Genomic DNA, 56,210 nt, shown 5'->3' on the forward strand with positions numbered 1-56,210 from the left:
AGAGAAGATATTTTTGATTACATCGAAATGTTTTACAACCCGGTTAGACGCCATAGTTACAACAATGGACTTTCTCCGGTAAGATTTGAAGAGCAGTACCAAGCGAGGTTGGGAAGTGTCTAAGATAGTGGTAGCGATTCAGAGCTGTTTTTTTAATTGTCCAGCTTTAGATCTGAGTAAAGTTTTTTTAAATATGCAGAGTCAATCAAAGCCACCTCTTTAGCGGCCTCAATGTCTCCACAACCAGCAGAACCTCGTAATTTAATTGAGCCTGATTCAATACCAGCTTTGATTAGACCAATTGATTCATTGGAGTTAAGCGCCATGGTAGACCTCTTTATTTTGGTTTGGTGAGCTTGAACCCTAGCATGTTTGAGTGACTGCATGAGTAAACATGGGCGGCTAATTTGGAAAATTTATTATAACGATGCTTAAGCATCGATAATTTATATATCAGCTATATTTCTAAGTATATCGATGCATATGCATCTTTTATTAATATTAGATGTGAAATTATGAGATAATCGATGACATAACATCGTTTATCAGGGAATCTCAGTGAAAATCAAGATTACCAAACCTCAGGATCTAGGATTGTTGATTAGGGCAACTCGTAAGCATCAAAAGTTGCGCTTGGATGATGTTGCTGGGAGTGCTGGATTGGGGCCTGTTTTTGTGCGTGAGGTAGAGCGGGGCAAGGAAACCGTTCAATTTGGCCGCGTAATTAAGCTCTTGCAAGAACTTGGCATTGAACTTAGTGCAGATGTAGCGGATGACATATTGGCCAATTTTGAAAAATTGCAGGCGGAAGGTGTTAAGCCACTGCCGCCCAAGCGTCGGTTTTCTGTGCCAAAGGCGGGTTCAGTATGAGCGCGCGCGTACTGGATATATTTATTAATGACCAGAGGGTTGGGCAACTTGCTGAGCAAAATAATCTTTGGAGTTTTGAATATGAACAAGACTGGATAAATTCGCCTGAGACATTTGATTTATCTCCAGCTTTATCAAGGACGCGGTTGTTGCATCAGGATGGCGCTACCAATAGACCAGTGCAGTGGTATTTTGATAACCTGCTTCCCGAAGAAAATATGCGAACCATTTTGGCTCGCGAGGCGAAACTGCCAAGCGAAGATGCTTTTGGACTACTGGCGTATTTTGGATGTGAGTCGGCTGGCTCACTAGTTTTAACGATGCCAGGGGAATTGACGTCGCAAGAACAAGGGTTAGTCCCATTAAGTTTTCCAGAGCTAAGTGATCGCATCACTAATTTGCCGCATGCATCTATCTCACAAAATTCCCCAAAGAAAATGTCCTTGGCGGGGGCGCAGCATAAGCTCTTGGTTGTGCTTCAGGGCGAGGCATTGTTTGAGCCTTTAGCGAGAACGCCTTCAACACATATCTTAAAACCTAATCACCAAGATCCGGCTTACTCAGCATCCGTGATGAATGAGTATTTCACGATGAAATTAGCGCGGGCTCTTGGGTTAGATGTGCCTAATGTGTATCGTCTTTATGTTCCGCAGCCAGTTTATGTAATTGATCGCTTTGATCGTGTTATCTCGCCGTCAATTCAAACGAAGCGATTACATATTATTGATAGCTGTCAGTTGCTAAACAAATCACGTGAATTTAAATACTATGGTGCCAATTTAAATGCTCTTGCCCAGGCGATTAACCAATGTCGAAACAAGGCCGTTGCTCGATTGGCCATCTATCGTTGGTTGGTGTTTAATTTGTTGGTGGGCAATGGAGATAATCATTTAAAGAACCTATCGTTCTTGGTGGATGCATCGGGCATTAATATTGCCAAAGCGTACGATCTTCTATCAACAGCAGTCTATGACACGCGTACTTTTGCTAATGAAAAAGCGACTTGGCCAAATACAGCGCTAGCTTTACAAATTGGTAATGCGAAAACTTTCTCTGCGGTTACGCGGGAAGACGTTTTGGGTGCTGGAATAGCTTTGGGTTTGAGTAGGCAAACCGCTGAGCGAGAGCTTAATCGCCAGCTCGAGTTGTTGCTTCCGGCGGCAGATGAACTGATTGAGGAAATTGAAAGTTCATTTAATAGGTTTGACCTGGAACACCCTAATGAGCCGTGGGTAGCAACGACGCTTGCAAGTGAGCGTCAGGTGTTAAGGGCGATTCGTCACGCGATATTGGCTGAAATGTTCAAGCGGTTGATGGTCTAAAGGGCGAGAAGTTTGGCGTCAATTGATAACAATGTGAAGCTATCATTGAAGGGAATTGAGTTAAGCTGGCGAATCAATCGTTGAAAGACTTTAATAAGCGTATAAATTAAACCAATGACTATGTAACCATGGTTTATATACCTTGTTTCGATTCAAGTCAATTAGAGGCAACATGTAAAGTTTTAGCTGATACTAGCAATGGACTCAGGGGTGAAGAAATTCGTCACATTCTTGCTGAGATTAAGGTAGCAGATCCTGATTCGAGTCTAACCAAATGGAAGCGTCTATTTAATGCTCTAGCTTATGTGCAAAATAAGCACCAAGTTGGGAATCACCTTATATTATTTATTAACCGTGCCATGGCGCCAGCGCGTTATATTTCAACACCAGAACTATTTGAATGGCGACGAGATGGGTTAAATGTAGCATTAACATTTGCTGGATATGCAGTTAGAGATGATGGTAGGGTTGTTCATACAAGCCGTGAAACCACTCTATCTGGAGCGCGTGCGCGTGCTAACCGATTGCAATCACTTTTAGAGTCACGTGGCACACACCAGGAGGTGTATAAGTATTGTCGGTCTGAGTTATTGGAGGAGAATTATTTCCACGCCGTACTTGAGGCTGTTAAGGGTATTGCAGAGCGAATTCGTCAGTTATCTGGCTTAAAGACTGATGGCGCTGAGTTGGTGAATCAAGCTTTTTCTACCAGAGCGCCTATTCTTGCATTTAACTCACTTCGATCCGAAATTGACATAAGTGAACAGAAGGGGATTGCGCATTTACTGATTGGCGTCTTGTCTGCGATCCGCAACCCGATTGCACATGCACCTAAAATCGTGTGGGCAATGCCAGAGCAGGATGCAATTGATATCTTTTCCGTATTGTCATTTGTGCATCGCAAACTTGACAATGCAGAAAAACGATGAATTTTATACGTCATCAACCTTCTAGAATTTGGATATATGACTTCGATAAATAATTCTCAGCAAGGTAGATATTTGTTATTTTTGGATATTCTTGGTTTTAGTGATCTGGTTGAATCTAAAGGAGTCAGTGAAATATATGCAGTTATCGATAATGCGCTGAAAACCTTCGGACGATGGGAGGAGCTCAATGGCTCATTTAAGACCATTTATTTTTCTGACACTTTTATTTTTTATCAGGAGTCCAAGGGCTACGGTAAGTGGGCGTTTCTTGATATCTACGCTATCGGTGGCATGGTATTGTCCGCCCTATTGGCGGCGCATATTCCTGCGCGCGGAGCAATTTCATTTGGTGAGTTTGAGGTTCAATTTGACTCAACAGGCCGCCATCAAGTGTATTTCGGAAAGGCTTTAGTTGAAGCATACAAGGCTGAGCAGCTTGAGAAGTGGATTGGAATCACCATTCTTCCCTCTGCATGGAAGCCCTACGAAGAACAATCACCAGGGATTGTTGATGTGTTCGCTAAAGAGGGGGTTTGGCTGATGCGAGAGGACGGCATCCTTCTTCTCAATCCGTTTATAAAGTTACGGAGTTGGTATGTCCCCGCCATGATTGGTGAAGTTGATAGACCGTATTCTAAGTGGGATGCGCCAGAGTTTCCGAATGACATACTTGGTTTCAAGTTTCTTCGAGATAAGGCTGCGCACTACGCAGCGGAAAATAATTTCACCAGTCCAGTGGCAATCAAGTACTACACCACAATTTTTTTTCTTAAAGACATTCTTGGTAGGGATCTATATGAGTGGGGTGAGCGGGCAGCATTGCCTATTAATTTTTAGATCCTCTATTTCCTTGCTGTTTGAGCCCCCAAAAAATTGATGCATACTTCTATAACGATTTCTGAATGAACGGCTAAAAACGCAGGGTTAGTAAATGAGATCCCCTATTTGCTTATTGGAGTTCCAAATTGCAGGCGCACTGTTTAATGTGGCACCAGAAAAGGAAATCCAGTGTATTCAACATCGCGATGACTATCAGTTTGATCTTGTTTTTGTGGATGAGAAGAAGTTTGGGATTCGCGTAAGATTTAATGAGGATGATGCACATCCTGAAATTGTGCTACCAATTTCCTCGCTGGAGTATTTATGGGCATTTTCTCATTACTGCTGGGTCCTTACGCAGGAATATGCTGCATCCCAAAGGGGTGGGTCGGAAAATTTTAATTGCCTGGGGAATGAGCGCTTAAAAACATCCTCTAAATTATTGCAATGGGCGAGGAGAAATCTTTTTGACTCAGGGATTGAGCGGTGGCCGGAGTTGGGTCCTCGCCCAATGCAAGATGCATGTTGTTTTGACGATTCCCAAGTCGCGACTGAGTTGTTTCTTGTTGCGCTTGGTTGGATCATGCATCATGAGATTGCTCATGTGGTTCTGCGCCACCCGCTGATTCGGACCTCATTCTTGGAGCAAGAGGAACGTGAGGCTGATCAATTTGCTACTGAATGGCTGCTGGATGGATTGAAGAAAAATGATTCAAGATTTAGAAAGCGCGCTCTTGGCGTAGCAACTGCGGTGCTAGCAATTCAAAGTCTAGAAGTTGATTCAACGGCTTGTTTAAGAAATACCCATCCTGATGCACATGATCGTATTTTTCAAAATATCGAGTTATGTGGATATGCTGGGGATGAGACTATTGAAGCATTTTGCGTGGTTGTGCTGCAATATTTATTTTGCCAAACAACGATAAAAGTCAATGTAGATGGCAATTCATTTTCGGAAATTTTAAGCGATCTTTTGTTTGATATTTCCCGAGCAAAGAATGCGCCCAATTAATGAGTGGAGATGCGATCCCCTTTGCGTTGCGCTCATCTGAATTCTTTTGCCTGAGGGGTACTTATAATATTCTGGGAAATTGTTACGTCTGATACAAAAGAGGTTGGATTCTAAATGGATACCCTAGTTCATGTGTAGTTTAAAAGGGGATCTCAAGAAAATACTTGGTTATACGATAGAAGACTGAGCTCTACCGCTAAATTAAGGCGAATTAAATCAACTTTCGCAAAAATGGCTTTTGATTAAAAAGGGTATGGGGGTGGCGCAAACTTACGATGGGTATCTCCAATGAAATTATCGGAATAATTTCCCATGCAAGATCCTTCATAGGCCCATCTTATAGTCTAGCTGAGCCAAATTGTGGGGCTACATCATTGCGCCAATCCTCGGCGCTTAAGCAGATCTTTTTATCATCAGGTAACTTTTGATTAGAAAGTTCAACGATTTTTTCAATCAGATCGGTATGTTGATTTATCAACTCAGAAATATTATTCCCTGAAAGCAAATTGTATTGTCTATTGAAGTTTTGTTGTCTATCTATGGGTGGGACGGCTCGAGCTTGAGATAGAGGGCCAAGCAAGCTCGATGCCATTAATGATTCTAGTAACTCTACAGTCTCTGAATCAAGAAAGGCTGCATATTTTTCAATGGTGAGCGATAGCGAGGATTTAAATTGCTCGACCTCATTATGAAGATAATTAAACCAATCAATTGGTTGAATATTTAAAATGGGTGCTGGTTTAGAAAAATCAAAGAAAGTCAACTCGGCTATATAGTTTGGCCCAAATAAGTCCCTTAAAGTTAGGGGTGGGTTTGCGGGTGGAGACAATAGTGCGCCCTTGTACATCCCAAGTAACATGGATATATGTTTTCGCAGTGGCAGGCGTAACTGAGAAATGGCAATATTTGTAATGCGCTCGCTCTCATTCAATTCATTGCGTTTAAATACGCTATCAATAAGCCATACAGTCAATAGGATGCCCAGTACCTCAGTTCCAACGTTTAGTGAGATGTCTTTCAACCACTCCGGCCCATTAAAGTTGAGTGAATAAACATAGAGTCCGATTAAGATCAGCAAAACTATCCCAAGAGCCCAGATCGAAGTGCGTAATAGTTGCATAGGTATGCCTTTTAAATTCTTAGCAGAATAATCATTCGCCTACATTTTTTCTTAACCTAGGCAATGAGCCTAAGTGCTGTTAAGTGTTGTTAATTGGGCCCTGCAACTCATAGCTAGTACTACGGCCCCCAGCATCCGATTTCACTAAAGCACCACGTTCTACTAAATCAGTGATATCTCGTAATGCAGTATCCGGTGAGCACTTGGCAATCAGAGCCCATTTGCTGCTAGTAAGCTTCCCATCAAACCCATCCAGTAGCTTATTAAGTAACTTGATTTGCCTGTGCTGGGACGTCGCCTCCAGGATATTGCATTGTCTAAAACAAGAAGGCATGAGAGTTAATCCAACTAGTGAAATTATTCTCCGCATATATTGCGGAGAAACGGCAGTTAATCACCGCATTGCTAAGCGCTGATGGGGCACTGTTGGCGGTGAGTGCATTATAAAAAACGGATAACATCATTTCTCGGCATTAACAGTGACAATGTTAACGTGCAAATTCAATGTTAAAAGTTTCCATGCTGAGCTTTAATAATGTGTGTCCACACCATGTTTGATTGAGTTCATAAAGCCTTTCAAAAAGCAAAGAGAGCGTGTCCACACTCTCTTTAAAAATTGACGCGATCTCAATTGACTTCTGAATTCAGAAAATATATTCAAAAATTTTCGATTTTTTTAAAATGCAAAAATGATTATTGAAGTCCATTTTTTGTTCTGAAATCGCAAAATGGACCCAAATCATTTCTCGACTCTGGGCGCTCTAAAGCAAATTCTCGGAAATATCACTTTGCCATGGCTCTATATGGTATATAGCGTAGAAGGCGATAAGCCTGCTAACACCATGTATCAAGTATTTCTTGGGGTTGCAGCTAGCCGGCCCTCCCTTGGGAGTAATTCTGAGTTTATTGCCTTTATACAGTGTCTCTATATCTATATTTTTTGCAATAGAGAAAACTTGCTCACCAAGAACCTTTTGTTTTTCAACAATATATTGTTGGGCAAATTCAGCTAGTCGCCCTAACTGCTCAATCCCATTTATATCATAGGCTGTAAGTGAGCTTGTTAAGTATGCCAATCCAGTTACTTCACGGTTGGGGGAGTTTTCGGGGGATAGAGTGGCTCCAATTATCATCTCTTCGCAAGCATTTACAGAGTGTGCAATGTGTTTATCTCTAGTATCTTTGTATTGCTGGTGGCAAATTATCGGCTCACCAGGAAGTGACTTGTAAATGTCGCTTGTTAAAGAGATTCTCTTGCCAGAAGTAAAGCAGCGGATATAGATTACAAGTGCGGCAGTGAATAGTCCTCTCAAGACCACTTCATCCTTACTTCCCTCATTTAGCATTGAAGATAAGGCTCTGGTTGATTTGATGACAAATTCTAAATCCTGAAAAATTGATGCGGTCTCTGCTAGCTCAAGTGCTTCTGGAAATTCGAGCTTAGAAATTGGCATGTTGTGCATAGCCTTTATCCTATTTCAAAAGCATTAAGAGGTCTCTATTCCTGGATCTTTTCATACTAAAAACAGGGCTTTTAATTGGATATCCATGAGTCAGAATAGACGACATAAAACTAATTAATTGAATGCATCCAGGTCGGAGTTTTGAAGCACACAATTCTTTTATAGAGCCATACATAGCTGAATATATAAACGGTAAAAAATCCCATCAAAATAGGGGTTGATTGCCACCAAAGAATTGCCGGAATAATGGCTAGACTGGTTAGCATCCAAAGGTAAGGTGATGTTCTGGCGTTTGCTGTAAACCAATCGTCTTGTTTTGCGCCACTTTTTCCTGAACTCAGGACGCGTCTAAAAATTAATGAATGAAAGTGAATGCCATCGGGCTGACCAGGGCTCTTACCTTGGTGAATTTTCCTGCGATAGATCGTAAATAGGGTTTCTAGGATTGGATAGCCGTTCACTAGCAAGGCAAACCATGGGGATACGTTGCTATGTCTCGATACCAGCATGATGCTAATAATGGCAATCCAAAAACCTATCAAATAAGCGCCACCATCACCGAGAAAGATAAGTCCTCTGGGGTAATTCCAAACAAAGAAGCCAAGTATGGCGGCCACCATAATAAAGCTTAAGGAAATCAATATTGGATCAGCAAGTACGTAGCCCATGTATCCAAGTGCCATAAGGGTAATCATCCCCACCATGCTGGAAAGACCGTTGAAGCCATCAATGATGTTGTAGGCATTTGATAGTCCAGTTACAGCAAATACAGTAAATACAATTGCAATTGGCGAAAATCCTAAGAGGTAATCAACCCCAGGTATATCAAGCTTGGCGATCTGAATGTTTAAAAGATTGATTGCTAAAAGTGCACCAATAGCCACGAACAAAAGCCTCATACGCACACTAATTTTTTTGGTGAGATCTTCTGTTAGTCCGATGGCAAAGACTGGAATAGCGCAAATGAGAATGGTTGATTCAATGACGGAAGTAGGTTGTGCTTGAAGCTTCAGAAGTATGGCAATCAAGATGCCTAGGGCAATACCAATGCCCCCAATTCTTGGTACGGCTTTCTTATGGAACTTTTGGGGGCCCGATAAATCAGAGTCTGCAGAGATATGGCTATGTAGATGCTCAAAACGAATAATGAGCAAAGTTGCAATAAAGGATGCAAAAAAGGCGGACAGTAGACCAATCATGAGTTGATTATAAGTTCCAAAATCATTTGTTGAAAATGAAACTCAGTAGACATCCTGGCTTCCTGCTAGGGCTAAATGAACGGTGGGAAAGGGTTTCGATTCATTAGGTGGGTTGGCTATTCTCGAATTGTCTTGTGCCAATCATCCAATTCCGTCAAATCAATGCGTAATTACCTGATAACGAGATCTTTAGCTTGGTTTACCCTAATTCTTTGGGTCATTACTAAAGGGGGTTGGCATGCTGTCTATTGAATATGTGAACAAAAGAGTACGCCTATTTAGACTGGAATTGAGCCCACTCATTTTAGCTGTCATTGGGGTTTTGGTCGTTATTTGGCATCTGTTAAGTTTTTTGCGGATCCTTAAATAGTAGGGCAAGCGCTTATTAGCTCAAGGTAGGGGCATTTAAATGCGCTTGTGCTTTTAGGAATTCCTCATTTTTATATGTTTTTGCACGGCCATTTGCTGGCTCAATAACTCCAAACACGCATGATTACCCTGATCTAAGCGTTAATTTGTGCCGCCATCACCTTTTTGGGGCTTCTTTTCATATTTCTTACGATTAATTAGTTATAAATTTTGGTATATTACTGAAGAATGTCATTTTTATGACCCTGTTCCTCATTTCGCTTAAAAAGAGAAAAAGAAAGAGAAAAAGACTATGTCTAATCGAAATTCCAATATCAACATCTTCCGTAGCTTCTTGCTAGTGGGGTTGGTGGCACTAGGTTTATCAGCCTGCGGTGGTGGCGGTGGAGGTAGTAGCAGTGCATCTACTACGCCAAGTGGAGCAGCAACATCTAACTACACATTACCTACTGCTATCTCAGCGGTTCCTCCCCAAAAATAATGCTTACTCTTCTTAACGGGATTTTGTGAAATGAATAAATCGATTCAATCTCTTTTAATTGGCGCTCTTGTCTGCTGCGGAATCAATGCTTCCTCCGCTGCTAGCTACCCAACACCTCCCGCAAATTCGGCCTACATGACGAATCAGCAAACGTCGTATGCGAAGGATCCTACTAGCGGTACATTTAGCGGTGCCGGCAATATTAGCTGCATGATTAATCTCATGGCACCTGAGCAACACGTAGGGGCTGGTCAGTATGCTGCTTTAATTGACCAGAATCTCTGTAATGACACCAGTACTAGCACCACTTCAGGGGGTTCAGTCGGCTCGGATCCATCATGGGTTAATGCAGTGTTGACAGTAACTCAAAATGCCGACTCATCAATTGATGTTATCGGCAGTCTTTTTATTCAAAAAGATGGTGATGGCCGTAAAAAGAATATTCAGATTCATGGCACTGTTTGGGGTGGCGCAGCGGTATACGCTCCTTATGGTAAGTGGACAATGAAGTTTTGCAGTTCTCTCGCCTCTTCAGCGGCTGGTAGCTGTGATGACGGTTCTGGATATGTTTCAGTAGACACCACAGGTATCACCACTTATCAGATAAATGGCGGCAATCATCAGGCGGGTACTGTGGTTTATACGTCTCCCACTACTGGCTACGGCATCATTGACGATACGAGTAATAGTCCAAAAGTGAGTGGTAGATTTCGCTTTGGTAATGGTATTTACCTTTGGAACGATACGCAGTCAGGTACACAGTCTTGCTATGACCCAAGCTTAAGTAATCCCAATGTGCAGTACTCAACATGGCAAAATTATTTATACGACCAAAACACTGGCGCTAAGCTTGCTTACACAAACCCAGGATTTTTTATTAGTGAGCATGGCTCAACTAACCAGATTGGTGAAGCAAACTATGATGGCTTGAATTTCTGGTCTCAAGATACGCCGGCTCAGCTCAATGCAACAACTGTAGATGGCCCAGATGGAACTGCATACACCGTTCATAAGATGCCGGGCACCTTAAGAAAAGTCACAACCAATGTGGGTAATTTTGATCAACTGGATGGCTTGGGTATTAATTTCGGATTCTGGGGCGACCAGGTTAATGGTGTTTATGGAAATATTGCGATCGTTAAACAGATTTGTAACTTAAGTGCATGCCAGTCTTTAAGTTATAGTAATAATATTGGGCTTATCGGTACTTGGTCGAAAAGCACGAGCAAATTTATTTTCACAGGATTTGCTGACTGGAATAACAACGGCTCAATTACAAACTTTCCCTCTACCGAAGTGAGCTTTTCTGACTTGACTGGCAGCACTTACAAAATTCGGGGTGGTGGTGGTTGGATCAATGGTGCAAATACCAATTACAACTTCCAAATGTCGCAATGGAATTGCAGTGGCGGCTCATGTGCTTACAGTACCTACACACCAGCAACTGCACCAGTTATAAAGCAGTCTCAGCTCAATATCAAACCTTCTGAATTGGCAGCGCAAACTCTATATTGCGTTGGCGGAACCTGCCCAGCATGGACAACGACTTTGACCGATGTGAACACCTTTAATGGTAGTCCAAGTGCGAGTAAGCAAAATATTGGATGGGATCCGTCAACTGGCACGCCAACAATTAGCGGTCATGCGATTGATTGGTCTTCAAGTACCTTGAATCCAAATCAGCAATCTCATTACTACAATTTGTATACCGCTGATAATTTATCAGCCATGGCTTGTACAGCAAATGGTGGATCAGCAGGAGCGGCTTATTGCTCTAACCTGATTACTAGCCCGGCGAGCGGGTCGACTACTTATTACACATGGCAGTCTGGTGGTCAATGGGATAGCTATGCATATTTAACTGGTCCTAGTGGTAATTCACCAACCTTTGATCCACCAATTAATTTGAGCTATACAGTGCCTGCTTTGCCTGGCAATACAGCTTCTTATGTTGGCAGTACTATTAGTTTTCAATCCCCTCAGCCTGGCAATTTATGGGTTCCAGGACATTGCATTGATAGCTCTGGCGCGCAAGCAGCTTGTAATTCCAGCAATCAATGGGTGAGTGATGTAAACATTCCATTTGCGCAAGATGCCACTGGAACAGTGAATAAAACAAACTCTGATGGCTCAGCTACATCAACTAGCTACTACGTTAAGTGGCTGCAACGCGGCGTATATTTCACCACGCTGCCAATTGCGCAGTGCAGCGGGTTAGATTTATCTGCTGCTAGTGGCTTGACCTTGCCTGGCACTAGTTTGATTGATCCTGCTGTAGCACAGCAGCCAGTCCCTTCTCAAAGTGTATTCCAGAGTAAGCCAAGTGTAGTGAATGGAACTGCGCAGTAATGAGCATTACTTGAGGAGCTCTTTACTTGGCTTCTCAGCTTAGTTTGAATGTATGGGTTGTCCTAATATGCGAATATTAGACAACCCATTTTTATTGTCCTGCCAGCGAAAAGGCGTCCCAGAAAGTATTCCCCTTAGTTCTTGTTGAACTGCGGCTGGTTCGCAGGATAGGTGGGCGGCAGAGAAATCTTCGTTCAGACTGATCTCACAGAAATATGGCCTTCCTCTTTGCGCTTGTTGGGCTTCAAAAGCGGCGATGGCTTGATTCAACTGAAATTGGCGTTGCTGACTTTGAATGCGAACCTGAGTTTCCCAGCGCCGATCTTTAGTGTGGGATTCTTCTTGAGTATTGGGACTTGGCATTGCTTTATTGAGCGAAGGGCCCAATAGATTTTGACCGGGATTAGGCCGCATAAAAAAAGGCACTTCTGTGACATTAGAGTTTGTTTCCGGTTTGGCTTCGGAGTTTAGGGACTTAGAGGGAGAGGGATTTTTAGGTTCCGTGCTTTGCGTTTGAATTCGGTCTAGCGCCAATTCTTGTGTTGAGCTATCGCTTGAATTGACTAAGAAGATCTTTAGCCATCCCCGACTCTTGCCGGTGGGTAAAGGTTCATAATCCGGAAGCATTTTCCAGGCTACTAAATGAAGCGCAATGCTCAGTATCAATGCAATGAGTAGGGGAAATTCTAAGAGCCTCAAAAGAAAGTGACTCTTATTAGCCTCTCTGGGATGGAGTGTTATTCCCATACTTTCAGTTTAAGCTGCAATGAGATAGCCCCATGCACTCGATCCCCAATCGTTGGAATGACAAAGACGTTTGCCCCCACCCAATCACCTTCCCAAGTAAGTGCTGGCAGTGCTGCTGCAAACCATCCGCCATTATTGGTTTGTGGGTAGCCATTAAAGCCACCAAATACAGCGCCAATTTTGATGGGGCCAATAGCAATGGGTTGGTAATAAATGCCAGCGTAGTTTGAGTAAGCGCGATCACTGTTATAAAAACGCCCGGCTGTTAATGATGCAACGGTATTGAATCGATACTCCAAACCAGCGCCCCAATTGTCGCCATTAAAGTTCTTGTCTTGCTGAAAGTGATAAGAGGCCATGCCTGGGTTGATCCATAGTTGGTTTCTGGTTTCAGGTTTAATCATCTGAAACACATCATCAGACTCAGTGGCTAAGACGACGCCAGTCTGCATGGCGATCGCAGCAGAGGTAATGACTGGAATTGCTTTATGAAGCCGAGGAAGTAAGTTCGGTCTCATATTAATTTAATTGCTTATTTCTTATTGGAGCCGCTAGCTTTATCGCTCTTATCTTTATTGGTTTTATTGAGCTTGAAGCTGAGCTTCTGTCCTTGATAGAGTAGGGTGGCAGACTCATCACCAATACTTTGTAGGCTTAAGCCTTTGCCAATGGTTTCGCCAACGCTAATCGCGTTAGTTGGTTTGCCATCAATTTCAAAAATAGCAAATCCATTAACTGCTCCATCTGGACTGCCATCAGGATTTTTTGAGGTGATGACAACACCCCGCAAATAGATGTTTTCTGTGGCCAATGGCTTACTACCAAAAAGAGCGTAAGCAGTATTGGCATCCTGATTGGAATACAAAGTCATTCCTTTGGAAATCCCATTGACTGGCTGACTTGGAGTTCCCGGAATTTGGGCAATCTTCATGAGCCAGAATGTCGCTGAGAGCGCACAAGCTAGCATCAATCCATAAGTCATTCCCTTGCTGGCCGAAGAAGGCGTTAGCCAACTCAATGGCATGCTCAGAGCTCTCTGAATGCGCTCCTGTTTGCCATGGCTGGATAACGAGTTTAGATCGGTATTTGAACGCGTCAAGGAGCTTTGCTTGAGAGCTTGTTTGGAGCTCCTGAGCCTATCCTGTATTCGTTTGATAAATTCGCTCAAAGTGTCAAAATACCTATAAAATTTGATTTAGTTTAAATCATTGAAAGTGCCACATTTATGTCTTTCTGCAAACATCGTCTGTTTAGTCATAAATCATCACAAAACACCCCTGTTTTGGCTCATTCGGTATTGGCACAAACGCTCAATCGTAAAAGACGTGATGCAGGATTCACGCTGATCGAGATTATGGTCGTGATCGCCATTATCGGTATTTTGGCAACCATGATTGTTCCCAAAATTATGGGGCGTCCTGATGAGGCACGTGCCACTGCGGCTAAGCAAGACGTCGGCACCATTGTTCAGGCACTCAAATTGTATCGCCTAGATATTGGCCGTTACCCAACGACAGAACAAGGTCTCAAAGCCCTGGTAGAGAAACCGGTTTCTGAACCCGTTCCACAAAACTGGAAGGTGGGTGGTTACTTAGAATCATTGCCAAAAGACCCTTGGGGTAACGCCTATCAATACAGTAACCCGGGTACTCATGGCGAAATTGACGTCTATAGTTTTGGTGCTGATGGTAAGCCCGGTGGTACCGCGCTCGATACCGATATTGGCAACTGGCAACCCAGCAATTAATTGCTATCTCGCCAATTCACAACAGCGCATTTACGCAATCCTGCTGAAGGTGGCTTTACTTTAGTAGAGATGTTGGTGGCCATTACGATTTTGGCCATCATGATGGCGGTCGCAATACTGGCTATTCCCAATCATGATGATCGATATTGGCGAGACAATCTCGATCAACTCGTCAGTTCACTCAATATGGCGCAGGAAGAAAGCAACCTTTCAGGAACAACCATGTTGGTGCAAGTAGATGAGGTGGGATGGCGCTTTGCTCCTGCCCTGAACAATGCCCCTGTCAGCGCGCTGATCAATGCCGCAGGCTCCACAGCAAACCCTGGAGCCAATTCAAGTGGCTTGATGCCCGATGTGTATCGTCCACAGTTATGGCATAAGCCGGTCGTGATTGAGCCAGTGCAATTTACTTTGGGCGGCGAAACGATTGCCCAGGCAATGCAAGTTCCGATTGCGCAAGAGCAACGCAAAGCCATCTTGTCCCGATCCACTAATGGTCGTTTTAGTTGGACAGGAGGTGTGCAGTGAAGCGATTACTGCGTCACTCACATACAGAGGGCTTCGCTTTAATTGAGGTGCTCGTTGGTTTGGCGGTCCTCAGTATTGCTCTGATAGCCGGTTTGCGTGCGATTGCCAATGGCGCTGATACCCAATTAGCAGTATCTCAACGCACCCTAGCGTTGTGGAGTGCAGATAATGCCTTGATGGATTTGCGCATGAGTCGAGCCTTTCCGGAGGTGGGAACGACAACATTTAATTGTCCACAAGCGAATTACGTCTTTGTTTGTCAGCGCAAAATTATGAGTACACCGAACCCAAGCTTTCGTAGAGTGGAGATGACGGTATATGCCGCTAACCCTGAAAGCGCCTCGGTAGCAGCAGGTCCACGCCTGGCATGGCTGACCACTGTTATCCCCAATCCAGCCAGTGGTGTGATGTGAAGCAAATTGAAAATCAACCACGCGATCAAGGTTTTGCCTTACTAGAAGTCATTGTGGCTATGGCTATTATGGCTATTGTTGGGCTGTTGGCATGGCGTGGAATGGATGCCATGATTCGTGGGCGAGAGGTGATAGAGCGTCGCTCAAACGAAGATTTTTCTTACATGCAATTGGTTCGCCAGTTCGATCGAGATTGCCAAGAAATCGTACGCCGCGATGAGCTCAATATGGCCAATGGCGTTGTGAGCTCCTCTACAACCAATATGAGTAATAGCCTCACTAGCAGCACCCTCCCTTCCATTGCTGCAGGCGCTAAAAATATTTGGTGGCTACGTCACTATCGGGCTGATACACAAGATGCTTGGTTGCTAGTGGGTTATGGCATCGGATCTAACGGCTTACAGCGCTGGACTAGTCAACCGCTCTTGCGCAGGACAGATGCCCTGACCTTGTGGAAAAATATTGCTCGTGATCCAGACTTGGTTTCCAATGACCTATTGGTCAGTTGGCAAGCACCCAGTATTGTGCGGCAATTATTTGTAGTGCAGAGTTCTCTAGTGAGCGGTGCAGGCGGAAGCGGAGTAAGCGCAACGGGTACCGGCACTCCACCGGCAAGTGCGAATTCGACTGCTACGAATGCAACCCCAAACCCCACTATCAGTTTGATTACTCCAGATCAACAGGGTTTAGTAATGCAGTGGTGGTTAAAAGACATTGCTTTGCCCATTACCCGCTCTTGTTTGATGGGAGGCGCTTTGTAATGTGGTCGCGATTGAGAATATTGAACCTGAGGGAGCCAGTCACGAAGTTAGAGACGAAGTTAGAAACGAAGTTGGAAACTAAGTCAGAAACTGGATCAGCAACCATCACAGCCTTAATTGTGGTGGGTGTTGCTGCTGTGCTCATTACAGGGTTGATGTGGCGTCAGCAAGTGCAGATACGCTCTTTAGAAAATGCTCGTGATCGCGTACAAGCGCAGTGGTTGCAACGTACTGCAATTGATTTCGGGCGCTTGGTCTTGGTTGAGGATCAGCGTACCAGTCAATATGATCATTTGGGCGAGGCCTGGGCTTTGCCTTTGGCTGATGGCAAGGTGGCTGATTTCTTAAAAAATACGGATATTCCAGATGAGATCGCTACCGTGACCTTTAATGGTCAGCTCAGTGATGCTCAAGGCTTATTCAATTTGACCAATTTATGGGATCGCAATTTTCAGGCTGTGAATTCGGCTGGCGTTCAGGAATTTGGGCGACTCTTAGATGCCCTGGGTTTAGACCGGGGACTTGCACAACAGACTGCGCAAGCAGTCTTGCAGAGTGATATGCCGATTGATGATGTGGATGGCTTATTAAGACTGCCAAACTACAATTTAGCAATTTTGCAACAATTAAGACCTTTTGTAGTGGTTTTGCCGAATTTAACGACAGTTAACGTTAATACTGCATCTCCCGAAGTGTTGATGGCAGCAATTAATGGGCTTTCAAGGGGTGCTGCTAATAGCTTCGTCCAGCAAAGAGCAATGGCGCCTTTGAAGACGCTGGATGAGGTCACTTCCCTAATCAATAAGGTAGGTTCTGGGGCCGGCTTGGCGATTGACCCCGCTTTGGTGGATGTGAAGTCTCAGTATTGGGTGGGTCGTACAGAAATTCACCTGGGAAGGGGTATATTTATGAGTTCAGCATTGATTCAGCGCTCTCCAACGCCTTTGCCCAACGGTAATTTAACGCAGGTTATCTGGAGCAAAACTGGAAAAATGGCTGCTGATTAATGGAATATTGGATAACAAGAGTCATCAAAGATGGCGTTTTGAAAGATTAATGTGAGCTTGCTCATCATCCGCTGCCCTCTGAAGCCGTTTGCTGCCCCTGTTACTGCTTCTCCCAGTGATGGGCAAGATGCGTCTTGCGCAGAGCAGTTTGAGTGGTGCCTATTAGAAGATGAAGGCGCTCAGTCTATTACCGGTATGGGCAGCACAGAGTCGATGCCCTATGCCGATGAAGCATTGGTATTACTCCCGACGATAGACGTGCGCTTGATTGAAGCAAAAGTGCCTTTGGCTAATGCAAAAAAGTTACAGCAAATTTTGCCAAATCTGATTGAAGATTTTGTACTTGCTGGCGTTGAGTCGATTGCCGCTCAAGCCTTGCCTCCCATTCCTGGCAATCCAGTCTTGCAAAGAACGTTGGCTTTGATGGATCGAGCGTGGTTTGCTTGGCTCAATCAACAATTAGAGCATTTGCTCGCTCCCCGCGTGCGCTTGATACCAGAGTGTTTGCTCTTGAGTCTGCCCACTGAAGGCGCTCGACCTGAAGTCGCCTATCAGCGTGTAGAGCAAAATATCATTTTTACCCAGCGTACCGGCATGCAACTCGGTGTGTCGTGGATTGAGCATCAAGCGCCAGGGTCAAAAGAGAGTGAATTGAATTTACCTCAGGCTCTCACTGGCGCTACCTTAAAAGTCATTTCTTGGGACTGGTTGGCAGCTGCGGCTCAGGCCTATTTACAGGCAAATAGCAATAGTCGATCCGCTAACTTTGCCTTAAATTTATTACCTGCAAGTTTTAGACGTGATTCCAAGTCATTTGGCGTGGGAGGTAATAGCGGTTTATCTGCTTTGACGCGTTTATTTTCGAGTAAGGCGCTCAAGCCCTCAGACAATACTTCCGGCTTAACTTGGACCGACCCCTTGGTATGGCGACAGCCCACTCATTGGTTGCGCTACTGCGCGATCAGTTTAGTGTTGGGCTTCGGTGTGTATTTATCGTGGACGGTTTTGGATGATTGGCGCTGGTCTAAGCGACTGGAGTTGCTTGCTGTACAAAACTTAAGCCCTGCCGCAATTGCCGCCCTCAATCAAGGTAAGTCTAGTGATAGCGCACCCGCCGTTTTAAATGCATTTGTCAAACAAGTGACATTAGAGCAACGCCACCATGGCATTGTGGTGGACGCTGACTTTGGTGCAATGGCTACTAAGTTACAACAATTCAAAGTGGCTTTTGGTGCTGAAGCATTACAAAAGCTGGATTACGATGGCTATGCGATTACCTTTGAATTTAAACCAGGCGCATTGACAGTGCCACCTAGTGAGGTTCTTCAGCGCGCGAGATTGCTGGGGATGGCAGTGCAATTTTTGGCGCCAAACCGCTATCGTCTTGAGCCCTATGCGGGACTGGGGAGCAATTGATGAACCAGCGCTCGAATAGCTTGATGGAAAAACTCAATGCAGTTGCTGGCAAAGCAAAGGCATTGCTCACCAAAGATTATTCAGTACAAGATTTGCGTCATTTGCCAAATCTTCTGAGTCAATGGTGGAGCAATGCTGCTGTTGATAAAACACTACATCAGGATGACCAATTGAGTAACGCTGCATGGAAAGCCAACAGGGGCTTTGATGCAAAACAGACTTTGCAAGTCTTACAGCGGATCATTTTTAGACAACGGAAAATAGTCCTCCTGATTGGCATTCTTATTATTTTGGGCTTGCTATATCAGCTGCTGCTAGCTCCTTATAGTCGCAAAGTCCAGGATCAATTGGAGATGCGGCCTGCGCAATGGTCGCAATTACAAAGCTTGATTCGGATGTCGAAAACTACCGCAGCAAGTGCTAATGCAGTGAGTTCAAATACCATGTCTTCAATCGTCTCCCCATTAGATGAGCAAGAGCTACAGAAAATTTTGAATGTCTTCACTGCGCGAGGTTTAAAGCCGAGTGTGTTTCGCTTGAGCACCGATAATCCACCGCGTATCGAGTTTCAGGCGAGCGAGGTGATGTTCTCCGTATTCTTAGATGCTTTAGAAGAACTTCGGACAACTTGGCGCTTGTATCCGATACAGCTGAGCGTGCTTGCAAATGGCGGCGCAGGTATGGTGAGTGTCAGCGGTATGTTCAGCCAATATGGCAGCAATGCAACAAATACAGTTGAGCCTGAGGTGGCACAATGAAGCTCACACTAGATCTGAGTCATCCAAAATTACCCAAGTTATTTTGGCTTGCCTTAGTGTTAGTCAGCTTATGGACTGTCATTTGGCAGATGCCTGCAAGTTTGGTGGGTGGTATTTTGACTTCCCAAACAGGATGCAGGGTGATGCTGCAACAACCCGCAGGTACGATTTGGGATGGAAGTGCTGCATTGGCGTTTTCAGAGACCAATGCGAGCGAAGGAGGGTGTCGAGATCCTCACGCAGTCACTGAACGTTTTCATTGGACCAGTACATGCAGTCTATCCACGCTATCGTGTAGTACTGAAATTCAGTTTGTGGCGCTCGATAAACCCCAATTCATTCGCTGGGGGCTCAAGAAAACCCACATTGCTGGCAACGAAGTCAAATTACCAGCCAACGTCCTTGAGGGGCTCGGCAATCCCTGGAGTACTTTAAGGCCCAGGGGGCAATTGGGTGTCCGTTGGACGGATCTGGCTTTGGGAGGCATGATGTCTACCTCTGAAAGCCTCAAGAATGCTCGTTCGGGAGTAATTAGAATTATCATCAGTAGCTTAAGTAGCCAAATTAGCCCTATCAAGCCGCTGGGGGCTTATGAGATTTTGGCCAATATTGGTGACGATGGTCTTAATTGGAGTTTATCCACCACCAGTGGACCCCTTTTATTAATGGGTCAGGGCGATACTAAATCAGGCTTTCATTTTATGGGGGAAGCTTCGGCCTCTCCAGAAGCACAAGAATCATTGATGGGTCTGTTAGCTTTATTGGGTAAAAAAGAGGGCGATAGCTATCGCCTCAAGTTTTAAGTCGTAACGAACAAAGAAAAGTATGCAAACAGGTTTAGGTCGAATATTAGGTAGTTTTCAAAGGCAGCTTGCACGGCTGGTGATCGTTTGCGTCCTAGGTGAAAGTGTCATTCTGCCGATAGCCTTTGCTCAGAATATGAATCAGCCTAGTCAGCTAAATTCCGCAATCCCGGATAGCGCTTCTGTAACGCTGTCATTTTCGAATGCGGATATTGAATCTGTTGCTAGCGTTTTAGCCAAGGCAACTGGCCAAACGATTTTGGTTGATCCCAAAGTAAAGGGCACGATCAATCTAATTAGTAATAAGCCGCTCACGAAAGCCAAAGCGATAGATGCTTTTTCTACCGCCTTGCGTACCTCAGGATTTGCTTTGGTAGATGTCAATGGTATTTATCGGGTGGTGCCTGAGGCTGATGCTAAGTTAATTAGTAATTCAGTGGTGACTGGCAAAAGTAAGCAGGGCGGTGATCAAATTATTACCCGCGTATTTAAGCTGAACTATGAGTCTGCCAACAATTTGCTGCCCGTGCTACGACCTTTGGTTTCTGCGAACAATACGATTAACGCCTACCCGGGTAATAACACGATCGTCATTACTGATTACGCGAGTAATATCCAGCGGATTGGCGAGTTGATTGAAACCATTGATGCGCCTGCATCAACTGATGTGCAAACGATTCAACTACGGTATGCAATTGCGATTGACGTTGCGGCCATGCTCAATAAAGTGCTTGAGAATGGCTTGACTGGTAGCAACGAAAACGGCAATAAAACAGTGGTGATGGCTGATGCCCGTAGTAATTCTTTATTACTGCGTAGCTCAAGCCCAGAGAAGCTTAGACAAATTCGTGCGCTCGTTGCGAAGTTAGATACTCAGGGAAATTCTAATGGCAATATTTGGGTCGTACCATTACGTAACGCAGAAGCCACTAAATTAGCAGTGACCTTGCGGGCGATTGTGGCTGCTGATGCAGCCTTATCTGCCCAGGTAGCGAGCGGTACCGCAACCCAGGCGATGGGTGCCACTGGCAATACAGCCACACCCGCGCAAATGAATAGCGCTCCTGGAGCATCTGGCGGTACGGGTACGGCAGCTGCAACCTCTTCTTTAAGTAGCAGTAGCACCCCCTCTACAGGCGGCATTATTCAAGCAGAGCCGGCAACCAACTCGCTCATCATTACTGCCAATGAGCCGCTTTACCGAAACTTGCGTCATGTGATTGATCAGCTCGATAAACGTCGTGGACAGGTTTATATTGAATCCATCATTGTTGAGGTGAGCTCTACCAATGCGGCAGAGTTAGGCATTCAGTGGCAAGGCCTCGTTGGCTCCGGTAATCAAAATACGGGCTTTGGCGGTACCAACTTTTCAAATGCTGCCGGCACACCTGGTTCGAATATCGTAAACCTCTCACAAAACGTTAACGCTTTATTAAATCCTTCAAATACCAATGGCATCACGCCAGTACAACCAAACCCTGGTTTGAACTTGGGCTTGCTCACTAAATTCAATGGTGTGTACGGTATGTCAGCTTTGATATCGGCCTTAAGCACTACTACGGGAACCAATATCCTATCGACCCCGAATTTAATTACGCTTGATAACGAAGAGGCTAGAATCGTAGTGGGACAAAACATCCCAATGCTGTCAGGCTCCTATGCGACTACGGGCTCTGCTGCTACTGCTACCCCATTCACAACAGTGTCGCGTCAAGATATTGGTTTGATTTTGCGCGTAAGACCTCAGATCTCTGAAAATGGTCTTGTGAAGATGCAAATCTATCAAGAGGTTTCGAATGTAGCGAGTCAAGTTCCTAATCAAGGTCCTATTCTCAATAAGCGTGATATCGAGACCAATGTGATTGTGGATGATGGCCAGACTTTAGTGTTGGGCGGTTTGATTGAAAATAATTACACCGATAGTACGAGTGGTATTCCATGGCTGAGCCAGATTCCCTTTATTGGCGCCCTCTTTCGTTATGACAATAGCTCGCGTACCAAAACCAATTTGCTAGTCTTTTTGCGTCCTTACGTATTGCGCGATAAGGGGCAAGATCAAGAAATTACTGCAAATCGCATGCAATTTATGGACGCGAAGCGTGAGCAATTTACGCCATCAACCATGTTATTGCCCAAGCCCGATTTGCCAAAAATGAGTGAGATGACCGCTCCACTTGTAGCTCCTGGAACACCGGTGCCACGTCCAGACCCCACTATTCCTGGTGGTCCCTCGCCAGCGGCTCCAACCTCACCAGCTGGAGCAGCGCAGACTTCTTCCAGTAAGCAGTAAATATGTTGCGCATCCCTTTTGCTTACGCTCGCACGAACCAAGTTCTCTTGCGTAAGAGTGAGGTAGCGGCAAGTGCTGATGGGGAATTTACTGAGCAATCGGAGTTGCCAGTACTCATTCATAGTCCTTTAACTGGCCTAGATGTCTTGCAAGAAATCTGTCGCTTAACCGGGCCCGTCATTCGTATGGAGCAATCCTCCGAAGCAGTGCTTGAAGAACTCAATAAGGCTTATTCACAAGGCGATCTAGATGCGGCACAAGTTGTTGATGAAGTAGAAGAGGCGGTAGATCTTTCACGCCTCCTTCAAGAGATGCCAGTATCAGAAGATTTGCTGGAAATGAATGATGATGCACCAGTGATTCGGATGATTAATAGTTTGCTTAAGCAAGCCAGTCGGGACGGAGCATCCGATATTCACTTAGAAGCATTTGAACGTAAGTCAGTAGTGCGCTTTCGGGTAGATGGTAATTTGCGTGACGTGGTGGATATGCGTCGTGACTTGCATGCAGCATTGGTTTCCCGCATCAAAATTATGGCTTCATTAGACATTGCTGAAAAGCGGATGCCTCAAGATGGTCGAATCTCATTACGAGTAGGCGGACGCGCGATTGATGTACGCGTATCAACCTTACCCACTTCACATGGTGAGCGCGTTGTTCTGCGTCTATTGGAGAAGAACTACGATCGCTTAGATCTGCGTGCTTTAGGGATGGCCGAAGACACCTTTAATCAATTTGATCAGCTTATTCATCGTCCACACGGCATTGTTTTGGTGACTGGCCCAACAGGTAGCGGTAAGACCACCACCTTATATGGCGCATTACTGCGCTTGCGTAACAAGATTAATAACATCATGACGGTGGAAGACCCAATCGAGTACAACCTCGATGGTATTGGACAAACCCAGGTGAACTCCCGTATTGATATGAACTTTGCCAGGGCCTTGCGCGCCATCTTGCGCCAAGACCCGGACATCGTCATGATTGGCGAGATCCGCGACCTAGAGACTGCTCAAATTGCAGTGCAAGCCTCTTTGACGGGCCACTTAGTATTAGCTACCTTGCATACCAATGACGCTCCGTCAGCCGTGACCCGCTTAATTGATATGGGTATTGAACCTTTCCTACTTTCGTCTACCTTATTAGGAGTGTTGGGTCAGCGTCTCATTCGCATGTCTTGCTCAGCTTGTGGAGGTAAAGGCTGCCCATCTTGCGGTGAATCGGGTTACAGCGGTCGCGCAGGTATCTATGAGTTAATGACTACCAATGAAAAAATTCGTGAATTGATTCACCAGCATGCAGCGGAGAGTGATATTCGCAAGCAGGCCTTAATTGGTGGCATGCGTACCTTAGCGGATGATGGCAAACGCTGGGTGGCTGAAGGTAAAACCACTCCAGAAGAAATTCTGCGGGTTACCGGTTCTGTAGAAATCGATTAATGCTATGACTAACGAGCGCCATGCCCCGCTATCGATTTGAAGCCCTAACTTACGCAGGTAAGAGTGAGCGCGGTACCATCGAGGGTGATAGCGTACGTGCTGTTCGTCAAGTATTAATGGCTAAGCAATTGGTACCAGTCACTATCGACTTAGAAGCAGAGTGGGGCAAGCAACCCTTTTGGAATAAATGGCTATCAAACAATAAACCCCTCAGCCGTGCCGATCTCGCAATCATTACAAAGCAAGTAGCTATTCTGGTTCGTTCGGGCGTACAAATTGATGAGGCTCTCTCGATACTCGCAGATGAAACTAGTCAGGTACATGTAAAAACAGTGCTGCAGTCAGTGGTTTCTGAATTGCGAGCAGGCTTGCCTTTATCAAGAGCCATTGCAGGACAACCCCTTTCATTTGATCCGCTATACCAAGGGGTTGTTGGCGCCGCAGAGCAGTCCGGGAAGATGGGGCAAGTATTGACGCAATTAGCCGAGTTTTTGGAAAAGCGTCAGGCACTCAAACAAAAAGCAATGGGCGCATTAGCCTATCCTGCTATGTTGACGGGCGTTGCTTTCATGATTGTGTTGTTTTTGATGACTTATGTCGTGCCGCAAATTGCTCGAGTCTTTCAGAGTTCCAAGCAAGCTCTGCCGTTTTCTACTCGCTTTATTTTGGGACTCTCCGATTTCTTGGTGAATTGGGGTTGGCTGTTGCTGGTGATGATCGTCGCAGCTATTTTTTATAGTCGTCGCGCCTTAGCAAAAGAAGAGATTCGCCTCAAGGTCGATCGCGCCTTACTCAATTTACCTTTGCTTGGACCTTTATTGCTCGGTTTTGAGACAGCGCGCTTTGCAAACACAATGGCAATGTTGGTTTCTGCCAATGTACCCATTTTGACGGCATTGCATAGCGCACGAAACACGCTCAGCAACTCAGTCTTAAAAGCGGCGATTGACTCAACGGAGGGTCGTTTGCGTGAAGGTACCAGCCTATCTAGGGCCTTAGGTAGTCAAGGGGTCTTTTCACCAATCTTGATTCACTTGATTCGCTCTGGTGAGGCATCGGGTAAGTTAGCCGAGATGCTGAAGTACGGGGCAGAGAACGCAGAGCTCGAATCTGAGCAAAAAACCAAAATATTTACCAGCTTGCTCGAACCTTTATTAATATTGGTTATGGGCTTGATGGTTTTAGGAATCGTAATGGCAGTGATGCAACCAATCTTGGAAATGAATTCAGGGGTAAGGTAATACAAATGCAAATATTAATCATGACTGGACCACACAGCAAAGTGAGAGAGATTTCTCTCTCAGCGCGCCATTTGGTTTTCGGTGGCGCACTCAGCTTGGCCTTGCTTGTAGGCGCAAACGTTGCTATTAACGACGTTACCAATGAGACCAAAGATATCTTGCATGCGATGGAGAAAAAAGATCTTTTAGAGAAGCGCTTCATTGCAAACTCAGAAGATGACTACGAGACTAAACTCATGGAGCTCCAGGCTAGACTAGATGAAGCACAACGTAACTTAGCGCAACTAGATGATTTACGGATTCAGTTGGCAAAGACTAATGGTCAAATGAATCTAGCCAGTAATGTAGTGGATCTTGGTAATGCCCAAGGCGGCCCTCTAAGTCCAGCGAATGCCGTGATTAATCTAGGTAATCAAGGTGAGCAATATGGTGCTCGTTTAGATCGTACTGTGCAAGATTCTATTGCGCTGAGCAATCGAGTGCAGGAGGTACAAAAATCCCTCACGCAAAGTTGGGATGTTTCTAATTCCATTCCAACCGCTTCACCACTCGCATTGATGCCGCAAGCATCTAGTGGTTTGGGGTATCGTATCGACCCTATTACCCAACAAACAGCTTGGCATGAGGGTACGGACTTTCCTGCTGCCTATGGCACACCCATTTTGGCCACTGCTGAAGGCGTAGTTATTCGTGCGGCTTGGGACCAAGAGTATGGCTATGTGGTCGATATTCAGCACAAGAATTCAGTGGTTACCAGATATGCGCACGCTCAAGAAATCCTAGTAAAGCAGGGTGATTTTGTAAAACAGTCCCAAGCGATTGCCAAAGTAGGCTCAACCGGAAGATCGACCGGCCCCCACTTGCACTATGAGGTCTTAAGGGACGGTGTTACCTTAGGCAAGAACTAATTAGTAGTACTTCGCTTGAATTCCCGGTTAAGGAACCAGGCTTAAGAAGAGATACTCTAAGAAGATGATGATATGAACTACCCCTTGCAATAGGGTGGTTCTACCAATCGCTAGAGTAAGTGCGCCAATAAAGAATGACAAATACATCAATGTCATATTGAGATCGCTTATTCCCAGGCTTAGCGGGAGATTAAAGAAGATCGCAATTGCTGCTACCGTCGGAATGGTCAAGCCAATACTGGCTAAAGCCGAACCCAAAGCTAAGTTCAAACTGCTTTGCAAGCGATTGGCCTTAGCCGCTCTAACAGCCGCAAAGCCCTCTGGCATTAATACCAACAGTGCAATCGCAATACCTACAATCGTTTTGGGCGCGCCTGCAGCTGCAACACCGCGCTCAATGGCCGGACTAAGAAGCTCTGCAAGACCTACTACAGTTATTAAAGAGAGTATGAGTAGCGCTCCACTGAAGGCTGTCTTTGTGTTGCTGGGTTTGAGTGCATGAAAATTAATGTCCGTCTTTTTATCTTCTGTCTTTGGTAGGTAGTAGTCGCGATGACTAACTGTTTGGAAGAATAAAAATGCAATGTAGAGCGCAAATGAAGCGATTCCTGCAAAGGCCAATTGGCTCTTCGTGAAGTCTGGCCCAGGTGTGCTGATAGTCACAATTGGCATGACCAAAATAAAAGTAGCCAATGCAGTTAATACCGCCAATGCTGAATTAGTGCCTTCATTACGGAAAGTCATCTCATGATGCGTTAAGCCACCCATAAAAATACAGAGGCCAATCACACCATTAATCACAATCATCACCGTAGCAAATACCGCATCTCTGGCAATGAACTCAGATCCTTCATGACCAGTGAGCATCATCGAAATGATGAGTGACACTTCAATAATAGTGACGCTAATCGATAACACTAGCGTGCCATACGGCTCACCCGTTTTATGTGCAATCACTTCAGCATGGTGAACGGCTGAAAGAACTGCTCCAATCAGCGTGACGCTCATGAGCGCGATGAACCAAGTTTGGCTGAGTAAGTTAGTCATAGGCTGTCTGATCTGATCTTCAAAATAAGGTTAAGCTATCGGTTAAAGCATATTAATGAGAGTGTATAGCCATCCATGAAAGCCATGATCTTATTTGGGCACGGTGCCCGTGATAGCCGCTGGCGTGAGCCTTTTGATCGTCTGGCTGCTTTATGGCAAGAGCAGCATCCCAGCACGCCTGTAGAGTTGGCTTTCTTGGAAATGATGCAGCCTTCACTAGAGGAGGCGGTTGCTAGCCTGAGCGCTAAAGGCGCTACTGAATTGACTATCGTGCCAGTTTTCTTTGGGCAGGGCGGCCACTTACGAAATGACTTCCCAGTGTTACTAGAAGAGTGCCGAGGTAAATTTCCCAACGTTCAATTAAGCGCGACGCCTGCTGTTGGTGAGGATTTGGCTGTTTTGCAAGCGATTGTCGATTTTGCAGCGAGGGCTCACTGAGTATTAAAAATGAATTCGAAGATAGCAAAAATAATCATCCATACGGATACGGTAAGTAGTTTCTTTGATCGCGCTAAAAGAGCTGCTCAAAAAAGTGATCTAGGAGAGTCATTTGAGGGATTGGATACCATTTCATTTGAGGATTCACGGGAGATGTTCAATACTCTCTCTAAATTAGATAAGCCTATTAAGCAAGTGGAATAATGAATCTAAGCTAATAAATAGCTAGGCTAAATTACGCAGGGGCTTCCCTATTTGCCCTTGAAAAGTATCTACCGTTGTTGCTCTGCCAGAATTTCTTAAGGCCTCACCAATCATAATAAGTGCAGGTGAGGCGCTATCAAACCATTCATCTGCTTTGCCAGCAGCTAACTCTTGTAAGGTGCTCGTCCATAAACGCTCACGTGGCGTGCTAACGGCTTCTAAGATTTCTACCGGCGTATCACCATGTTGATTAGGACTTTGTTCAATCAGTTGTTGTGCAATGCGCGCTGCATCTTTGCGACCCATGTAATACACCAGAGTATCAGCGGACGGATTTGATATCGGTTGTCCAGGAGCAAGATTTTCACCACCTTGGGCCAAGGTGATAAACGCTACGCTACGAGATACCCCGCGCAATGTCAGTGACTGCTGAATGCTTGCTGCGCCAGCAAGAGCAGCGGTAATGCCAGGCACAACCTGAACTGCAATTCCAGCGGCATTAAGAGATTGAATTTCTTCATCAGCACGACCAAAGAGCATCGGGTCGCCACCCTTGAGACGCACAATCACTTGATATTTCTGTGCAGCATCCACTAAGCGCTTATTAATAAACTGCTGCGCTGAAGACAGCTTGCCACAACGCTTACCGACTTCGATCTTCTCAGCCTGCGGGCATAGTGTCAGCATCTCTGGGTCAACTAATGCGTCATAGAAAACAATGTCCGCTTGCTCAAGTAGCTTTGCGCCACGAACGGTAATCAGGTCTACTGCACCAGGCCCAGCACCTACTAAATACACTTTTCCAAGCGTATTGCTAGTCTTGTGGTGATTAGCGGGTGCTGTGGTCATGATTATGTATTTAAACGCTCAAAGTAGCGCGTTTATCACGCCAGCTATTTTGGGTAGTGACTGTATACAAATCAAATTGCTTGAGGGCAACATCTAGGTTTTGATCAGGGCGCAAAGCAAAGCTATCAAAGCCAACACGTGCGCCTTGCAAGAGTTGATCGATCAATACATCACCAATGGCACGGATCTCACCTTGCCAAGCAAAACGGTTGCGCAATAAGGCGGCAGTACTAAAGCTGCGACCATCTCTAAAGATAGGGAAGTGTGCTGCCACTAAAGGCCAGGCCTGTTTGCCTACTTCAATCACATCGGCATGTTTCAGAATGTCATCATCAGTAGCAAACCACACACCAATCTGACCATTAGTGGCTTTAGCAGCCACATCCACTTCATGATGATGTTCAAGCCACCAAGTAAACGGTACTAATGCTTTATGAGCACCATGCTCCAGATCAGGTAGGCCGCCTTCGTCTTGGCTACCGCTCCACACTTGCCATTCATTTGGAACTAGGGTGGGTTTGCCACCTTTGGGGAAATGCAAAATCTCTTGATGCGAGGTAATGTTGAGTTGGCTCATGCTGCACCCCCTTCAACTACCTTCTCTTTTTTCTTAGCGTTTTTGTATGCCGCCTCTTTAAAGGGTGTTACTCCAATGCGACGATAAGTCTCAATGAATGGCTCATCGCCACTGCGCTCACCTACATAAGTGTTGATTACATTGGTGATGACATCTGGAATTTCATCGGCGTAGAAAGAAGGGCCAATCACTTTGCCGATAGAGGTGTCATTGCCTTGCTCGCCACCTAATGTGACCTGATACCACTCTTCTCCGTCTTTATCCACACCCAGCACGCCAATATTGCCAACGTGGTGATGACCGCAGGAGTTAATGCAGCCGGAGATGTTTAGGCTGATATCGCCTAAATCAAATAGGTAATCTAAATCATCAAAGCGCTCTTGAATCGCTTTGGCAATCGGCAAGGACTTGGCATTTGCTAATGAGCAGAAGTCGCCGCCAGGACAGGCAATGATGTCAGTCAACAGGCCAATGTTTGGCAAGGCAACTTTCTGCTTCTTGGCTTCTTGCCAGAGTTCAAATAACTTGGCGTGCTCAACATCGGCTAATACTAAGTTTTGCTCATGAGTCACACGTAACTCTCCAAAACTATATTGATCGGCAAGATCGGCAATGGCATTCATCTGTGCAGTAGTAGCATCACCAGGCGCTACTGTGCCATGTGGTTTGAGTGACAGAATGACGCTGGTATAACCTGGGATCTGATGCGGCTTGACGTTACGTTCAATCCAACGAGCAAATGCAGCACGCTCTACTTCTGGGGCACTAGCTAAAACTTGTTCAGCGCTCAGTGCAGGCAAGCTCTTGTATGCCGGCTTTGTGAAATGCTGCGCAACACGATCCCACTCGGCTTGAGTGAAGTTGTCATCACCATTTTTGATGTGAGCCCATTCACCCTCGACTTGACGAGCAAATTCTTCTGGGCCTAAGGCTTTGACTAAGATCTTGATGCGGGCCTTGTAGAGGTTGTCTCTTCTGCCGAAACGGTTATAAACACGTAGCAGGGCGGTGAGATAGCTTGGCAGTACATTCCAAGGGAGCCCTTGTTTAATCAGGGATCCAAGGATCGGAGTGCGACCCATGCCGCCGCCAGCGTAGATGTCAGCAGTTAATTCTCCAGCGGCATTTTTCTTGAGCTCAATACCAACGTCATGGCAAAGCAACACTGTGCGATCTTCTTTTGCACCATTGACTGCAAACTTAAATTTACGCGGTAAGTGGGCAAACTCAGGATGCAAGGTTGACCATTGGCGTAAGAGTTCACAAATAGGACGAGTGTCTACATATTCATCAGCAGCAACTCCAGCAAAAGCATCGCTTGTAATATTGCGAATACAGTTTCCAGAAGTTTGGATTGCATGCATTTCCACTTTAGCAAGCTCAGCCAAAATATCAGGAGTGTCTTCTAGTGTTACCCAGTTGTATTGAATATTTTGACGTGTAGTGAAATGACCATATCCACGGTCATACTTTTCAGAGATGAGTGCCAGCGTGCGTAATTGCTTTGCACTAAATAAACCGTAAGGAATGGCAACGCGCAGCATGTAGGCATGCCGTTGGTGATACAAACCATTTTGAAGCCGTAGCGGACGGAATTCTTCTTCGGCAAGAGTGCCGTCTAAGCGTCGAGCAACCTGGTCGCGGAATTGGGCAACCCGTTGATCTACAAGGGTTTGGTCAATGGCATCGTATTTATACATAAGGAGGCTATTGTCATATTTGACAGATATTTCTACAAATAATTAAAAGTTGATCCTATATATCTAAATACATATAAAGATGCTGAATTTGATCGCTTTCTAAAAAGTCTGCTTCAATAGGCTCAGAGGGATAAAAAGCCCCAAGAATTGCATTAAATAAACAATAGCGGAGACAAAAGATGAAGAAATTAAGGGCGATCAGCCTTATTGCTGGATTATTAGCCAGTACAACCCTGTTTGCAGCGGATACCTCAAAAGCACCATTGCCTTTGAGCGCCACCCCAGGGCAAGGATTTAGCCAAGAAGGTCTCAAGAGAATCGATGCGTTCTTTGCAGATCAAATTGCTGCCAATAATATGGCTGGCGCCGTTCTAGCGGTCTCTAAAAATGGCAAGCTCACGATCTTTAAACCTTATGGCTACTTAGATAAGGCCAACAACAAGCCTATGACTACGGATGCTATTTTCAATTTGGCATCGATGACCAAAGTGATGTCCTCAGTGAGCGCCTTAACTTTTTACGAGGAAGGCAAACTTCCTTTGAATGCACCGATCTCTAATTGGTTGCCGCAATTTAAGGACATGAAAGTAGGCCAAATTGATGGCGATGGAAAGCTTAATTTAATTCCAGCTAAAAATCCGATTACTATCCAAGATCTCATGCGCCATACCAATGGCTTAACGTATGGCGGTCGTGGCGCTACACCAGTGCATAAGACATATCCAGCTGGCTCTGCGCCAGCAGCAGTGCAATACACAGCAGCAGAGTTTATTGATAAGTTAGCAAGCAACCCATTGTTATATGAGCCTGGTACAGCCTGGGATTATGGTTTTGGTCTTGATGTACTTGGCATTATTGAAGAAAAAATTGCCAGCAAATCATTGGGTGCGATCATGCAAGAGCGAATTTGGAATAAGGTTGGTATGCCGAACACCACCTTTGATCTTGCCGAGAAAGACCGTCCGCGTTTAGCGCAGCCGCTCCCACTGGATCCATTGACTGGCAAGCCACAGAAGGTGGATATTCATTCGCAGAAAGTGAAGTTTGATTGCGGTGGTTCCTGCGCTTATTCCACTGCGGGTGATTACATTCGTTTTGGGCAAATGTTACTGAATGGCGGAAGCTTGGAGGGTAAGCGTGTGCTTGGACCGCAGACAGTTGCGTTCATGACTTCAAATCATCTCAATAAAGATATTAAGAACAATGTGAGCGGTACCGAGCCAGGACGTATGGGTTATGGATTTGGTCTGGGCGTTGCAGTGCGTACCGATAGAGGCCTATCAGCTATCAACGGTAACGTTGGAGATTTCACCTGGAATGGCGCTTACGGAACCATCTTTTGGGCCGATCCAAAAGAGCAGATGGTTGTAGTGATGATGGGTGTTGCGCCAGGAGAAATTCGTAAGGTGCATCGTGAGCAACTTAACGCAGTCATTTATGGAGCCTTAGAGAAGTGATTCATCTAGGTACCATTATTTGAGTATGGTTTTTCCGCTCTTTAAAATAAACGCAGTCACTAAATATGACTGCGTTTTTTATTGTTTAAATTTTTTCGAAGGAGATCGACATGATGTAACTAGTAAATAAAAGTAAGAGGAGTTTGTTATGTCGAGAACGTTTAGACGTAAAAATCAAAAGCATGAATATATTTGGGTGTTAAAAGATTGGGATACCTTTTTTAAGGGGGTGCGTACCGTTCACCATAGCCCGCAATCACCTGCTGGACGTAAAGCAATCGCAGTTTTTCACTCAGATGCACAGGTCACCATGGCAAGTGCGGCACCTCGTTGGTATCGGAGGGCATTTGAGCATCGGCGCCGCACAAGAAACAACAGGGTAATGAGGCTATGGCTTAAGGGTTTGGCAGATCCGATTTTTGAGGTCCGCCATAGACATGATGCTAATTGGTCATGGTGGTAATGCCGGCAGTCAGGTAATTTTTGGGGGATTAAATCGGCTGACATATTGTGCGCAACCACGCATCAATAAAGTCGAATTTTAATTCACCCTTTTCAAACATTGAGATAATTTTGTTATGCAATGTCTTGGATGTAGCATGGATACGAAAGCCGTTTAATCGTAAAAAGGTATCCATGACAGCAAATGCAATTCTTTTGTTTCCATCAACAAAAGGGTGGTTAATGGCAAGACTTTCGAACAGCGCGGCTGCTTGACTGATCACATCCTTGTAATACCCAGATTGTGGGCGATTTAGGGCGGATTCAAGTGCGGCGATATCTCTTATGCCTGGTGAGCCGCCGAATTGATGTATCAAGACGCCATGCATCAACATGACCTCTTTGGTTGAAAGATAAAGCACTACTTAGCAAGCTCTTTGTAGAGATCTTCGAATTCTTGAAGGCTTTGAGCAAAGTGCGACATCGCTATGCGGCTGTTGATGGAAAAACCTTTTTTATTAAGGTAGTCACGGAAGGCCTCATCTAAGACAGCATGAAACTTGCGGCCCTCGGAATCAGCTATTTGGTGCAGGCCATTTAATACATCTGGGCTGGCCTGAGATGAGAATTTGCTTAAATTTAGGTTTCCCATGGGATTTTCCTCGCTTTTCAAGATTATTCTTGAAATTTCATGAAAAATCAAGAAAAGTCAGTCACCCCTTAAATAGCAGGTTTAAAGCCCGTATTCTCGATAGTGTCTGTACAGATTAGCGATAGATGCAAAACCAAGCACCACAATCAGTACAGCAAATAAATATTCAGTTGTGAGGTAGGTAAAAATGCCCAAGTGAATCAAGACGGCTGCGCCTATAAAGGCGGCAATCGAGCCAAAAGCCACAAGTCTGAAATTGGGGATAAAGGCGCCTAAGGTAATGGCGACAAACACTAGGTAGAGCTCGGATACCAACTGATCAGCAGTTACAAAAATACTATTGGTAAGTTCTGGATTGGTAAATTTCCCCAAGACAGCAATAATGAGGATAGAAGCCAAGACCGCAAAGTTCAATTGCGCCTTAACTAAGACATCTTTCAATGGGACACCCATTTTTATGAAGCACTGCCGTTAAATACGAGGCTCATCCCAATCCAAAGGATGACAAAGGCAACTAAGACGGTGGAGCCGATTTTCTTTAGGAAGTACTCTAGGGTATCCATATAAGCCTCATCGTTTCGGCCGAAGTAATGGTCAAAGCGCTTCCAAAAAAGGCGGCCTACGACTAGAGGCAGAAGTATGGCAACGATGCCTAAGATAACGGTGAGGGTGTTATTCATGGGGGATAACCTTCTTTGCTAACAATCCCCATTGCTGAGGGTGTAAAAGGATAAAGAATACCCTTTTTTGTTTTTTGCCCTGCTAGGCACTGGTTCAGCGATCAAATTAGCAATATTCGTGCTCAAACTGGGTTTGTTGATACAGTAGAGGCTACTTTTGTAACTACTTCAACAGAAAGCATTCATATGGCCGAACTCAACACCGCACAGATTAATGAAATTCGTACCAAAGTATTGGGCGCAGCCGCCAAGGTTCCTGGCGCTTTAATTGGCCTTGGAATTTTATTTATCGTGCTTGGCATGATTGGTATCGCAGGTCAGACATTGTTTTCTTTTATCTCAATAAATATTCTAGGAATCTTCTTATTTGCTGGCGGCATCTTGCAAGGCGCTCATGCTTTGAAATCACAAGGCTGGAAGAGTGTTGGAGTGCAACTCGTTTTAGCGGCCCTTTATATTGCAGCCGCAATCTTTACTTGGGCCTTCCCAATTCCAGCGCTTGAGGCAATTACCTTGTGGCTAGCTGCCATCTTTTTTGTGACTGGCGCATTGCGTTTGATCTCGGCATTTCAGCATCGTCACTTCCGTGAATGGTTCTGGTTGGTGCTGTCTTCAGCAATCTCTATCTTGATGGGTGTACTGATCATGAATGGTTATCCAGAGTCTAGCCTTTGGCTACCTGGCATGTTGATCGCCATTGAGCTTTTGCTGCAAGGTTGGTCATTGCTCTTCATGGGCTTAGCAGCTCGTTCATTGATTAAGTAATTGAGATTCGTTCGCTAGAGTAGAGAGCTTCATCATGACTATGAAAAAAACGGATCTCTATAAGAATCTCGCACTGAAAACTGCGCAGGGAATGAAAAACGCTGCCAAGTCTCCTAAGCTCGGTGTTGCTGAGAAGGCTAAATCCAAAAAAGAACTAGCAAATGCCAATCCTTTGCTAGCTTCTTTAATGGGTAAGACTAAATCCAAGTAGTTGCTTACTTAGGTGTAGAGAGGTATTGGATATGCATCAGAGGGCACTCCTCAAATCATGCGTATCGACGCTGATTTTGTTGGTTGCATCCGGCGCAGTGAATGCACAAATTGCACCCCCGCCAGATTACGATCAAAAACTCAGTGATGTTGTAGTAAGTGCAACTCGCTCTGGTACGCCGCTGGATCAAATGTCATTGAATACAACGATTCTGACAAAAGAAGTTTTAGAGTCCTCGCCCGATCAAACCATTGATCAAGTTCTCAAGAATGTGCCTGGAGTTTTCTTAAACGACGTCCCTTATTACCAAAAAGATCCAACAGGTCAAAGTATTAACGTCCGTGGCTTAGGCTATGGACGCACCCTTGTTTTAATTGATGGCCTGCCAGCGAATGATGCCTTCTACGGAACGGTGCAATGGAATTTAGTTCCCATGTCATCGATTGAGTCGGTTGAGTTTGTGCGCGGGGGAGTCTCTAGCTTGTGGGGAAACTATGGCATGGGCGGCGTGATTAACATCAACACAAAGACGCCTAAAAATAGCGGACAAGACGTCTCTGCTAGTTATGGATCATTTGCTGCGGGCAATGTAGCGGCCTCAAAAGATTTAATTGTTTCAGATGCGATGCAGATGCGTTTCTCGGCAGACTACTTCTCTAGTGAAGGCTTTCAGAACTACGCGACGATATCCCCAGGATCTACCAGCAATATTAAAAATGGCATGGGCACCGATGCCGTTAAGAATTCTAATGTCCGGCTCCAAAATTACTTTAAGCCAACGCAAGATACCAATGGGTTTTTGAGGATGGGTTACAGCACGATGGCGGATCTCAGCAATAACTATGCCATCGCCCCCAACTTAATACAGACGGCCGATGTGGCTGCTGGATCAACTACTAATTTGGATGTTGATAAAAAAGTCCAAGTTAATGTGTACTATCAGGCTACTAATTTCTATAAGCAGACGGCAAACAATTTGAGTGCAGCGCCTTATAAGCCTTATGTCAATGCGAACTACACTGATCCTTATTCGACTGTAGGCGCGTCAGCGCAATACACCCATGACCTAAAGGCAGCAGGAATTGATCAATACATTCTTGGGGTTGATGCTAGAAATATCTCTGCATCGAATCAAACTAATAATTTGGCGACCACAGGCGCAGTGAGTTCGGTGAACTACGCGCAGGGTCAGCAAAATTTTTATGGTTTATTGGGGCAATTAAAGTCAAATGCGACCGCTATTCCGCTGGAGACTACTTTGGGTGCGCGAATCGATTCATGGAATAGCCAAACTCCAACATCCTATAATGCGGGCGCGAATGGTGTAAGTCCTTTGTATCAAGCCATCCCTAATCAAAGTAAGACGCAGCTGAGTCCATCTTTGGGATTACTTTATAAGGCAACCCAAAACTGGGACTTACGAAGCGCAGCTTACCAAGCCTTTCATGCGCCAAGCATGAATAACACTCTACGTAGTTATGGAAATTCAGTGAGTGGCTATTCTTTAGCAAATCCTAATTTAACGCCTGAGACGATGACGGGGTATGAAGTTGGAACAGACTATCGATGGAAGAGTGGTTTTGCGCAACTAACGGCTTTCAATAATTACATTCAGAACGCTATTGCGAGCTACAGAATCACCAATGCGAATGCCGCTTCCGCTACTAGCCTTTGTGCTACTGCGGGTATTTCGGGTTGTAGCGCAAGTACGGGGGGCTACACAAATGTTAGCTACTACACTAACCAGCAAAATCTCTTAAGTAGAGGTATTGAACTGCAGTATCACCAAGATGTAAATGCGCAATGGGCTCTTGATGGAGGTTATAGCTATACAAATACTATCCTGACTTGGACTGCAACAACCGATCCAATTAATACGCAGGTGGGTGGTGTGCCGAGAAATATGGCCAATGCTGGCCTAACGTATTACCCGGTCCCACGAGCAAGTTTGACTACAACAGTTCGGTATGTCGGCAATTCATGGATGTCTACGGGATCCTTGCCGGTACCGGCTTATGCACTCGTTGGTCTCAAGGCGAACTATGAACTGACACCGCAGGCTTCAGTCTTTGCTTCGGTGGTGAACTTATTTAATCGCCAATACGTTACCTTCAACATTGCCTCTCAAGCCTCGGCTTATCAGGCTGGTATGCCTCAGGCAATCACCGTGGGCGCGCGTCTTCAGTTTTAAGTAATCGATTTGTTGCGCTGCAGTAGATTGAATGGGTTAAATTAGATGCACAAAAATGCTATAGCATTGCTTTATTAATAAAAATAAACAAAATTATGGGAGATTCAGAATGAAGCAGAACATGAAGCACAACACCCTTCAAGCACTAATGTTTGCTGCCGGCATGGCAGTTGTTAGTATTGCTGGCGCACAAGCTCCTGCTGCTGCACCAGCTAGCGGGATCCCGCCAACCTGGGCCCAAGGCAGAACAGCCGATGGCATGAATCCTTCATTGGCACCTAATCCTCCTGGCATCTCTGCTATGCCTGCGGATGAAATTCCTGTTAGCAAACTCAAAGTGCCTGCTGGTTTTAAGGTGGAGCTCTGGGCCTCTGGCATGCCTAATGGCCGCTCAATGACAGAGTCTCCAAGTGGCACTGTTTATGTAGGTACTCGTTTTACTGGCAATGTTTATGCAGTGGTAACGAAAGATGGCAAGCGCGAAGTAAAGACCATTGCTAAAGGCTTGCATCGTCCTAATGGTGTTGCATTTGTGAATGGCTCGCTTTATGTGGCCGAACTCTCACGCATTATTCGTTATGACAATATTGAGAAAAATTTAGATAACCCACCAGCACCAGTAGTGGTATTCGATGCGCTTCCTAAAGATGAGCCGCACGGTTGGAAGTTCATGACATTAAGCCCTGATGGACAGTATTTGTATTTCCAGATCGGTACGCCAGCTAATATTGTTGTACCGCCATACACTCATGCTGCGATAGTACGCTTAAACTTGAAAACTAATATTTTGGAATACGTGGCTACTGGTGTACGTAACAGCGTTGGTATGGATTTCCAAAAAGGTACAAAAGAACTTTGGTTTACCAACAATGGCCGTGATTGGGCAGATGAGAACCTACCAAACGACACCTTAAATCGATTGGCTCATAAAGGTATGAACTTCGGTTATCCATTCTGTCATCAAGGCGACTTCTTGGATCCTGAGTTCGGTAAGGGCCGTTCATGCGATGAGTTTGATAAGCCAGAAATGAAACTAGGCGCTCACGTTGCTGCTTTGGGTATGCGTTTTTATAATGGCAATATGTTCCCAGCAGAATACAAAGGCAACATCTTTATTGCTGAGCATGGCTCTTGGAATAAAACGAAGAAATCCGGTTATCAAGTTGTACGTGTAGTTTTGGATGGTAAGAACAAACCAGTCAAGCTAGAGCCATTTATTACTGGCTGGGTTGAGGGTGAAAACTTTTGGGGCCGTCCAGTAGATGTACAAATGCTCAAAGACGGTTCTATGTTGGTATCCGATGATGAGACCGGTGCAATCTTCCGCGTGTCTTACGGTAAATGAAATCAGTAATCAACACTAAGGCCATCCTCGGGGTGGCCTTTTTTACCACTCTTTGTTTATCACCGGTTGTCTATGCTGCACCTCCTGATGCAGTAGCTGGAAAAGTAAAAGCACAAACTTGTTTTGCTTGTCATGGTGAGGATGGTCTCTCTATATCCCCAGAAATCCCCAATCTTGCTGCGCAGCCACCACTTTCTATTACCTATCAATTGATTCAGTTCAGAGGGCAGCAGCGTAAGGGCGGGGCGATGGAAGCTCTTGCTGCACCACTCAGCGATCAAGATATGCGAGATATCGCTGCTTACTTTGCCAGTTTGCCTGCACCGCCTTCAAAATCAGGGAATGCCGATCAAATTGCCAAGGGACAGCAAATCTCTAGTACCCAGTATTGCAATTCATGCCATGGTCCACAGCTTCAAGGTCAGAAACACATTGCACGTTTGGCTGGGCAATCCAAGGAATATCTCATTACTCAGCTAAAGAATATTCGATCTGGTGCTCGAATTGATATGGATGGCACAATGGGAAGTGCGGCACGCGGCCTCAGTGATGATGATATTGATGCCTTGGCTGCCTATGCTGCTTCTCTGAAGTAGTTCAAGCGGCCCCCGATCAACCCTTTATTCAATATTTTCATTGCAGTCCAAAAACCATTTTCTTCTCGTCGATTTTTTAAAGACCTTCGCAGCCTTAATCATTATTCTTCACCATTTTTCGAGTTATGGCCAAATTGCAGAAGATGCCAGGCTACTAATCCCGGGGGTGATGACTTGGTTGTTTGAGTATGGCCGTTACGCAGTGCAAATCTTTTTGGTCATGGGCGGGTATCTTGCAGCCCAATCATTGACGCGCTCTAATGACCTGAAGAGTGCTCGCAATGTGTTGAAGGTAATCTTTAATCGTTACTTGCGATTATTTGCGCCCTATGTAGTGGCGCTCATTCTTACGATTGTTTGCGCCTGGATTGCGCGCTTTTGGGTGCGGGATGAATTTGTTGGTGAATCAGAAACCCTAGGACAGTTCTTGGCCCATTTATTTTTTCTGCAAGGCATCTTAGGTTTAGATTCGATTTCTGCCGGCGTTTGGTATGTGGCGATTGATTGGCAGCTTTATGCCATTCTGGCAATTATGTTGGGGATGTTTCCCGGCTTACGCTCCCTGATATGGACGCTGTTGGTACTCTGCGTAGCATCCTTACTATTTTTTAATCGCTCTGGCGCTTATGAAAACTACTTCATTTACTTTATAGGGGCCTATGGACTGGGTGTGCTGGCACAGCTTTGCAAGAATTATCCTGACCCCACGGTAAATCGATTTGCCAAAATCATGTTTGCAGGGATTGGCGTGGTCATTATTGTTTCTAGCTTTCACCAAATGTGGCTGAGAAATATATTGGCTTATATAGTCGCCATTGCCCTAATCCTTTGGGGAGACTCGGCCTATAAAGATCAGAAGCAAGACCAGAAGCGCCCTCAACACCAATCCAGAAAACACAAGCTGGTAAATGTCATTCTCTGGGGGAGCAGAAGATCATATTGCGCTTTCTTAATTCATTTCTCGTTTGTATTGCTGGCAAACACGCTGTATATCGCTTGGGGAATGAGCGGCTTTCATGATGGCGTCATGGCGCTTGCTTTGATGTTGGTTGCTATTGTTGCTAGCTGGGTGACAGCAACCTATCTCTATCGCTGGGTAGAAGTGCCTGCTCGCAAGATTAAGCTTTAAAGACCCATATCTTTCAGAACGCGAAAAATTTCGCGGTAGGCTTTAGGCGGCTTGTTTTGTTCTTTCTCGCGACGCGCATTCCGAATTAAGGTACGCATATTCTGAATATCCATATCGGGATATTGCTCAATCATCTTCGTAAACGCTTCATCATTTGCAATGAGTCTATCGCGATAGCTTTCCAAGAAATGTAGCTTGGCAGTCTCAGCTTTGCTCACACCTTGAATCGCATCTAAACGCTTCTGGATCGCATCCAATTCTTCGTCGTCTAAAAAGCGCATGAGTTTGCCAAGATATTGCTTATGACGACGAATCGCTTCAAAACTCTTAATTTTGTTAGTCTCTGCAATAGCGGCCTTAATTGCTTCATCAAGAGGGATAGTCTTCAAGGCATCGCTACTGAGGGCGGCCAACACTTCTGCCAATTTCTGGCGTTCAGTCATTTGGCGCTTTAGTTCTGACTTGCTGGGCCCATCTTCAGGGTCAACTAGCTTGGGAGTGCGATTCTTCTCATTAATGTGCATAACTGTATTTTAGATGGGTATAGAGAAGGGGGCTATATTTCGTTTGTATTTGAGGGCTGGTTAATTCGCGCCTTCAGCATAGTGCTCTTTGCTTACCTGCAGATTCTTTGGGATATTTTCATCATGTTCCAGCATCAGTGGGTGGACTATCAGAGCTCCACTTTTCACTTGTAATGCAATAAACAGGGCCTCAGCCCTCTCTGTGTAACCCCCAAGAACACCCCAATGGGTTTCATAAGGGGCTTTGTTTGCCCAGGGCGTTACTTCATCGACAAATGCCTTAAGCCAACTTGTAAGCTTTATAAAAACTGGTCTTGGCAGTAGATAGGTTTGCCATAGAGTCAAGGGTTGGTTGCGAAGGTCGTTCATAGACCAATGAGTGCCAAAGAAGTTGTTATAGCTCTCAATGAGATAGGGCCAGTTAAATGCATAGGATGCAGTCATGGGGCTTAGTTGCCCAGTGCTATCCATGATCTTTCCTCCAACTTGCGCATAAGCAATTTGTGGAGAAACAAATGCTGGGTTAATTGCCCTTCTGAAGGCCCCCTTGATTTTAGTAATGAGGCCGTCTTGTGATTTGCCTTCGGCTATTTTTCTGAGCAAGCCTGTGGATTTTTCAGTCCACCGCATATCGTATTGCGTGACACCTATGAGATCTGAATCTGGAAATAGATTATTGGAAAGTATATGAAGAAAGCACGATGTCTCCATATATCCTTGTTGTTGCAGTTCTGGATGGTAGGTATCTAGTTGATACTCTAATGTGACTCCAGGGGTGTTTGCTAAATCTGTATTTTCAACTCCATCTTTGCCTATCATTTTCTTATTCGTTTTTTCAATGTTCACCCCATAAAACACAAACCATTGGGCTATTTCCGCATTAGTAAAATGGGGAAAAATTAAGCGCTGATCTAATGTTTGATGAAAAACAACGAAAATTTTTAACGAGGACATTTGAGCGGGTGGCAATTAGAGGGCTGAAGATGGCTTAAGTTTGCTGGATTGATGTTTCCGTAACTCGCATATATTGTAGTTATCTAAGCAGAAAACCCTTTGTGAGAATAAGTATGAACCCATTTTCTGCGTTTGAGGAATAATGGGTGCTAATAAAAGATTTGCTTTGAAAAACGGCTATGACTGACATCAATCGAAATAATCTCTACGATTACATCATCATCGGAGCGGGTAGTGCTGGCTGCATGCTGGCTAAGCGCTTGACTGAAAACCCTAATAAGAAGGTCTTGCTGATTGAGGCTGGTAAGAATGACAACTACATCTGGATCCATATTCCAGTTGGATATTTATATTGCATTGATAACCCAAGGGCGGATTGGCGTTTTAAAACGGCCGCTGAGAAGGGCTTAAACGGACGATCTTTGTTGTATCCGCGTGGTCGTGTTTTGGGTGGATGCTCATCGATTAACGGCATGATTTATATGCGTGGTCAAGCAGGGGACTATGAGTCTTGGGTTCAGGCAACTGGCGATGATTCTTGGTCTTGGGAAAATGCTCTTAAGCGTTACAAGTCATTTGAGGATTACCACAGCGCTGCAAATGAGTGGCATGGTAAGGGTGGTGAGTGGACCGTTTCAAAGCAGCGCTTACGTTGGCCTATCATGGATCGATTTAAAGAGGCTGCAGTTGAGGCGGGCATTCCGGCTTCAGATGACTTCAATTGTGGCGATAACTTTGGCGTGGGTTACTTCGATGTGAGTCAACGCGCTGGTTGGCGTTTAAATACTTCCAAAGCTTTTTTAAGGGATGCGGCAAAGCGTCCTAATCTCACAGTATTAACTCAAGCTGTGGTGACAAAACTTAAAATTGATCCCGCCACTAAAAATTGTCTTGGGGTTGAATACATCAAGGATGGTCAAGCCTGCGAAGCCTTATGTGCCATCGAGCAGGGTGGAGAGGTGTTATTGAGTGCAGGCGCGATTGGTAGTGTACAAATTCTAGAGCGGTCCGGTGTTGGCGCTGCCGCACATTTAAAACAATTAGGTATCCCTGTTATCGCTGATCTCCCAGGTGTCGGCGAGAACTTACAAGATCATTTACAGCTGCGCATGGTTTACAAAGTGAATGGTATTAAGACCTTAAACACGAAAGCCAATACTCTTTTGGGAAAGATGATGATCGGCTTGGAGTATCTCTTTAAGCGATCTGGCCCAATGTCGATGGCGCCATCACAGTTGGGTGCATTTGCGTACAGCTCGCCAGAACAAAAGAGTGCCAACGTTGAGTACCACGTGCAACCTTTGTCCCTGGAAAAGTTTGGTGAGGATTTGCATTCATTTAATGCCTTTACGGCAAGCGTTTGCAATGTACGCCCCACCTCGCGAGGTAGTGTTCACATTAACTCGACGGATCCTGAAGCGCCGCCAGTGATTAGTCCGAATTATTTGTCGACTGATGAAGATCGCAAGGTAGCAGCAGAATCTTTGCGCTTAACTCGCAAGATTGCTCAGCAGGCCGCCCTAGGTCCTTATGCTCCAGAAGAATACAAACCGGGCGTGCAATATCAAACGGATGATGAGTTGGTTAAAGCGGCGGGGGATATTGGTACAACCATCTTCCATCCGGTAGGCACATGCAAGATGGGGCGCGATAACGATCCGATGGCGGTGCTCGATTCTGAATTACGCGTGAGAGGCATTCATCATCTGCGTATAGTCGATGCTTCGGCGATGCCTACGATTACTTCGGGCAATACCGCTGCCCCCACGATGATGATCGCTGAGCGCGTGTCGGAATTGTTAACGCGTGCCTAAGACTTCACAGAAAAGCTATTCATTACCCGCTAGTCATTTATTGCTAGCGTTGGCTATTGTGGCAGTGTGGGGTACGAACTTTGTAGTCATTAAATTGTCACTCGCAGCTTTTCCACCATTTTTGTTCGCTGCACTCAGATATACCTTTGCATTTCTTCCGCTGGTGTTCTTTGTGCCAAGACCCAAAACATCTTGGGTCAATCTTAGTATTTATGGTTTAGCAGTGGGTGTGGGGCAGTTCGGAGTCCTGTACTTTGCGATCGATGGCCGTATCTCCCCGGGTCTAGCTTCCCTGGTGATTCAGACCCAGGTATTTTTTACTATCGGCTTTGCGATGTTTTTTGCCAAAGAGCGTTTGCGCACTTATCAAATGCTGGCGGTACTGGTTGCTATGACTGGCTTGGGAATTATTGCGCTGCACGCTGATGCCACAACCACCTTCTTGGGACTTGCCTTGGTGGTATTTACTGGCTTTTCGTGGGGGGTTGCCAATACGGTTAGCCGAAGGGCGGGCTCTATTAATATGCTGGCCTACGTGGTTTGGGCAAGTGCTTTTGCGATTCCCCCTCTATTTGCGATTTCCTTCCTTTTTGAGGGCGGGTGGGGGCATATGAGTACTTCTTTAACCTCAGCCCCAGTAGGGGCATGGGCTGGTGTTCTTTGGCAGTCTTGGGGAAACACCATCTTTGGCTATTCCGCCTGGGCGTGGCTGCTCTCTAAGCATCCGGCGGCAGTAGTTGCGCCTGCGCCTTTGCTGGTACCTATTTTTGGCATGGGGGCGGCAGCCTATTTCTTGGGGGAGTCATTGCCGCCATGGAAGATCTTGGCAGCGGGCTTGGTGATAGTTGGACTGATCATCAATCTTTTTTGGCCAAACATTGAACGCAGCCTGAAACGGCAATTTTCTTGAGTCTCTTGGGCTAATGTAAAACCCTAATACAAGGCCCTTTTTTTGCCTTTGTATTAACAGTAAGATAACTGTTCGTTTCGGTTTTACCTATAAAAAAGTATTTATTAATTAGCAATTTTTAGTCATGGAGACTTTATGAACATTCGTCATCACATTTTTGCAGTAGCCGCTGCTGCAATGCTTACAACCGGCGCTTATGCTGCCGATATCAAACTTGGTGTTGCAGGTCCATTTACTGGTGGTTCATCCTCAATGGGTGTCAGTATGCGTGACGGTGTGCGCCTTGCTGCAAAAGAAATTAATGCTGCTGGTGGTATTAACGGCAACAAAATCGTTTTGGTTGAGCGCGATGATGAAGCGAAAAACGAGCGTGGCGTTCAAATTGCACAAGAATTGATTAACAACGAAAAAGTAGTTGCTACTTTGGGGTACATCAATACCGGTGTTGCATTGGCTTCACAACGCTTTTATCAAGAAGCAAAGATTCCAGTATTTAATAACGTTGCAACAGGCACATTGATTACTCATCAGTTCCCAAATGCTGCTGAAAACTATGTTTTCCGTAATGCTGCAGCTGACAATATTCAAGCACCAATGATCGCTAAAGAAGCGGTTGAGAAGCGTGGCTTGAAAAAAGTAGCAATTTTGGCTGACTCAACAAACTACGGTCAGTTAGGCCGCGAGGACTTAGAGAAGGCATTGAAGGGTTATGGCGTTACTCCAGTTGCAACTGAAAAGTTCAATATTGGTGACGTAGACATGACTTCACAATTGCTCAAAGCAAAAAATGCTGGTGCTGATGTAGTTTTGACTTACGCAATTGGACCTGAGTTGGCGCAAATTGCTAACGGTATGGCAAAGTTGGGTTGGAAAAAACCAATGATTGGTAGCTGGACATTGTCAATGGCTAGCTTTATTGATACAGCTGGTAAAAATGGTGACGGCGCAACGATGCCGGAAACTTTCATTCAGAGTCCTGCAACAACTCCAAAGCGTAAAGCTTTCGTTGATGCTTACTTGAAAGACTTCAAGCCTAAGAATGGCATCATTGCTTCCCCAGTTTCTGCTGCTCAGGGATATGACTCTGTTTATTTGTTAGCTGCTGCTATCAAGCAAGCAAACAGCACAGAGGGACCAAAGATTTTGGCAGCTTTGCAAGATCTGAAGGCTCCAGTTGAAGGTGTTGTGATTACTTATAACAAGCCATTTACTGCAACTGACCATGAGGCTATCAAGTCCAAAGACGTAGTTATGGGCGTAGTTGAAAGTGGCCGTGTTCAGTTCTTGAATGCTGAAGACGCAACAGCTAAAAAGAAGTAATTTAAGCTCTAGGGCAGGCAATCTAAATAATTATTTTGCACTGCAGCATTAGATAAGACAAAACGCCGCCCACAAGCGGCGTTTTGCTTACAATGACGGATTCGTTAATAAAACAGTTTTAAGAATATTTAGGCCAATAACATGGACATGTTTGCACAAATCCTCTCGAGCGGCATAGCGGTGGGGATGATCTACGCGGTCATCGCTTTCGGCTTTCAGCTCACATTTGCCACATCTGGCACCTTGAACTTCGGTCAGGGTGAAGCGCTGATGTTGGGTGCTCTTGTAGGTTTAACTTGCGTAGATACATTTGGCATGAATTACTGGGTGATGATTCCAGTAGTTTGCTTGTTTGGTATGTTGCAAGGTAGCTTCGTTGAGCTCATCGGCGTCCGTCCTGCAATTAAGATTAAATCGGAGTTTGGTTGGATTATGTCTACCATCGCTCTTGGTATTATTTTCAAGAACGTGGCTGAAAATATTTGGGGTCGTGATGCATTGCCATTTCCATCGCCGTTACCAATGGAGCCAATGAGTTTCTTGGGTGCAAATATTCTGCCAATGGAAATTTTAGTAGTCGTTGGCGCATTAGTGATGATGTTGTTGGTGGAGTTCTTTAACCGTAAAACTATTTACGGTAAAGCGGTTGTTGCGACAGCCAATGACCGTGATGCAGCTGGCTTGATGGGTATTAATACCAGCGTAGTAATTACCTTCTCTTATGCGCTTTCTTCTTTAACTGCAGCGTTCGCGGGCGTATTGATTGCACCGTTAACTCTGACTGGCGCAACCATGGGTGGCGCGCTAGGATTAAAGGCTTTCGCTGTAGCGATTATTGGCGGCTTATCTAGCGGCCTTGGCATTATTGTTGGTGGCTTGATTCTCGGTATCGTAGAAACAGCAACCGGTTTTTATATCTCTACTGGTTACAAAGATGTGCCCGGCTTGATCTTGTTATTGCTCGTGTTGGCGTACAAACCATCTGGTCTCTTCGGCAAATCTGCGATTAAGAAAGTTTAATGATGAAATTGAAGTCTCTATTACCGATATTCATTGCGATTGCGGGGCTCGTTTGCTTCCCCCTGTTCGTCCACAATCCTTATTACATTCACCTAGTTGAAACGATTCTGATCTACACCATCCTTTTGTTCGGATTGGATATCGTAGTCGGTTATGTAGGTCAAGTATCTTTGGGTCATGCTGGCTTGTTTGGTATTGGTTCTTATACGGCAGGTATTTTATTTTTCCATTTAGGCCTCCCAATTTGGGCGACCATTCCCGCATCCATTATTGTTACGGCTATCTTTGGTGGCATCTTGGCGTTGCCTGCTCTCAAGGTGGTTGGGCCTTATTTGGCGATGGTGACCTTGGCTTTTGGAACAATTGCGCAGATTCTGATTAATGAGATGGATTGGTTAACCGAAGGGCCATTGGGAATTAAGCTAACACTCCCTGAGCTCATGGGTGTTCCTATGAGCGTCACCGAGTATTTTTGGTTGGTATCAGCAGTAGCTATTTTGGCAATGATTGTTGTCGATCGTTTTGTTAAATCACAAATGGGCCGCGCTTTTGAAGCATTGCGTGATAGCCCAATTGCTTGTGACTGCATGGGTGTATCTGTTTATCGCTTTAAGGTGATCGCATTTGTGATTAGCGCTGGTTTTGCTGGTTTGGCTGGTTGCTTGTATGCCTACTCAGAGCAATATATTTCACCTAATACCTATAACAACGAGCTAGCCGTTTTATTCTTGCTCGGTATCATTATGGGTGGACGTAAGTCACGCCTTGGTGCGATCATTGGTGCGGCCATCATTGTCTTATTGCCAAAACTCTTGGACGACATCAATCTATTCCGCATCGTTGCTTCGATTATTGCAATCGTGGTGGTAGTGGGGGCTGGCATGGCTCTATCCAAGAAGATAACTACTCCTAAGCGCGTAGCTCTTCCAATCATCGGTGTAGTGGGCTTAGCAGCATTTTCATTTTGGTTGAATAGCATTTCTGATTGGCGTTTGAGTATTTTCGGCTTCATGATTTTGCTAGTGGTGTATTACTTGCAAAGCGGTATCGTTGGTTTCGCGAAAAGCTTCTACCAGGTGATGGTTGGTAAGGCTAAAACTACTCGCGGCGGTGATCACGAAGAGGTGGATGATTCCATTAACTTCATTAGTACTGTTGCCAATCAAAATACGGGTGCTGAGCTCCTGAAAGTAGATTCTGTATTGATGCAGTTCGGTGGCTTAAAGGCATTGAACAAAGTTGATCTCAGTATCAAGCGCGGCACCATCCATGGTTTGATCGGTCCTAACGGATCCGGTAAGAGCACGATGATGAACGTGTTGACTGGTATTTACACACCTACTGCAGGTAACGTGTTGTACGCAGGTGAAAGCGTGGTTGGTAAGACTTCTTCCGATATCGCCCTGTCTGGTATCGCACGCACCTTCCAAAACGTTCAACTCTTCGGTGAAATGACGGCGATCCAAAATATTTTGGTTGGCTTGCATCACACCTTTAAATCAAACATGTTAGAAATTGCATTACATCTGCCACGTTATAAGAAAGAAGAAGCTGAAGCATATGCTCGTGCAATGGCCTTACTTAAATTCGTTGGCCTAGATGATTTAGCGAATGAAGAAGCGCGTAACTTGCCATACGGTAAGCAACGTTTGCTGGAGATTGCTCGTGCCTTAGCATTGGATCCTGAGTTGCTCTTGTTGGACGAGCCTGCTGCTGGTTTAACAGCACCAGACATCAAAGAACTCTTGCGCATTATTCGTAAGATCCGCGATAGCGGTATTACTTTCATCCTGATTGAGCATCACATGGATGTGGTGATGTCAGTTTGCGATACCGTTTCTGTATTGGACTTTGGTCAGAAGATTGCAGAAGGTAAACCAGCTGAAGTTCAGGCAGACGAGAAGGTGATTCATGCCTACTTGGGTACTTAATCACTAGAACATATTGAATCGGTAAATACCATGTTATCTATTAAGAATCTTGAAGCAGGCTACGGCAAAGTAAAAGTCCTCCATGGCATCAATATTGATGTTCCTAAGGGTCAAGTGATTACTTTGATTGGCTCAAACGGTGCTGGCAAAACCACCACCATGCGCGCTATTACTGGCATGATTAAGCCAACGGCTGGCGAAGTCACATTGGGTGGCGAAAAAATTGATGGTTACGACTCTCATAAAATCGCCCGCCTAGGTTTGGCTCACAGCCCTGAAGGTCGCCGCGTGTTTACAACGATGTCCGTAACTGATAACTTGTTGCTTGGTGCGTTTCCACGCTTTACTGGTAGCCGCCCAAAAGGTGATATCAAGCAAGACTTGGAAAAGTCTCTTGAAATGTTCCCACGCCTTAAAGAGCGTCGCAATCAATTGGCTGGTACCTTATCTGGTGGTGAACAGCAGATGTTGGCAATGGCGCGTGCTGTGATGCTAAACCCAGAGATTATTCTTTTGGATGAACCATCCATGGGCCTTGCCCCAATCTTGGTTGAGGAAGTATTTAAGATCATCTCTAACTTGAAGTCACAGGGCGTAACCATGTTATTGGTTGAGCAGTTTGCTGCCGCCGCTTTAAACGTAGCTGATTATGGTTATGTACTAGAGAACGGCAAGATTGCTACTCACGGACCTGCTGAAAAGCTCAAGGACGATCCCGCTGTGAAAGCGGCTTACTTGGGTGGCGCTGGTGGTCACTAAGTAGTTGCTTGAGTTGAAAGTAATAAAAAAGCCCTTAGCAATAAGGGCTTTTTTTTAGCTAGATAAGAGCTTTATAGCCTCTCGAATCAGCAAAGCGCGATAGCCCATGTAAAGGGCAACTACAGTAAACCCAAACAAAAAGACTTTGGGAATCAGTGCGCCTTCAGCTACCAGTTCACTATTCAGTAGGCCTATAGCTACCGCAAGGAAGAAGAGGGCGCCTAAGCCCAATACAACCCAATTTTCATTGCTGGCCACTTGCTGGGTTTGGTTGTTATAGGCAAGAACTTGAAAGGCGCCGCCCTTTGGGTATCCCGATACAGTGACCTGATCGCCATCAGCAATTTTCATAGGGAATGAAAACTTTGCTTCGATTGCTGTTTCGCCCAAATTAAATTTGGAGATAAAAAAGCGTTGGTAATACTGCGAAGAATGATCGTGAGTAGGCTTTTCTGGGTTTACGTATTCTAGTAACTCATTGTTGAGATTGCTGACCGTACCAGAAATGGTGCTGATTGAGTTTGATAGAAAAGTGCTTGGTTTAGTAATGGACATCAGCAAAACTCCCAAAAGACTAAATATAAGAATAAAGATAAACGATGCCAAAGGTCTTTTCATTAACTTGAGAACCCCTTAACAATTAGGCTGATGGCAACGCAAAATGTCAAAACAGAAAAAATTTGCTGCAATCTTGGGCCGCTGAGTTTTTTGCCGAATCCCCTACCAATTAGTAACCCAAGCAAGGCTCCTAATGCAAAAGGCGCTGCAATTGCAAGGTCAAGACTTCCTGACATGGCTGACAAAAGAGTGCCGCCCCCAGCAATGATGGCAAGCACGCCTAATGATGTTGCAACTATTGAGTTGATGGGCAAATCGGTGTAGCGCTTGAGCGCAGGAACAATCACAAATCCTCCGCCCACGCCCAGGAGCCCCGATAGAAAGCCTGCTAAACCACCTGACAACATTAATGCTCTAGCGCATGGCACATTCCAAGATAACTTGCCTCTTGAGGAATCCAATAAGCATGGTGGCGGTGATTTACCCTCAAAATCAGGTATGCCATGAATTTCTTTGTAAGCTTGCCGATATAGGCGAATAGAGACGTAGAACAGGGTGCAGCTAAAAAGAATTAATAGTGGCGCATTAGGAATGCTTTTCGACGCCCATAGCCCGATTGGAGAAAGCATCAACCCAAACATTGCCATGAATCCGGCCGCTTTATATCGAAGAATCTTGTTCTTCAATCCCAGTAGAGCGCCAACGCCTGCCGAGAGCGCAATTGCAGCGAGGGAGATTGGAGCAGCCTCAGCTACCGGTAAATGCAAAATAAATACCAACAAAGGAACTGACAGGATGCCGCCGCCGGCCCCTGTAAGACCCATGAGTAGGCCCACAACAAGACCTAAGCCGGGGCTGATAAGGATTGAATAGTCCATTGCAATTAATTTTATATTAAGATAATATATAAATAAATATATTATTTACTCTTTTAAAGAATAAATACAATATTGCTAAGAAAGGCCTTTGTGAATTCAAGCTCTCGCGCTGATGTTAAAGCGTTTTTTGATCCAGAAACCTGGACTTTTACTTATGTTGTTTACGTAGGCAAGAAAAGTCCCTGTGTAGTAATAGACTCGGTCCTCAATTATGACCCCAAATCAGGTAGAGCTTCTACTCGGTCTGCTGACGAAGTCATTGGCTTTATTCAAAATGAGCAATTACAGCTAGATTGGATTTTAGAAACCCATGCACATGCTGACCACCTCACAGCAGCGCCCTACATACAAAGCAAGTTAGGCGGGAAGATTGTGATTGGAGAGCGCATCACTAATGTACAAAACGTTTTTAAGGATGTCTTTAATCTGGGCGAGCAATTTGCTGTTGATGGATCCCAGTTTGATCACTTATTGAAAGATGGTGAATCCCTGCCATTTGGAGCTCTCTCGCTAAAAGCACTATATGTGCCTGGTCATACGCCCGCATGTATGGCTTATGAGATTGGGGATGCTCTATTTGTTGGGGACACTATATTTATGCCTGATGTTGGTACGGCACGTTGTGATTTCCCGGGGGGTAGTGCCCAGAGTTTATACCGCTCTATTCAGAAGGTGCTGTCCTATCCCGATGAGACAAAACTCTATATGTGCCATGACTATCCGCCTGAAGATCGTGCTGCGGCTTATTGCACAACGGTTGGCGAGGAAAAGAGGTTCAATATTCATGTGAATGCAGGCATCAGTGAGGAGCAATTTGTGCAAATGCGGAATAAACGTGACGCGACTCTAGATATGCCCAACCTCATACTGCCATCTATTCAGGTCAATATACGTGCAGGTCATTTACCCGAGCCAGAGGCGAATGGCAAATCCTACTTAAAAATACCTTTGAACACTCTTTGAGATGACTATTACTAAATCTGAGCTCAAGAAAATGCAGGCATCAGCGGCTGATGCCTGCAAGTTAATGAAAGTCTTATCCAATAGTGACCGCATGATGCTTTTATGTGAAATCGGCCAAGGTGAAAAATGTGTGAGCGAGCTAGAGGCTGCCTTGGATCTGCATCAACCAACGCTGTCTCAGCAATTAACCGTTCTTCGTAAAGAAAAGCTGGTAAAGACGCGCCGAGAAGGTAAGCAGATTTACTATTCGTTAGCTAGCGAGGTTGCAGTCGCAGTAATGGGCTTGCTCTATAAGTACTATTGTAAAAAATAGTGGATTGAATTAAAGAAAATCATGCATTCAATCGATTCAGTGATTAGCTTGACGTAATTTTTTAAAAGAATGCAGTATAAAAATCACTAAAAAAAGTAATCCCGTTATCCAATGGGTATCGACGGTTATGTCTCTCGCCTCTTCTGGGCCGTAATAGAGTAGGGCGCCAGAAATGAGCAGCGTTGCCAAGAAGCCCAACTGGCTAAAACCACTCCACAACTGCTTTCTCGACTTATATCCCGCCTTGATATGGAAAGGCATTACTGATCCAAGAGCTAAGGTAGCCAGCATTGCAGCTATGCCATGAGCTGCGAGAATGCTATGGGTGCCAAGAGTCGATCTTTGTATCTGAAATTGATGACCCAGAAGATATATCAGGCCAGTGATAGAGCATGTCATCATGCCCCAGATAACTAGCGTTCTTTGCCAGTTGGGCATTTTCCCAAGGCGGCTCATGCGACTATCCTCAGTGTTTGCGCTGAGAAATGGCTGAAGCAAGGGTGATGCTCATTATTGGATAAGGCTAAAACCTTGGTGAGTGCATCTGCGTAAACACACTCTTTTGCAAGGATAGAGAATGACCCAGCAATCTCCACATGAACCTCGGAAAAATTCTGGGCTAGAGGATTAATGATGTGACTCCTCAGGCCATCTCTTTTGGCAAAATAAAGGCTGCTTGTAGCAATGGCACCATCTTTCAAGGAACCAATTTCAATCAACTCCTCAGGACTCTCAGGATGGCGAACTTGAATGGGGAGAGATGTATTTCCAAAGACTCGTAGGTCACCACCAGCATTCACCGAGCCAGATGCGATGCCCTCTGATATTAAGACTCTCACCGCCATATCTACCGCAAACCCTTTGGCGATTCCGCCCAGATCCAGGCAAACTGGGCGAGAGGACTCTATTAAGTCGGGCGCCAAGAAGTAAATATCTTCAACGCCACCAAGATCGTGATTGTAGTAGTTGATATGGCAGGGCAATAATCCTGCAGCAACCAGGCGATGGCCGATTCCACAATTAAATAGGCCGTCGGATTCAAGATGCACCTCTTTTGCTATTCGGATGACTTGCGCAGTCCACGGATGAATCTCAACTGCTTCAATGTGGGCGTTTCGATTGATTTGGCTTAGCTCACTTTGAGGATGGTGAAATCCCATGAGGTCATGAATATTTTGAATGGCTGCAAAAGCATTATCAATAGCCTCTTGCCCATCATCTTGATTTATGGAGATCTCTACAAAGGTGCCAAGAAGTGGTTTGCAACGAAGCATTGTTACTTTCCGAGGCTGGGTTTTGAATTAGAGTTCTTCAGGGCTAGGTCATATAAAACGGTTACCCGTTTCACTCCATCAGTAAGGTGTTTGCAAGAAAGTGTTGCGCCACCAATATTCTGAATATCTTGATTGAGCTTGATAGGGTCGTTTGCGGTCTTGCCTACAAACTGTTTGCGCCATTGCGCTTCTGCTACTTCATAACCATAAGACTCAACGTATTCCAAAACTTCGATACCAGCGATACTGCCATTTGGGTTGATAGCAACGGCATAAGTAATCATTTCATGTTTGCCTATGACTTCGTCAACCACAAGCCAGCTACCATCATTCGCCCTCCAGATGCGCTCGCCCTGAAAGGGGTAACGAATGCTAGATGCAATACGCATCTTTTCCTGAAGATCATCTGTAATGATGATGGGATACTTCGTCAGTATTTTGTTGGGGAAAAGGATTTTTTGAGCTTGCTCTGCAGAAGCATAAATTTTTGCTTGGGCCATGATGGGTGCACTCATCATGGCTAAACTAAGGATTACTAACGGGCTGGGTTTCCAGTTCATGGGTTATTAAATAAAATCTTAGGCAGTGAGCAATTCATTCGCTTCATTACAAAGTGCTTGAATTTCTGGGTTGATGCTTTGGACATTGGAGAGTTTGTCAAAGATCATCAACGCTCTTTTCTTGGCTGTTTGACATTGGGTGGCTTGAAACTTCAGCAAATGAGCTAAAGCTGCAACTAATAGGTTCTGAATTTCCATGAGTTCTTTCGGTTAATTGAGTGGGAAACCAACTTTGACAATGAATTCATTTACTGAGTGGCTATCCCAGACACGAGCATCTGAGCACTCAGCCTCTCCGCCGCCCATGCAGGTGCCGCCTGCGAGTTGATAGCGCCAAGCGCCAGTAACCCACCAGTCTTTGGCTGCGTAATGCATATTGGGACCTACAAAAGTGGCTCTTTGAACTTGATTGCGTAAATTGAGCTCTGAATAATCATTATGAAAACGGGCCTCTACACCAGCCGACCACTTGGGGGCAAAGCGATAGCTCGCGCCCACTAGTAAATCGAGCATCGATTCAGGAACGTTACCATTTTCAATAAACTTTAAGCGCTCATTCGCGGCTACAACGTTGCCCGCCAAAATTAATCGATCGTCAATAAAGTTAGATTGAAGTAAAAGCCTCGCCTCGAGTTCATCTTTGTTTCTTCCCCATGTTGGCTCTAGATAAAGCCCTACACCTACTGGCGAAGTTACTGGATTGGTAATGCGATAAATCGCTTCTAGAGAACCGCCTTCAATGCCACTTTTCTTATAGGCTGTGGAAGGATCGTGCGAAGAGGGAACGCCATAACCGCCTGTACAGGTTGGGGCATCTCCGCATGCTTCTGGATTGGTGTAATTTTGATTTGCATTGGTGTAGTAAGAGTTGATATAGCCGGCAACTTGTAAGTCGTTAGTTAAGCCGTATTCCAGTTCGGTCCTAGCAGTTAATGCATCGTAAGTTCCCGCTGCTTGCTGTTGATTGAGTTGTAGGCGCTGCTCAAACTCCAGCTTGCCCTTAGGCTGCAAATCTAAGGTGTAAATCCAGCCAAACACTCCCTCGCCTGCATGGGCTAAAGAAAAGTGAAGTGTGGCAACTAAGAAGAGGCTGAATGCAAGAAGTCTATTAATGGTCAATTTCATGGTCCCTTGAGGTTGGTGGTCATCAATCTAAATGAGAATGGTTCTCAATATAGCATTAGATGAGAATGGTTCTCAACTAATGAAAATAACCATGACTTAAAAAATGGCGGAATCTATAGGCCTATTCTTTTTTGCTTGTAAGATTTCCCCAAATGAACGCTGAGTCCTTGGAAAAATTGGTTTTAATGAAGATGCCTTTTGGTAAGCACGCAGGGCGTGCATTGGCTGATCTGCCGGGGAATTATTTGGCGTGGTTTGCCCGCGAAGGTTTTCCCAAAGGCGAGCTTGGTGAATTATTGGAATTAATGCATACCCTAGACCACAATGGTTTGCGTGGACTCTTGGCGCCAATTCAGCGGGCGCATGGCCTGCAAGCTAGATCTAAATTACTTTGAGCGAATAATCAGTGTGACGCGGTTACGTTCGTAAGTCACAGTTGCTGATTCTGGTGGACTGCTTTGAATTAGGCCTGCCTTTAACTTGGCCTGCGATTCAATTTGTAAGGCAATCTGTTTTGCAAGAGTGTCATTGCGGTCATATTGAATCTGAATGCTAGCTATCTTGCCCGACTTGATATTGTTAATGACATCATTGAGCTTGCTGGGGGAGTAATCGTCAAAAAATATGGGATACCATCCGCCAACGAGAGTCTTTTGCCCCTTGATGTCATGGGTCTGTGCCGATGTATTGTTTGTATTACTGCCCTCACCTACAGGTAAATGAAAGTCAATTCCCGTCTTTTGTACTAACTCTTGATAGGGGATTGGCGGAGTCATAGTTGCTTCATTGGTGTTTTCAATCAAATATCCCCAAGCAGTATTTTTATTGGAGTCGTATACCAACTTATATAAGTGGCTGGGAATCGTTACGTGACTTCTGCCAATACTGCCGCGGTTTCCAATCGAACCCGTGAATACGTAAATGTCGCCAGCAGCTCTTTTCGCATAAGCCCTTGTTGGCTCCTCAACATTTTTGGCCCAGATTCCCTGATTGTTTTGCCTTGCCTGCGGCATCATATTAGCCAATGAGAAAGA

The 56,210-nt window shown here is 45.1% G+C and carries 63 protein-coding genes and 1 pseudogene (1 of these 64 running past the window's edge); 38 read left to right on the plus strand and 26 right to left on the minus strand.

From position 1 onward, the window contains the following. Positions 1-123 (plus strand): IS3 family transposase (locus tag ICN34_RS08460; RefSeq protein ID WP_216122216.1); only part of this gene is annotated, 123 nt, incomplete at its 5' end. Between the two features lie 29 nt (positions 124-152). Here the strand turns inward: ICN34_RS08460 and ICN34_RS08465 are convergent. Further along, a complete protein-coding gene (locus ICN34_RS08465; RefSeq protein WP_216121994.1) occupies positions 153-326 on the minus strand; it encodes a hypothetical protein in 174 nt (57 codons plus the stop codon). A gap of 232 nt (positions 327-558) precedes the next feature. On the opposite strand from ICN34_RS08465, the gene ICN34_RS08470 reads away from it, so the two are divergent. The 5 genes from ICN34_RS08470 to ICN34_RS08490 all read left to right on the plus strand — a co-directional run bounded on the left by ICN34_RS08470 (position 559) and on the right by ICN34_RS08490 (position 4,952). After that, positions 559-870, plus strand: coding sequence for a helix-turn-helix domain-containing protein (locus ICN34_RS08470; protein WP_323485325.1), 312 nt, complete (start codon positions 559-561; stop codon positions 868-870). Next, the gene (locus tag ICN34_RS08475; protein WP_216121996.1) at positions 867-2,192 is read left to right on the plus strand and encodes a HipA domain-containing protein; all 1,326 of its coding nucleotides are present in this window, start codon (positions 867-869) and stop codon (positions 2,190-2,192) included. Before ICN34_RS08470 ends, ICN34_RS08475 begins: the two co-directional genes overlap by 4 nt. 128 nt (positions 2,193-2,320) lie before the next feature. Continuing rightward, entirely contained in the window at positions 2,321-3,121 is an 801-nt protein-coding gene (locus tag ICN34_RS08480; RefSeq protein WP_216121998.1) for a TIGR02391 family protein, read from the plus strand. Between the two features lie 72 nt (positions 3,122-3,193). Beyond that, positions 3,194-3,958, plus strand: a complete 765-nt coding sequence (locus ICN34_RS08485; RefSeq protein ID WP_216122000.1) for a hypothetical protein — start codon at positions 3,194-3,196, stop codon at positions 3,956-3,958. A 148-nt stretch (positions 3,959-4,106) separates the two neighbouring features. Then, complete coding sequence (locus ICN34_RS08490; protein WP_370623999.1) at positions 4,107-4,952, plus strand: phage exclusion protein Lit family protein; 846 nt, start codon at positions 4,107-4,109, stop codon at positions 4,950-4,952. A 337-nt stretch (positions 4,953-5,289) separates the two neighbouring features. On the opposite strand, the gene ICN34_RS08495 is transcribed toward ICN34_RS08490, so the two are convergent. The 4 genes and pseudogenes from ICN34_RS08495 to ICN34_RS08510 form a co-directional block, all read right to left on the minus strand. Beyond that, entirely contained in the window at positions 5,290-5,973 is a 684-nt protein-coding gene (locus tag ICN34_RS08495) for a hypothetical protein (protein ID WP_216122004.1), read from the minus strand. Positions 5,974-6,151: 178 nt separating this feature from the next. After that, a pseudogene (locus tag ICN34_RS08500) lies at positions 6,152-6,355 on the minus strand (DUF4172 domain-containing protein); the annotation flags it as partial. A 478-nt stretch (positions 6,356-6,833) separates the two neighbouring features. Continuing rightward, positions 6,834-7,535, minus strand: a complete 702-nt coding sequence (locus ICN34_RS08505) for a hypothetical protein (protein WP_216122006.1) — start codon at positions 7,533-7,535, stop codon at positions 6,834-6,836. 110 nt (positions 7,536-7,645) lie between these two features. After that, entirely contained in the window at positions 7,646-8,734 is a 1,089-nt protein-coding gene (locus ICN34_RS08510) for a glycosyltransferase family 4 protein (RefSeq protein WP_216122008.1), read from the minus strand. A 661-nt stretch (positions 8,735-9,395) separates the two neighbouring features. On the opposite strand from ICN34_RS08510, the gene ICN34_RS08515 reads away from it, so the two are divergent. Then, a complete protein-coding gene (locus ICN34_RS08515; protein ID WP_072583241.1) occupies positions 9,396-9,584 on the plus strand; it encodes a hypothetical protein in 189 nt (62 codons plus the stop codon). 30 nt (positions 9,585-9,614) lie between these two features. Continuing rightward, positions 9,615-11,933 carry a hypothetical protein gene (locus tag ICN34_RS08520; protein ID WP_216122010.1) on the plus strand — a complete coding sequence of 773 codons (2,319 nt, stop codon included), beginning with the start codon at positions 9,615-9,617 and terminating at the stop codon, positions 11,931-11,933. Positions 11,934-11,972: 39 nt separating this feature from the next. Here ICN34_RS08520 and ICN34_RS08525 read toward each other — a convergent pair whose 3' ends face one another. The 3 genes from ICN34_RS08525 to ICN34_RS08535 are packed head-to-tail and all read right to left on the minus strand — an operon-like array spanning position 11,973 to position 13,704. Next, the gene (locus ICN34_RS08525) at positions 11,973-12,680 is read right to left on the minus strand and encodes a hypothetical protein (protein WP_216122012.1); all 708 of its coding nucleotides are present in this window, start codon (positions 12,678-12,680) and stop codon (positions 11,973-11,975) included. Further along, complete coding sequence (locus tag ICN34_RS08530; protein WP_255538618.1) at positions 12,671-13,198, minus strand: hypothetical protein; 528 nt, start codon at positions 13,196-13,198, stop codon at positions 12,671-12,673. Before ICN34_RS08530 ends, ICN34_RS08525 begins: the two co-directional genes overlap by 10 nt. Positions 13,199-13,212: 14 nt before the next feature. Continuing rightward, the gene (locus tag ICN34_RS08535) at positions 13,213-13,704 is read right to left on the minus strand and encodes a hypothetical protein (RefSeq protein WP_216122014.1); all 492 of its coding nucleotides are present in this window, start codon (positions 13,702-13,704) and stop codon (positions 13,213-13,215) included. Between the two features lie 201 nt (positions 13,705-13,905). On the opposite strand from ICN34_RS08535, the gene gspG reads away from it, so the two are divergent. From gspG to ICN34_RS08595, 12 genes are read left to right on the plus strand one after another with little or no spacing between them, the layout of a single operon-like run. Continuing rightward, positions 13,906-14,427 (plus strand): type II secretion system major pseudopilin GspG, encoded by a 522-nt coding sequence (gene gspG, locus ICN34_RS08540; RefSeq protein WP_216122016.1) that lies wholly within the window; start codon positions 13,906-13,908, stop codon positions 14,425-14,427. Next, the gene (locus ICN34_RS08545) at positions 14,428-14,955 is read left to right on the plus strand and encodes a prepilin-type N-terminal cleavage/methylation domain-containing protein (RefSeq protein WP_216122018.1); all 528 of its coding nucleotides are present in this window, start codon (positions 14,428-14,430) and stop codon (positions 14,953-14,955) included. Continuing rightward, the gene (gene gspI, locus ICN34_RS08550; RefSeq protein ID WP_216122021.1) at positions 14,952-15,368 is read left to right on the plus strand and encodes a type II secretion system minor pseudopilin GspI; all 417 of its coding nucleotides are present in this window, start codon (positions 14,952-14,954) and stop codon (positions 15,366-15,368) included. Before ICN34_RS08545 ends, gspI begins: the two co-directional genes overlap by 4 nt. Continuing rightward, the gene (locus ICN34_RS08555) at positions 15,365-16,129 is read left to right on the plus strand and encodes a prepilin-type N-terminal cleavage/methylation domain-containing protein (protein ID WP_216122022.1); all 765 of its coding nucleotides are present in this window, start codon (positions 15,365-15,367) and stop codon (positions 16,127-16,129) included. The genes gspI and ICN34_RS08555 overlap by 4 nt, the downstream gene beginning before the upstream one ends. Beyond that, positions 16,129-17,136 (plus strand): type II secretion system minor pseudopilin GspK, encoded by a 1,008-nt coding sequence (gene gspK, locus ICN34_RS08560; RefSeq protein ID WP_216122024.1) that lies wholly within the window; start codon positions 16,129-16,131, stop codon positions 17,134-17,136. Before ICN34_RS08555 ends, gspK begins: the two co-directional genes overlap by 1 nt. Before the next feature lie 51 nt (positions 17,137-17,187). Further along, positions 17,188-18,552 carry a type II secretion system protein GspL gene (locus ICN34_RS08565; RefSeq protein WP_216122026.1) on the plus strand — a complete coding sequence of 455 codons (1,365 nt, stop codon included), beginning with the start codon at positions 17,188-17,190 and terminating at the stop codon, positions 18,550-18,552. Further along, a complete protein-coding gene (gspM, locus tag ICN34_RS08570; RefSeq protein WP_216122029.1) occupies positions 18,552-19,310 on the plus strand; it encodes a type II secretion system protein GspM in 759 nt (252 codons plus the stop codon). Before ICN34_RS08565 ends, gspM begins: the two co-directional genes overlap by 1 nt. After that, positions 19,307-20,113 carry a type II secretion system protein N gene (gene gspN, locus ICN34_RS08575; protein WP_216122031.1) on the plus strand — a complete coding sequence of 269 codons (807 nt, stop codon included), beginning with the start codon at positions 19,307-19,309 and terminating at the stop codon, positions 20,111-20,113. Before gspM ends, gspN begins: the two co-directional genes overlap by 4 nt. Positions 20,114-20,135: 22 nt before the next feature. Next, positions 20,136-22,403: a type II secretion system secretin GspD gene (gene gspD / locus ICN34_RS08580; RefSeq protein WP_216122033.1), complete on the plus strand. Its 2,268-nt coding sequence runs from the start codon at positions 20,136-20,138 to the stop codon at positions 22,401-22,403. Positions 22,404-22,405: 2 nt separating this feature from the next. Beyond that, a complete protein-coding gene (locus ICN34_RS08585) occupies positions 22,406-23,842 on the plus strand; it encodes a GspE/PulE family protein (protein ID WP_216122035.1) in 1,437 nt (478 codons plus the stop codon). Positions 23,843-23,862: 20 nt separating this feature from the next. Beyond that, positions 23,863-25,083 carry a type II secretion system inner membrane protein GspF gene (gene gspF / locus ICN34_RS08590; RefSeq protein WP_216122037.1) on the plus strand — a complete coding sequence of 407 codons (1,221 nt, stop codon included), beginning with the start codon at positions 23,863-23,865 and terminating at the stop codon, positions 25,081-25,083. Between the two features lie 20 nt (positions 25,084-25,103). Beyond that, positions 25,104-25,991 (plus strand): M23 family metallopeptidase, encoded by an 888-nt coding sequence (locus tag ICN34_RS08595; RefSeq protein WP_216122038.1) that lies wholly within the window; start codon positions 25,104-25,106, stop codon positions 25,989-25,991. Positions 25,992-26,018: 27 nt separating this feature from the next. Here ICN34_RS08595 and ICN34_RS08600 read toward each other — a convergent pair whose 3' ends face one another. Beyond that, positions 26,019-27,038 (minus strand): calcium:proton antiporter, encoded by a 1,020-nt coding sequence (locus tag ICN34_RS08600; protein WP_216122040.1) that lies wholly within the window; start codon positions 27,036-27,038, stop codon positions 26,019-26,021. A 75-nt stretch (positions 27,039-27,113) separates the two neighbouring features. On the opposite strand from ICN34_RS08600, the gene ICN34_RS08605 reads away from it, so the two are divergent. Continuing rightward, positions 27,114-27,476, plus strand: coding sequence for a sirohydrochlorin chelatase (locus ICN34_RS08605; protein ID WP_216122042.1), 363 nt, complete (start codon positions 27,114-27,116; stop codon positions 27,474-27,476). A 225-nt stretch (positions 27,477-27,701) separates the two neighbouring features. Here the strand turns inward: ICN34_RS08605 and cobA are convergent, their stop codons facing one another. Genes cobA through ICN34_RS08620 form a run of 3 tightly spaced genes read right to left on the minus strand, consistent with a single transcriptional unit; the run spans position 27,702 to position 30,806 of the window. Continuing rightward, positions 27,702-28,529 (minus strand): uroporphyrinogen-III C-methyltransferase, encoded by an 828-nt coding sequence (gene cobA / locus ICN34_RS08610; RefSeq protein ID WP_216122044.1) that lies wholly within the window; start codon positions 28,527-28,529, stop codon positions 27,702-27,704. A gap of 10 nt (positions 28,530-28,539) precedes the next feature. After that, complete coding sequence (locus ICN34_RS08615; protein WP_216122046.1) at positions 28,540-29,106, minus strand: DUF934 domain-containing protein; 567 nt, start codon at positions 29,104-29,106, stop codon at positions 28,540-28,542. Continuing rightward, a complete protein-coding gene (locus ICN34_RS08620; RefSeq protein WP_216122048.1) occupies positions 29,103-30,806 on the minus strand; it encodes a nitrite/sulfite reductase in 1,704 nt (567 codons plus the stop codon). The genes ICN34_RS08615 and ICN34_RS08620 overlap by 4 nt, the downstream gene beginning before the upstream one ends. Positions 30,807-30,985: 179 nt before the next feature. Here ICN34_RS08620 and ICN34_RS08625 point away from each other — a divergent pair, with 179 nt between their 5' ends. Next, complete coding sequence (locus ICN34_RS08625) at positions 30,986-32,263, plus strand: serine hydrolase (RefSeq protein WP_216122050.1); 1,278 nt, start codon at positions 30,986-30,988, stop codon at positions 32,261-32,263. 148 nt (positions 32,264-32,411) lie between these two features. Next, on the plus strand, positions 32,412-32,726 hold the full coding sequence (locus ICN34_RS08630; RefSeq protein WP_072583217.1) for a hypothetical protein: 315 nt from the start codon (positions 32,412-32,414) through the stop codon (positions 32,724-32,726). A gap of 28 nt (positions 32,727-32,754) precedes the next feature. Here the strand turns inward: ICN34_RS08630 and ICN34_RS08635 are convergent, their stop codons facing one another. From ICN34_RS08635 to ICN34_RS08650, 4 genes are all read right to left on the minus strand, one after another. Further along, positions 32,755-33,126, minus strand: a complete 372-nt coding sequence (locus ICN34_RS08635; protein WP_370624001.1) for a type II toxin-antitoxin system death-on-curing family toxin — start codon at positions 33,124-33,126, stop codon at positions 32,755-32,757. Next, on the minus strand, positions 33,126-33,356 hold the full coding sequence (locus tag ICN34_RS08640) for a hypothetical protein (RefSeq protein ID WP_072583215.1): 231 nt from the start codon (positions 33,354-33,356) through the stop codon (positions 33,126-33,128). The genes ICN34_RS08635 and ICN34_RS08640 overlap by 1 nt, the downstream gene beginning before the upstream one ends. 81 nt (positions 33,357-33,437) lie before the next feature. Beyond that, positions 33,438-33,797 carry a hypothetical protein gene (locus ICN34_RS08645; RefSeq protein WP_255538621.1) on the minus strand — a complete coding sequence of 120 codons (360 nt, stop codon included), beginning with the start codon at positions 33,795-33,797 and terminating at the stop codon, positions 33,438-33,440. 14 nt (positions 33,798-33,811) lie between these two features. After that, positions 33,812-34,036, minus strand: coding sequence for a hypothetical protein (locus tag ICN34_RS08650; RefSeq protein WP_072583213.1), 225 nt, complete (start codon positions 34,034-34,036; stop codon positions 33,812-33,814). 186 nt (positions 34,037-34,222) lie between these two features. Here ICN34_RS08650 and ICN34_RS08655 point away from each other — a divergent pair, with 186 nt between their 5' ends. The 6 genes from ICN34_RS08655 (at position 34,223) to ICN34_RS08680 (ending at position 40,273) form a co-directional block, all read left to right on the plus strand. Beyond that, the gene (locus ICN34_RS08655; RefSeq protein ID WP_072583212.1) at positions 34,223-34,801 is read left to right on the plus strand and encodes an HdeD family acid-resistance protein; all 579 of its coding nucleotides are present in this window, start codon (positions 34,223-34,225) and stop codon (positions 34,799-34,801) included. A gap of 34 nt (positions 34,802-34,835) precedes the next feature. After that, a complete protein-coding gene (locus ICN34_RS08660) occupies positions 34,836-35,012 on the plus strand; it encodes a hypothetical protein (RefSeq protein WP_158009036.1) in 177 nt (58 codons plus the stop codon). 31 nt (positions 35,013-35,043) lie between these two features. Continuing rightward, positions 35,044-37,203, plus strand: coding sequence for a TonB-dependent receptor (locus ICN34_RS08665; RefSeq protein ID WP_216122056.1), 2,160 nt, complete (start codon positions 35,044-35,046; stop codon positions 37,201-37,203). Positions 37,204-37,312: 109 nt separating this feature from the next. Next, entirely contained in the window at positions 37,313-38,548 is a 1,236-nt protein-coding gene (locus tag ICN34_RS08670; RefSeq protein WP_255538622.1) for a sorbosone dehydrogenase family protein, read from the plus strand. Then, a complete protein-coding gene (locus ICN34_RS08675; RefSeq protein WP_072583210.1) occupies positions 38,545-39,144 on the plus strand; it encodes a cytochrome c in 600 nt (199 codons plus the stop codon). Before ICN34_RS08670 ends, ICN34_RS08675 begins: the two co-directional genes overlap by 4 nt. A 40-nt stretch (positions 39,145-39,184) precedes the next feature. Continuing rightward, the gene (locus ICN34_RS08680) at positions 39,185-40,273 is read left to right on the plus strand and encodes an acyltransferase (protein ID WP_072583209.1); all 1,089 of its coding nucleotides are present in this window, start codon (positions 39,185-39,187) and stop codon (positions 40,271-40,273) included. Here the strand turns inward: ICN34_RS08680 and yjgA are convergent. Then, a complete protein-coding gene (gene yjgA, locus ICN34_RS08685) occupies positions 40,270-40,797 on the minus strand; it encodes a ribosome biogenesis factor YjgA (RefSeq protein ID WP_072583208.1) in 528 nt (175 codons plus the stop codon). The genes ICN34_RS08680 and yjgA overlap by 4 nt on opposite strands. A 60-nt stretch (positions 40,798-40,857) precedes the next feature. After that, positions 40,858-41,751, minus strand: coding sequence for a hypothetical protein (locus ICN34_RS08690; protein ID WP_216122058.1), 894 nt, complete (start codon positions 41,749-41,751; stop codon positions 40,858-40,860). Between the two features lie 179 nt (positions 41,752-41,930). On the opposite strand from ICN34_RS08690, the gene ICN34_RS08695 reads away from it, so the two are divergent. From ICN34_RS08695 to ICN34_RS08720, 6 genes are all read left to right on the plus strand, one after another. Continuing rightward, on the plus strand, positions 41,931-43,565 hold the full coding sequence (locus tag ICN34_RS08695) for a GMC family oxidoreductase (RefSeq protein WP_216122060.1): 1,635 nt from the start codon (positions 41,931-41,933) through the stop codon (positions 43,563-43,565). Further along, positions 43,558-44,475, plus strand: a complete 918-nt coding sequence (locus ICN34_RS08700) for an EamA family transporter (protein WP_216122062.1) — start codon at positions 43,558-43,560, stop codon at positions 44,473-44,475. The genes ICN34_RS08695 and ICN34_RS08700 overlap by 8 nt, the downstream gene beginning before the upstream one ends. Positions 44,476-44,610: 135 nt before the next feature. Beyond that, positions 44,611-45,795: an ABC transporter substrate-binding protein gene (locus tag ICN34_RS08705; protein ID WP_072583997.1), complete on the plus strand. Its 1,185-nt coding sequence runs from the start codon at positions 44,611-44,613 to the stop codon at positions 45,793-45,795. A 141-nt stretch (positions 45,796-45,936) separates the two neighbouring features. Beyond that, positions 45,937-46,815 carry a branched-chain amino acid ABC transporter permease gene (locus tag ICN34_RS08710; RefSeq protein ID WP_072583996.1) on the plus strand — a complete coding sequence of 293 codons (879 nt, stop codon included), beginning with the start codon at positions 45,937-45,939 and terminating at the stop codon, positions 46,813-46,815. Positions 46,816-46,817: 2 nt separating this feature from the next. Further along, positions 46,818-48,746, plus strand: coding sequence for an ATP-binding cassette domain-containing protein (locus tag ICN34_RS08715; protein WP_072584001.1), 1,929 nt, complete (start codon positions 46,818-46,820; stop codon positions 48,744-48,746). A gap of 30 nt (positions 48,747-48,776) precedes the next feature. Beyond that, entirely contained in the window at positions 48,777-49,505 is a 729-nt protein-coding gene (locus ICN34_RS08720; protein ID WP_072583995.1) for an ABC transporter ATP-binding protein, read from the plus strand. A gap of 54 nt (positions 49,506-49,559) precedes the next feature. Here ICN34_RS08720 and ICN34_RS08725 read toward each other — a convergent pair whose 3' ends face one another. Together ICN34_RS08725 and ICN34_RS08730 are read right to left on the minus strand one after the other, a co-directional pair. Further along, entirely contained in the window at positions 49,560-50,060 is a 501-nt protein-coding gene (locus tag ICN34_RS08725; RefSeq protein WP_216122064.1) for a hypothetical protein, read from the minus strand. Between the two features lie 62 nt (positions 50,061-50,122). Next, positions 50,123-50,941, minus strand: a complete 819-nt coding sequence (locus tag ICN34_RS08730; protein WP_072583994.1) for a sulfite exporter TauE/SafE family protein — start codon at positions 50,939-50,941, stop codon at positions 50,123-50,125. Positions 50,942-51,031: 90 nt separating this feature from the next. On the opposite strand from ICN34_RS08730, the gene ICN34_RS08735 reads away from it, so the two are divergent. Together ICN34_RS08735 and ICN34_RS08740 are read left to right on the plus strand one after the other, a co-directional pair. Further along, positions 51,032-51,904 carry an MBL fold metallo-hydrolase gene (locus ICN34_RS08735; protein ID WP_216122066.1) on the plus strand — a complete coding sequence of 291 codons (873 nt, stop codon included), beginning with the start codon at positions 51,032-51,034 and terminating at the stop codon, positions 51,902-51,904. A gap of 1 nt (position 51,905) precedes the next feature. Beyond that, positions 51,906-52,217, plus strand: coding sequence for a metalloregulator ArsR/SmtB family transcription factor (locus ICN34_RS08740; RefSeq protein WP_072583992.1), 312 nt, complete (start codon positions 51,906-51,908; stop codon positions 52,215-52,217). 36 nt (positions 52,218-52,253) lie between these two features. Here the strand turns inward: ICN34_RS08740 and ICN34_RS08745 are convergent, their stop codons facing one another. Genes ICN34_RS08745 through ICN34_RS08765 form a run of 5 tightly spaced genes read right to left on the minus strand, consistent with a single transcriptional unit; the run spans position 52,254 to position 55,176 of the window. Continuing rightward, complete coding sequence (locus ICN34_RS08745) at positions 52,254-52,673, minus strand: hypothetical protein (RefSeq protein ID WP_072583991.1); 420 nt, start codon at positions 52,671-52,673, stop codon at positions 52,254-52,256. Then, positions 52,670-53,491: an FAD:protein FMN transferase gene (locus ICN34_RS08750; protein ID WP_216122068.1), complete on the minus strand. Its 822-nt coding sequence runs from the start codon at positions 53,489-53,491 to the stop codon at positions 52,670-52,672. Before ICN34_RS08750 ends, ICN34_RS08745 begins: the two co-directional genes overlap by 4 nt. Before the next feature lie 2 nt (positions 53,492-53,493). Continuing rightward, positions 53,494-54,051, minus strand: coding sequence for an FMN-binding protein (locus ICN34_RS08755; RefSeq protein WP_216122070.1), 558 nt, complete (start codon positions 54,049-54,051; stop codon positions 53,494-53,496). An 18-nt stretch (positions 54,052-54,069) separates the two neighbouring features. After that, positions 54,070-54,249 carry a hypothetical protein gene (locus ICN34_RS08760; protein WP_216122072.1) on the minus strand — a complete coding sequence of 60 codons (180 nt, stop codon included), beginning with the start codon at positions 54,247-54,249 and terminating at the stop codon, positions 54,070-54,072. A 12-nt stretch (positions 54,250-54,261) separates the two neighbouring features. Further along, complete coding sequence (locus tag ICN34_RS08765) at positions 54,262-55,176, minus strand: DUF6662 family protein (protein ID WP_083564302.1); 915 nt, start codon at positions 55,174-55,176, stop codon at positions 54,262-54,264. Positions 55,177-55,328: 152 nt separating this feature from the next. Here ICN34_RS08765 and ICN34_RS08770 point away from each other — a divergent pair, with 152 nt between their 5' ends. Further along, positions 55,329-55,571, plus strand: a complete 243-nt coding sequence (locus tag ICN34_RS08770; RefSeq protein WP_072583987.1) for a DUF3820 family protein — start codon at positions 55,329-55,331, stop codon at positions 55,569-55,571. Here the strand turns inward: ICN34_RS08770 and ICN34_RS08775 are convergent. Next, on the minus strand, positions 55,563-56,210 hold the 3' portion of the coding sequence (locus tag ICN34_RS08775) for a DNA/RNA non-specific endonuclease (RefSeq protein WP_216122074.1). Its footprint extends 375 nt past the window's final position; 648 of the gene's 1,023 nt are visible here — the last part of the coding sequence; the start codon falls outside the window, past its right edge — the gene reads right to left on this strand; the stop codon is at positions 55,563-55,565. The two genes, ICN34_RS08770 and ICN34_RS08775, sit on opposite strands and share 9 nt — an antisense overlap.

It is taken from the genome of Polynucleobacter sp. Tro8-14-1 (assembly GCF_018881655.1).
In the GTDB taxonomy this organism is placed as follows: domain Bacteria; phylum Pseudomonadota; class Gammaproteobacteria; order Burkholderiales; family Burkholderiaceae; genus Polynucleobacter.

Bases quoted from the DNA above. Each gene is read 5' to 3' on its own strand.
- ICN34_RS08465 (WP_216121994.1), bottom strand. From the start codon at position 326: ATGGCGCTTAACTCCAATGAATCAATTGGTCTAATCAAAGCTGGTATT.
- ICN34_RS08475 (WP_216121996.1), top strand. From the start codon at position 867: ATGAGCGCGCGCGTACTGGATATATTTATTAATGACCAGAGGGTTGGG.
- ICN34_RS08480 (WP_216121998.1), top strand. From the start codon at position 2,321: ATGGTTTATATACCTTGTTTCGATTCAAGTCAATTAGAGGCAACATGT.
- ICN34_RS08505 (WP_216122006.1), bottom strand. From the start codon at position 7,535: ATGCACAACATGCCAATTTCTAAGCTCGAATTTCCAGAAGCACTTGAG.
- ICN34_RS08510 (WP_216122008.1), bottom strand. From the start codon at position 8,734: ATGATTGGTCTACTGTCCGCCTTTTTTGCATCCTTTATTGCAACTTTG.
- ICN34_RS08515 (WP_072583241.1), top strand. From the start codon at position 9,396: ATGTCTAATCGAAATTCCAATATCAACATCTTCCGTAGCTTCTTGCTA.
- ICN34_RS08520 (WP_216122010.1), top strand. From the start codon at position 9,615: ATGAATAAATCGATTCAATCTCTTTTAATTGGCGCTCTTGTCTGCTGC.
- ICN34_RS08525 (WP_216122012.1), bottom strand. From the start codon at position 12,680: ATGGGAATAACACTCCATCCCAGAGAGGCTAATAAGAGTCACTTTCTT.
- ICN34_RS08530 (WP_255538618.1), bottom strand. From the start codon at position 13,198: ATGAGACCGAACTTACTTCCTCGGCTTCATAAAGCAATTCCAGTCATT.
- ICN34_RS08535 (WP_216122014.1), bottom strand. From the start codon at position 13,704: ATGCCATTGAGTTGGCTAACGCCTTCTTCGGCCAGCAAGGGAATGACT.
- gspG (WP_216122016.1), top strand. From the start codon at position 13,906: ATGTCTTTCTGCAAACATCGTCTGTTTAGTCATAAATCATCACAAAAC.
- gspK (WP_216122024.1), top strand. From the start codon at position 16,129: ATGTGGTCGCGATTGAGAATATTGAACCTGAGGGAGCCAGTCACGAAG.
- gspM (WP_216122029.1), top strand. From the start codon at position 18,552: ATGAACCAGCGCTCGAATAGCTTGATGGAAAAACTCAATGCAGTTGCT.
- gspN (WP_216122031.1), top strand. From the start codon at position 19,307: ATGAAGCTCACACTAGATCTGAGTCATCCAAAATTACCCAAGTTATTT.
- gspD (WP_216122033.1), top strand. From the start codon at position 20,136: ATGCAAACAGGTTTAGGTCGAATATTAGGTAGTTTTCAAAGGCAGCTT.
- ICN34_RS08585 (WP_216122035.1), top strand. From the start codon at position 22,406: ATGTTGCGCATCCCTTTTGCTTACGCTCGCACGAACCAAGTTCTCTTG.
- gspF (WP_216122037.1), top strand. From the start codon at position 23,863: ATGCCCCGCTATCGATTTGAAGCCCTAACTTACGCAGGTAAGAGTGAG.
- ICN34_RS08595 (WP_216122038.1), top strand. From the start codon at position 25,104: ATGACTGGACCACACAGCAAAGTGAGAGAGATTTCTCTCTCAGCGCGC.
- ICN34_RS08600 (WP_216122040.1), bottom strand. From the start codon at position 27,038: ATGACTAACTTACTCAGCCAAACTTGGTTCATCGCGCTCATGAGCGTC.
- ICN34_RS08605 (WP_216122042.1), top strand. From the start codon at position 27,114: ATGAAAGCCATGATCTTATTTGGGCACGGTGCCCGTGATAGCCGCTGG.
- cobA (WP_216122044.1), bottom strand. From the start codon at position 28,529: ATGACCACAGCACCCGCTAATCACCACAAGACTAGCAATACGCTTGGA.
- ICN34_RS08615 (WP_216122046.1), bottom strand. From the start codon at position 29,106: ATGAGCCAACTCAACATTACCTCGCATCAAGAGATTTTGCATTTCCCC.
- ICN34_RS08620 (WP_216122048.1), bottom strand. From the start codon at position 30,806: ATGTATAAATACGATGCCATTGACCAAACCCTTGTAGATCAACGGGTT.
- ICN34_RS08625 (WP_216122050.1), top strand. From the start codon at position 30,986: ATGAAGAAATTAAGGGCGATCAGCCTTATTGCTGGATTATTAGCCAGT.
- ICN34_RS08630 (WP_072583217.1), top strand. From the start codon at position 32,412: ATGTCGAGAACGTTTAGACGTAAAAATCAAAAGCATGAATATATTTGG.
- ICN34_RS08640 (WP_072583215.1), bottom strand. From the start codon at position 33,356: ATGGGAAACCTAAATTTAAGCAAATTCTCATCTCAGGCCAGCCCAGAT.
- ICN34_RS08650 (WP_072583213.1), bottom strand. From the start codon at position 34,036: ATGAATAACACCCTCACCGTTATCTTAGGCATCGTTGCCATACTTCTG.
- ICN34_RS08655 (WP_072583212.1), top strand. From the start codon at position 34,223: ATGGCCGAACTCAACACCGCACAGATTAATGAAATTCGTACCAAAGTA.
- ICN34_RS08660 (WP_158009036.1), top strand. From the start codon at position 34,836: ATGACTATGAAAAAAACGGATCTCTATAAGAATCTCGCACTGAAAACT.
- ICN34_RS08665 (WP_216122056.1), top strand. From the start codon at position 35,044: ATGCATCAGAGGGCACTCCTCAAATCATGCGTATCGACGCTGATTTTG.
- ICN34_RS08670 (WP_255538622.1), top strand. From the start codon at position 37,313: ATGAAGCAGAACATGAAGCACAACACCCTTCAAGCACTAATGTTTGCT.
- ICN34_RS08675 (WP_072583210.1), top strand. From the start codon at position 38,545: ATGAAATCAGTAATCAACACTAAGGCCATCCTCGGGGTGGCCTTTTTT.
- yjgA (WP_072583208.1), bottom strand. From the start codon at position 40,797: ATGCACATTAATGAGAAGAATCGCACTCCCAAGCTAGTTGACCCTGAA.
- ICN34_RS08690 (WP_216122058.1), bottom strand. From the start codon at position 41,751: ATGTCCTCGTTAAAAATTTTCGTTGTTTTTCATCAAACATTAGATCAG.
- ICN34_RS08695 (WP_216122060.1), top strand. From the start codon at position 41,931: ATGACTGACATCAATCGAAATAATCTCTACGATTACATCATCATCGGA.
- ICN34_RS08705 (WP_072583997.1), top strand. From the start codon at position 44,611: ATGAACATTCGTCATCACATTTTTGCAGTAGCCGCTGCTGCAATGCTT.
- ICN34_RS08710 (WP_072583996.1), top strand. From the start codon at position 45,937: ATGGACATGTTTGCACAAATCCTCTCGAGCGGCATAGCGGTGGGGATG.
- ICN34_RS08715 (WP_072584001.1), top strand. From the start codon at position 46,818: ATGAAATTGAAGTCTCTATTACCGATATTCATTGCGATTGCGGGGCTC.
- ICN34_RS08720 (WP_072583995.1), top strand. From the start codon at position 48,777: ATGTTATCTATTAAGAATCTTGAAGCAGGCTACGGCAAAGTAAAAGTC.
- ICN34_RS08725 (WP_216122064.1), bottom strand. From the start codon at position 50,060: ATGTCCATTACTAAACCAAGCACTTTTCTATCAAACTCAATCAGCACC.
- ICN34_RS08730 (WP_072583994.1), bottom strand. From the start codon at position 50,941: ATGGACTATTCAATCCTTATCAGCCCCGGCTTAGGTCTTGTTGTGGGC.
- ICN34_RS08740 (WP_072583992.1), top strand. From the start codon at position 51,906: ATGACTATTACTAAATCTGAGCTCAAGAAAATGCAGGCATCAGCGGCT.
- ICN34_RS08745 (WP_072583991.1), bottom strand. From the start codon at position 52,673: ATGAGCCGCCTTGGGAAAATGCCCAACTGGCAAAGAACGCTAGTTATC.
- ICN34_RS08750 (WP_216122068.1), bottom strand. From the start codon at position 53,491: ATGCTTCGTTGCAAACCACTTCTTGGCACCTTTGTAGAGATCTCCATA.
- ICN34_RS08755 (WP_216122070.1), bottom strand. From the start codon at position 54,051: ATGAACTGGAAACCCAGCCCGTTAGTAATCCTTAGTTTAGCCATGATG.
- ICN34_RS08760 (WP_216122072.1), bottom strand. From the start codon at position 54,249: ATGGAAATTCAGAACCTATTAGTTGCAGCTTTAGCTCATTTGCTGAAG.
- ICN34_RS08765 (WP_083564302.1), bottom strand. From the start codon at position 55,176: ATGAAATTGACCATTAATAGACTTCTTGCATTCAGCCTCTTCTTAGTT.
- ICN34_RS08770 (WP_072583987.1), top strand. From the start codon at position 55,329: ATGAACGCTGAGTCCTTGGAAAAATTGGTTTTAATGAAGATGCCTTTT.